We start from the raw sequence: 55,485 nt of genomic DNA, 5'->3' as shown, positions 1-55,485 counted from the left end.
TGCGGCGCGTGTCGGCCGGATCGGGCATGACCTCGAGCTTGCCGCGGCTGACGTATGCATAGATGGTTTGCGGCCGCACGCCGAGCTGACGGCACGCTTCGGCCATCGAAATCCACGATCCCATGATGTTCCGTATGTTCCGTATGTTCTGTAGCAAAGTTTATATGTTGATTTTATAGATCAATATTGCGCAGTAAATCAATCATTAAATACCATGGCTTCCATGTTCAACGCGGACCCGCAGCCGGTCCCCCTTCCGAGTCGAACCGATATGAAGCCTCAGGTCCTGCAACTCAATCCCATCCTGATCCCGGCGGTCAACGATCAACTGGCGTCCCTGTACGACGTGCACAAGTTCTTCGACATTTCGGACCAGGCGGCGTGGCTGCGCGAGCATGGCGCGCGGATCGACGCGGTCATCACCGGCGGCCACACCGGCATCTCGCGCGCCATGCTGGAGCAGTTGCCCCACGTGAAGGTCGTGGCGGTCAATGGCGTGGGCACCGATGCGGTGGACCTGGCCTACTGCCGCGGCCGCGGGCTGCCCGTCACCGCCACGCTGGGCGCGTTGACCGAAGACGTGGCGGACCTGGCGATCGGACTGCTGATCGCCGCGTGCCGCAACCTCTGCGCGGGCGATCGCTTCGTGCGCGAAGGACTGTGGGAGCAATTCCCTTCCCCCAGCGCCATTCCGCTGGCGCGCCGCTTCAGCGGCATGCGCGTGGGCATCGTCGGCATGGGCCGCGTGGGCCGCGCCGTTGCCACGCGGGCCGCGGCTTTCGGGTGCCAGATCCGCTACACCGATCTGCGCGCCATGGACGACGTGCCGCACGAGTTCGTCGCGGACCTCATCGCACTGGCCCGCGCGTCGGACGCGCTGGTCCTGAGCGCGGCGGCTGACAAGGCCGAAGGCCTCGTCAATGCCGCCGTGCTGGAGGCGCTGGGCCCGCGCGGCTACCTGGTCAATGTGGCGCGCGGCCGGCTGGTCAACGAGGCTGACCTGACCGACGCGCTGGTCGCCGGCCGCATCGCGGGCGCGGGCCTGGACGTGTTCGTCGACGAGCCCCGCGTGCCGGCGGCGCTGCGCCAATCGGATCGCACGACGCTGCAGGCGCACCGCGCCAGCGCCACGTGGGAGACGCGCGCGGCGATGGGCCAGATGGTGCTGGACAGCATTGCGCAGGCCCTCGCGGGCGAGCGTCCGGCAATGAGCCTGACGACCTGAGCCACCAGCCCCACCCACGGACCGTCATCATGGAACTGGCCTTTCCCGCCCCTGCCCCGGTCACGCTGCCGATCTCCGGCAGCGCCGCCCGCTTTCCCGTTGCGCGGGTGTTCTGCATTGGCCGCAATTACCGGTGGCTGCCCGACGAACCCCAGCCCAGCGCGATGCCGGCGTGGTTCATGAAGCCCGCCAGCGCGGTCTTCGCTGCCAGCGGCGCGCTGCCCTATCCCGCGGACACGGCGGACTACTGCCACGAGATCGAACTGGTGGTGGCGATAGGTCACGGCGGCAAGGACATCGCGCCCGAGGACGTCGAAGCGCGGCACATCTGGGGCTACGCGGCAGGCCTGGACATGACGCGGCGCGACCTTCAGCAACAGGCCAAGCGCGCGGGAGGTCCGTGGGAACCCGCCAAGGCCTTTGACCATTCCGCGCCCTGTACGCCCATCGTGCCCGCCGCGGCCTGCGGCCACCCGCGCGCAGGCGCGCTGTGGCTGGCCGTGAACGGCGTGGACCGCCAGCGCGCGGACCTCTCCGGCCTGCTGTGGTCCGTGCCCGAACTGGTTGCGATGCTGTCGCGGTCGGTCGCGCTGGCGCCCGGCGACCTCGTCTACACCGGCACCCCCGCGGGCGTCGGCGCCGTGGCGCCTGGCGACGTCGTGACCGCAGGCATCGCGCGCATCGGAGAACTCACCCTGACCGTCGCGGCACCCCAAGACCCCGCAGGGCGCGCCACGTTTTCATGACACTGTGTCCCCCCATCCGCACCCAGGAGCCCCCCTTGAACGCAAGCAATAACCAGAAAATCGCCTTGGTCACCGGCGCAGGCAGCGGCGTCGGCCGCGTCACCGCCAATGCCTTGCTGGACGACGGCTGGACCGTCGTGCTGGCGGGCCGCCGTCCGGACCCGCTGCAGGCGCTGCAAGCCGATGCCGCCGCCCGCGGCCGCACCGCGCTGGCGGTGCCCACCGACGTCACCCAGCCCGAAAGCGTCGAGGCGCTGTTCAACACCATCGAAAGCCGCTTCAGCCGACTGGACCTGCTGTTCAACAATGCCGGCGTGAACGCGCCCGCCGTGCCCATGGACGAACTGCCGCTGGAGAAGTGGTTTGCCGCCATCAACACCAACGTGACCGGCGTGTTCCTGTGCGCCCGCGCGGCGTTCGGGCTGATGCGCCGCCAGTCGCCGCAAGGCGGCCGCATCATCAACAACGGCTCCATCTCCGCGCACACGCCGCGTCCCTACACCGCGCCCTACACCGCCAGCAAACATGCCGTGACGGGCCTGACCAAGGCGCTGGCGCTGGACGGCCGCGCCTTCAATATCGCAGCCGGCCAGATCGACATCGGCAATGCGCTGACCGAGCTGTCCGAACGCATGACGCGCGGCGTGCTGCAGGCCAATGGCACGGTCGCGCCCGAGCCCATGATGGACGCCGTCCACGTCGCGAATGCCGTGCGTCACATGGCCTCGCTGCCCCTGGACGCCAACGTCCTCACCATGACCGTCATGGCCACCGCCATGCCCTTTGCCGGGCGTGGCTGAAGCCCCACCGCGCCTTCGGGTGCAGCACACCCGGGGCGCCCCACAGAGTTGACTGAAGTTGACCACCCTAGGAGACAAGCATGACCTTCACCACGCTGGCCAGGACCCTGGCCTTTTCGACCGCCCTGGCAGCCCTGGCCGCCGCGCCCGGCCTGGCCGCGGCGCAGAACTATCCGTCCCGTCCCATCAGCATCATCGTGCCCGCGCCGCCGGGCGGCGGGATCGACATGATCGCGCGCGTCGTGGGCGAAAAGCTTTCGGCATCGCTGGGCCAGCCCGTCATCGTCGACAACCGGCCGGGCGCCTCCAACAACCTGGGCACCGCCCTGCTCGCCAACGCCAAGCCTGACGGCTACACCATCGGCATCGTGGGCGGCAGCCACAACATCAACAAATACCTGTTCAAAAACCTGGGCTGGGACCCGCAAAAGAGCTTCGAGCCCATCGTCTACACGCACGCGATCCCGCTGGTGTTCTCGGTGTATCCGAAGATCCCCGCCAAGACCCTGCCCGAACTCGTGGACTGGATGAAGGCGCATCCCGACGACGCCAAGGTCGCCACGTCGGGTCGCGGCAGCGCGCAGGAGATGGCCGCTGAAATGTTCCGCATGGTCAGCGGCGCCCCCATGCTGCTGATTCCGTACAAGGGCTCGTCCGCCGCCCATCCCGACCTGCTGGCCGGCCGCACGGTGCTGTACATCGACACGCTGAGCGCGATGCAGGAACAGGTCAAGGCCGGCAACGTGCGCGCCGTCGCGATCTCCACCGCGAAACGCGCCAAGGCTTTGCCCGACGTGCCGACCGCGCAGGAACAGGGCCTGAAGGGTTATGACGCCAATACCAACGGCGGCTTCCTGGCGCCGGCGGGCACGCCGAAGGAGATCATCGCCAAGCTCAACGCCGAGATCAACGCGGCCTTGAAGCAGCCGGCCGTGCGCGCCAAGCTGGAAGCCGCCGGCATCGAAGTCCAGGGCGGCACGCCGCAGGAATACGCGGCGCTGATCCAGTCTGACCTGGACAAGTGGGGCAAGGTGGTGAAGGAGGCGGGGATAGCGGCGGAGTGACGGCCGTCCGTCGTACCGGACGCGGCGCACCGGAGCATACTCTCGCGTCCGCGGCGGGCCCGATCCTGAATGCGCTGCAGGCGGAGCAATGACGAGAGATGGCGGGCCCGCTCCGGACGGCGGCCCCCCGCCGCTTCATGCATACCGTTCCAGCCGGAACGGCCGCACATCCACCGGCGCCGGCAGTCCCTGGATGATCGCCGCCATCGACTCGCCCACCGCCGGCCCGATCCCGAACCCATGGCCCGAGAAGCCCGACGCCAGGAACAGCCCAGGCGCCTGGTCGACGGGCGCCATGACGGGCATGGCATCCGGCGTCACGTCGATGTAGCCGCCCCACGACTGGGCGATGCGCGTCTGACGAAACACCGGGAACGCGTGCAACAGCCGGTTCCAGGCCTGGTCGATGCCGCGCGCGTACGGCGCCGGGTCCAGGACGCGGCAGCGTTCGAAGGGCGTCTCGCGGTCGGCCGGAAACCGGCGCGGCATGGCGAGTTCTTCAAAGAACCGTTTACTGAACCGCACCCGGACCAGCGCATTGTTGGCGACCCAGGTACGCAGGAACTTGCCCATCAGGCGGAAGCTGTCCGGCACGACCTCGGCCAGCGAGGCCGAGAACTGCGACACGGTGTAGCCGCCGTCGGCGCGCTTGCGCACGGTGAAGTCCTTGCCGTTGATGGCGAGCGACACGCCGGCGTCGAAGGGCTCGGTGCGCAGCGCCGAGCCGCGCACCTTGAGCTGCGGGAAGTCCACGCCCAGATTGCCGCAGAACAGGCGCGACCAGCCGCCCGCCGCCACCAGCACGGCCTGCGCGCGCACGGCGCCGCGCTCGGTGACGACCGTGTCGACCCGGCCGGCGGTCTTTTCCACGCCGCGCACTGCGCAGCCCTCGTAGATCATCGCCCCGGCCTCGCGCGCCAGGGCCGCCACGCCCTGCGTCGCAATCTGCGGCTCGGCCACGCCGTCGCCCGCGCTGTACATGCCGCCCGTCCAGGCGCGCTCCGTGCGCGGCAAGAGGCGCAGCGCCGCGTCGCGGCCCAGCATTTCCGCCTGGACACCGTGGGCGCGCGTGTCGCGCAGCCAGGCCTCGTTGGCGGCGGCGTCGGCCTCGTTTTCGTGCAGGTAAACCAGCCCATTGCGGCGGTAGCCAACCTCGACCCGCGCCTGGATGTCGCTCCAGAGCTGGTGCGCCCGCACGGCCAGCGGCACTTCGGGCAGGTCCCGGCCCAGCGTGCGCACCCAGCCCCAATTACGCGAGGACTGCTCGCAGGCCAACGTACCTTTTTCAAACAGCGCGGTGCGCAGGCCGGCCCGCGCGAGCGACAGCGCCGTGCTGACGCCAATGATGCCGCCGCCGATGATGGCCACATCCACGGTGGCCGGAAATTGCGTTCGAGTGGTCATGACGTTAGGCGAATGACGGCGTTCATGCGGGGTAGCCCAGCGCGTCGCGCAGGCGGTACCAGTTGATGGCCAGCGCGGCGCCAAGCTGGCGCGCGGGATAGAACGGCATGCGGGCGACGGGCGTGACCGGGTAATCGAGCTGCGAGTCCGGCACGCCCCGGATGGCGTCGGTCAGCACACGGCCCAGCGCGGTGCCCATGGCGACGCCGCGTCCGCAATAGCCATAGGCCGTCCAGATGCCGGGCGCCAGCCGGTGCACGCGCGGCAGGTCGTCCATCGTCATGCCCACGCGGCAGGCCCAGCCGTGCGGCCAGGACATGTTGGCAAGCGGCGGAAAGCGCGCCACCGCCGCGCGGCGCAATTGCTCGCGGGTGGAGGAATCCAGGCGGTCGGAGGAATGGCCGCGCCCGCCGATGACGAAGCGGCCCTCGGGGTCGATACGGCAGTAATAGGTGATCTTGCGCGTCTCGGACACGCCCGCGCGCAGCGGCATCAATTGCTGCTGTAACGGCTTGGGCAGCGGATCGGTGGCGATCTGCGCGCTGGCGACGTTGACATAGGACTGCGCAACCGCAGGCCACAGCCGGTCGGTGTAGGCATCGGTCGCCAGCACGACATGGCGCGCGCTGACCGCAAGGCCATTTACGGTGAGCGTCGCGCCCCCGTCCGGCGCCGGCGCGATGGCCGATACCGGGGACTGGTCGAACAGGGTTGCGCCCGCCTGCCCCGCGGCACGCGCCATCCCGCGCGCAAACGCCAGCGGATGCACCGACCCGGCGCGTTTTTCGCGCAGGCCGGCCGGCCAGAACGACGAGCCGGTGGCGGCGCGCATCCCGGCAGCATCCAGGTATTCGACGTCGCCGCCGTGCGCGTTCAGTTCGTCCGCGCGGCGCTTGACGTAGTCGCTGGACGCCGCGGAGAACGCGCCCTGGATCCATCCCGTGCGTGTGGGCGCGCAGTCGATGCGCAGGCGTTCGACCAGGTCGAACAGGTAGTCCGCGTCGCCGTACGCAAAGCGCATCATCCGCGTTGCGGTGTCCACGCCAAAGCGGCGGATCAGGGCCGCGGGGCCGGGTTTGACGCCGGGCACCACCTGGCCGCCGTTGCGGCCAGAGGCGCGGTGGGCGATTTCGTGCGCCTCGAACAGCGCGACGTTAAAGCCCGCCTCGGCCAGGTGCAGCGCCGCCGACAGGCCGGTGACGCCGCCGCCGACGACGGCGGCATCGACACGCAGCGGGGTCGCCAGCGCCGGCGACGCCGGACGTGGCGTCGCCGTGGCCGCCCACAGCGACGCCGTGGCCGGAAACAGATCGTTGTTCATGGAGGTTGCCGCTATTGGACGTGGGTGACGCGTTTCAGGAATTCGCGCATGCGTTCGTTGCGCGGATGGGTCAGGACCTCGCGCGACGGGCCCTGTTCGGCGATGCGGCCGTGTTCCAGGAAGAGCACGCGGTCGGACACGTTGCGCGCGAAATCCATTTCGTGCGTGACGATGACCATAGTCATGCCCTTCTCCGCGAGCGTGCGCATGACGGCCAGGACTTCGCCCACGAGTTCCGGGTCCAGCGCGGACGTGGGTTCGTCGAACAGGATGGCCTCGGGCTCCATGGCGAGCGCCCGGGCGATGGCGACCCGCTGCTGCTGCCCGCCGGACAGTTGCTGGGGATAGTGGTCCATCTTTTCCGCCAGCCCGACCGACGCCAGGATCTCCCGGCCCCGCTCGGTGGCCATTGCAAGGCTTTCGCCCTTGACGTGCACGGGACCTTCGATGACGTTCTGCAGCGCCGTGCGGTGCGGGAACAGGTTGAACCGCTGGAACACCATGGCCACCCGCTGCCGGATGTTCTGGATGTCCTTCTTGCGCGCGTCCACCGTGACGCCGTCGACCGTGATCCGGCCGCCGTCGTAGCGCTCAAGGCCGTTGATGCAGCGCAGGAGCGTGGACTTGCCGGAGCCGGACGGCCCGATCAGGCACACCACTTCGCCTTGGCTGACGCTGGCGTCGATGCCTTCCAGCACGCGGTGGGCGCCGAACGACTTGCTGAGGTTTTCGATGGTGATCATTGGCGGCGTCCCAGGCGGCGTTCGAGCCGGCCGATGAAATACATCATGGGTAGGCTCATGGCCAGGTACATCAGGGCGACCAGCGTGAAAATGGTGGCGCTCTTGAAGGTGGCCGAGGCGATCAGCTTGCTCTGCATGGACAGCTCGACCACGGTGATGACCGCCGTCTGCGAGGAGTCCTTGAGCATCATGACGACGTTGTTGCCATAGGGCGGCAGCGCAACCTTGAAGGCCTGCGGCAGCACCACCCGGCGCATGAGCTTGGCGCGCGACATGCCCAGCGACTGGGCCGCCTCGAACTGGCCGGGATCGACGGCGTCGATGCCCGACCGGAACACTTCGGACATGTAGGAGGAATACGCCACGCCCAGGCCCAGCGCGCCCGCCTGAAAGGCGGTCAGGCTGACGCCGGCTTCCGGCAGCACGAAGTACATGTAGAACAGCACGACGATGATCGGAACACCGCGGATGACGTTGGTCAGGATGCGGCTGGCGTGCGACAGCGGCGCCACGCCGCTGACCCGCAAAAGAGCCCAGAACAAGCCCAGCACCGTGGCGATCACCAGGGCTGCGGCCGTGATGGCGATGGTGATCAACACCCCCTGCATCAGCACCGGGAAGAACTCCTGGGCGTCACTGAAGAAAGATTGGAACATCTTGGGAAATCCTGTTTGGCTGTGCGCCGCGACGGTCCGACCGCGCGGCGCGCGGGATCATTGCTGGACGCCCCACTTCTTCATGATGGCCGCGATGGTGCCGTCCTGCTTGAGCGCGTCGATGGCGGCATCGAGCTGCTTGACGCGGCCGGCGTCGCCCTTGCGCACCGCCAGCGCGATGTTGGTCGGCATGGACGGCTTGTAGCTGTCGACGTAGCGCACGTTGCGCGCGCCCTGCCTGACCTGGTAGGACACCACCGGCCCGTCGCCGAACGCCGCGTCCAGGCGGCCCAGCGCAACGTCGCGCACCAGGTCAGCCATGGTGTCGTACATCTTGACTTCCTTCAGGCCCTGGGCGGCCTTCAGGGGCTCGACGTAGAGCGTGCCGATCTGCACGCCGACAGTCTTGCCCTTCAGGTCGGCGATGGTCTGGTAGTTGGTCTTGTCCTTGTCCGGCACGATCAGGCCCTCGCCGTACTCGAGCACGACCTGGGTGAAATCCACGACCTCGGCGCGCTGCGGCGTCTTGGCGAACGCCGAGGCGATCATGTCGATCTTGCTGGTCTGCAGCGCCGGCACCAGCGAGGCGAACGGGATGGGCATGACTTCCGGGGTGAATCCGGCCTTTTTGCCGACCGCGTCGGCGATGTCGATCATCACGCCCTTAAGCGTGTTGGTCTTGGGGTCCAGGAAGTTGAAAGGCACCGCGGTGGGCGTGGCGCCCACCTTGACGATCTGGGCGTGCGCACCCGAGACCGCGGCAGCGCACAGCGCCGTCGCCAACAACGATTTCAGTATTTTGTGCAGCATCGGAATCCCCTTGGAAGCCGGAAGCGCGCGCCGGCACGTGTTGCGGACGTCCGATTTCGTCCCGTTATGGCGCGCATTGTCGTATCGAATAGCGATATGATTAGATCGCATGAAGATTTTATAAGCGCTGCGGTGAACCGCTGTCAACACGGGTCTACCCACACATAAGACCTTATCTGATAAGGGTTTTCCCGAAACTCACGGATGAAACAGCACAAACATTTCCGTAATCTCGGCTGCTTTTTCTTGCTTTCATTCGCATTGGAATGCAATCTGTGCATATCGCATCCTGTACACGGCGGCCGTGGCCGCCCGACGCCATGAATCCGGAATCTTCTTCGCTGTATGTTCAATCGCTGGCCACGGGCATTGCCGTGCTGGACGCCTTCACCGCCGAACGGGCATCCATGAGCCTGCCCGAGATCGCCGCGGCGGCCGGCATCACGCGCAGCGCCGCCCAGCGTTTTGCTTTCACGCTGGAAGCGCTCGGACTGCTGAACAAGGATCCGGTGAGCAAGCGCTATTCGCTGTCGTCACGCACGCTGGACGCGGGCTGCCGCTACCTGGAGTCGCATCCGCTGCTGGACCGCGCCAATGCCTTCCTGCTGGAGCTCAACCGCAACGCCGGAGAAACAGTGAACCTGGCCGAGCCCGCCGGCCAGGACATGATCTACATCGGCCGCTTTCCCAGTCCGCTGCGCCTTCTGGTGCACATGCCGGTGGGCCGCCGCATCCCGATGTACTGCTCATCCACGGGGCGGGTGTATCTGGCGGGCCTGAGCGACGAAGACGCCCTTGCCACGCTCCAGGCCTGCGACCGCGTGAAGTACACCCCCACCACGCTGACCGATCTGGACGCGCTGATGGCGCAGGTAAGAATCGCTCGAGAACAAGGCTATGCCTGCTGCCTCGAGGAGTACTACCGTGGCGACCTTGCGCTGGCGGTACCCATCTACGACATGAGCCAGCGCGTCGTCGCAGGATTGCAGCTATCCGTGTCGGCCACCAAGTGGACCGCAAAGCGCGCCATCTCGCGCTTCGTGCCGATGATGCTGGAAACGGCGCGCCAGATTTCCAACTCGCCCCCCACGCCGCGCCCCCTGGCCCCTTATGGCGGCGGCGCGGCCCGGGACCTGCACGCGCAGCCGCCCGGACGGCCGGCGGGGTCCAAGGCCTGAATCACGCAGGCGCGCCGGCGCTTTCTTCCAGCAGCCAATCGCGGAACGCAGCCAGCGCCGGGGTTGCCAGCTTGTCCTGCGAGGCCAGGAAAAAATACCCCGCGCCCGTGCTGAAGGTCTCGTTCAGCGCGGGCACCAGCACCCCTTGCCGCAATTCGTCCTGCACCAGAAACGTGGGCAGCAAGCCGATGCCGATGCCCGAGGCCACGGCCTGGATCAGGTGCGTGGTCAGTTCGAATTGCGCGCCCCAGCGCATGGATCGCAGGGGCAAGCCGTGCGCCTCGAACCAGCGCTGCCAGACGTCGGGCCGCGCGGCCACCTGCAGGAGCGTGTGCCGCGCCAGGTCGGCAGGCTTGCGGGCGGGATCGCTGGCCGCCATCTCGGCGCTCATCACCGGGATAACCTGCTCGTCCAGCAGCCGGTGCGGCACCAGCCCCGGCCAATCGCCGTCGCCCACGGCGATCACGGCGTCGATGCCGGCCAGGTCCAGGTCAAAGCGCGTCACCCGCGAATGCAGGTGGACCAGGACGCCGGGATGCCGTTCATAGAAGCGGTTCAGCCGCGGCATCAGCCATTTCGCGGTGAATGTCGGCAGCGCGGCCAGGTGGAAGGCGCCGCGCCCGCTGCGGTGGGAAATCGCCTGCAACGACGCGCTGCGGATGCGCTGCAGCGCCGCCGCCAGTTCCTTCTGGTAGCCCCGGCCCGCTTCGGTCAGCTCGATGCGGCGCTTCACGCGCCGAAATAGCGGGACCTCCAGCAATTCCTCCAGCGCCTGCACCTGCCGGCTGACCGCGCTTTGCGTCAGCGCCAGCTCGGTCGCCGCCCGCGTGAAGCTGAGGTGGCGCGCGCTGGCTTCGAACGCCAGCAACAGGGACATCGACGGAGTGAGGCGGCGCGGGTTCATTCTTTTGGAACATGGATGGGGCGGCCCAATATACCGTGGACCGCCCGCACATTGAACAGCAACGCGCCATGACGCGGGCCGCCCGCGGCATTGATCATTCACAAAATGAATGCATGAGCCGCGCATTTTCCGTTTCCCCCAAGCCGGCGCAACACCGACAATACCCGTCAGGGCCACGGCGCGCCCCTGACGGGCGCGCCGGCCAGCCAGGCATTTTTCTTTTTGGAGGCAAGCATGGATCTGGGTATCGCGAACAAGACGGCGCTGGTGCTGGGCGGCGGCGGCGGATTGGGCGGGGCCATCGCGCAATCGCTGGCGCGGGAAGGCGTGAAGGTGGTGGTGGCCGATCTAAGCCTCGAAGCGGCCACGGCCACGGCCGACAGGATCAAGGCCACAGGCCAGACCGCCCACGCGCGCCAATGGGACCTGCGGGCGCTGGACGCCATCGACGCGCAGGTCGGCTGGATCGAGGCCAACGCCGGTCCCGTCGACATCCTGGTCAACAACACCGGCGGCCCGCCGCCCACGCCCGCCTCCGGCCAGCAGGCCGATTTGTGGCGCGAGCATTTCGAAGGCATGGTCCTGTCCGTCGTTCAACTGACCGACCGCATCCTGCCCGGCATGCGCGAGCGAGGCTGGGGACGCGTCATCACCAGCACCTCGTCGGGCGTGATCGCGCCGATCCCGAACCTGGGCATCTCGAACGCGCTGCGCATGTCGCTGGTCGGATGGTCCAAGACGCTGGCGCGCGAAGTCGGCCAGGACGGGATCACGTCCAACATCGTGCTGCCGGGCCGCATCGCGACCGCCCGCATCACCTTCCTGGACGAGGCCCGCGCCAAGCGCGAGGGGCGCAGCGTCGAGGACGTCAGCCGCGAAAGCACCGCTTCCATTCCCGTGGGCCGCTACGGCGACCCCGCCGAATACGGCGACGCCGTCGCCTTCCTGGCCAGCGCCCGCGCCAGCTACATCACGGGGTCGACGATCCGCGTGGACGGCGGCCTGATCGCCAGCATTTGAACGCGCCCCGCGCGGCGTCTTCTTAATTTTTTCAAGGACATAGACGATGAAACTGACTGCAGACGCCAAGGGCGTATTCCCCATCGCGCCCACGCCCTTCTTTGACGACGGCGCCGTGGACTATGACTCGATAGACCGCATGATGGCGTTCTACCTGGCCTGCGGGTCCACCGGCCTGACCGTGCTCGGGCAACTGGGCGAGGCCCCAAAGCTGGACTTCTCGGAATCGCTGGAGATCGCCTCCCGCGTGATCGCCCGGTCGGGCGGTTTGCCCATCGTGGTGGGCGTGTCCGCCCCGGGCTTCGCGTCCATGCGCTCGCTGACCCGCGAAGTGATGGACCGGGGCGCCGCCGGCGTGATGATCGCCCCGCCCAACACCCTGCGCACCGACGACCAGATCGTCGCCTACTACCACCAGGCCGTGGAGGCCATCGGCGACGACGTGCCGTTCGTGCTGCAGGACTATCCCCTGACGTTCTCCGTGCAGATGGCGCCGTCCGTCATCCGCCGCATCGTGACCGACCTGCCCTCGTGCGTGATGCTCAAGCACGAAGACTGGCCGGGCCTGGAGAAGATCTCGGCGCTGCGCCGCTTCGAGGCCGACGACTCGATGCGCCACATCTCGATCCTGTGCGGCAACAATGGCCTGTTTCTCGACTATGAGATGGCGCGCGGGGCCGATGGCGCCAATACCGGTTATTGCTTCCCGGACATGCTGTGCGATTTCGTCAGGATGGTGGGCGCGGGCGACACCGAGGCCGCGCACGACCTTTTCGACGCGCACCTGCCGTTGCTGCGCTACGAGCAGCAGCCGGGCGTGGGCCTGGCCGTGCGCAAGTACGTCATGATGCGCCGCGGCATCCTGGCCAGCGCCGCGCAGCGCCGCCCCGGCAGCGCGCTGACGCCGCAGGCCAGGGGCGAAGTGGACCATCTGCTGGCCCGGCTGGGCCGGCATGACGCGCGGGCGCGGGATCTCGTGCAGGGCTAGCGCGCGGGTCTTGCGCGCCCCCTGGCGCCGCGGGGCGGTAACCCCGAGTATTGCCAAGGTAACGATACGTTAGCCGCCCGCGTCGCGCGGCTTGCGACGTCCGGGCGCTGCGGCGCCCTGCGGCGGCGGGTCGCAAGCGCCCTGAACGCATCGCCCCGCCGTGCGCCGCGCCGCTTTCCGGCGCCCGCGCACGGCAAGCCTTGCCTTGACACCCGCGGAACCCTCCCTCTATGTTCTAGGCCGCCAACGATTTGGCGCCCTAGCCTGGCGCCCCGATTGGCGCCCCGGATCGAACCCACAGAGAGAGGACCATGGCGGTGTCGCGCAAGTCTCATGGAATGGTTTTGCGGCCCCGCGCCGCGGCTGCCGCGTTGTGTGCGGCCACGCTGATGGCGGCGTTCACAGCGGCCGCCGAGGTCGCGCCGCCCGACGCCGCGTCCGTCCTGTACGCCATCCACCAGGTCGACAGCAAAGGCGCCGACGCCGCCGAGGTTGCCAACGGCAGCTTCGCCACCTATTGGTACGGCCACGCGTTCGACGTGGAAGGCGTCCAGTACTACACCGGATTCGTCTGGGAAACCGCCGAACGCTACGGCAAGCCGGGCGAGGACGACATCGCGCCCACCACTCCGGTCAACCTTTCCGAAGCCACGTTCATCCTGGACAATCCGTCGTCCGAGCAGCCCTGGAAGTTTCGCGGCATGGAACCCGCCATCGGCGAATTCGGCGCCTACGAACGCGCCCCCGAAGTCGACCCCCGGCGCAAGCCGCGTGAATTCCGCACCGCCTCCGGCAAACTGGTGCTGGCGGTGCCGACGGAATCGTTCGAAAACGGCATCACCATCAGCGCGTACACGCTCCTCGTCTTCACGCCGCCCGAAAAGCGGCAGGACGAGAGCCGGGACAAGGTGTGGGCCTACGCGGGCAACGTGATTGCCGGCGAAGACAACGGCCCCGCCTGCGCGGATGGCGATGTCATGCCCTGTACGCGCAGCGAAGGCGAGCTGGTCTTCAGCGCCCATGGCGTTGCCGACCTGCCGCAGGTGACCGTGCAGTTCACCGGGACGACGATCTCCGGGCCGGGCAAGACCCGCAAGCTGGGCGCTGCCGACGCGGTGGCCTATACGTACGACGCGGCGCGCAAGGAGTACGTCGCGCGATAGCGCGGGGCGCGGGGCAGTCTGGCGGTCCTGCCCGCCGCTCAGGCCGTGGCCGCCGAACGCGGCGCCAGCTCCAGGCGGTTGCCGCCCAGCGATTTGGCGCGGTAAAGCGCCCGGTCCGCCTGCGCCAGCGCCTCCACGATCTCGGGCGCATCGCCATTGAAGCGCGCCATTCCGATGCTGACCGTCGCCGCGATGCCGATGCCATCCATGCGGTTCGAGACCGTCACGGCGAAGCGCTCGGCCATGGCCTTGCCCAGCGTGTGGGCGCCCTCGGCGTCGTCGCCCCACAGCAGCGCGGCGAACTCCTCGCCGCCGATGCGCGCAAGAATCGTGTCGTGCCCCAGCACGTCCCGCGCAATATCCGCGAACGACTTAAGCACTTTGTCGCCCGCCTGGTGCCCGTAGCGGTCATTGACGGACTTGAAGTGGTCCAGGTCGAACGCCAGCACCGACACCGCGCCGCGCCCTTTCTTGCCGTCAAGAATGCGCGCGCCCTGCTCGAAGAACCAGCGCCGGTTGCCCAGCCGGGTCAGGTAGTCGGTCTGCGACTCCAGCAGCAACTGGCGGTGCGTTTCGTCGCGGATCAGCTTGAGCAGCGTCATGGGCAACACCACCGAATACAGCACGCCTTCGTAGATGGTCAGCTTGCCGACCAGCGCCTGGATCTGCTGGCCGGGCTGCGTGGCGAACCACGGCAGGATGAACGCCCTGGCGGCGTAGAGGGCGGTGTGCACCCCGGCGGCCGCGACGACGATGTACCGGGAATGCCGCGGCTTGAGCGCCTGGCATCGCCACACCTCCCAGGCCGTCAGGCCGCTGATGAGCGCAATGGGCACCGAGCTGACGTACGTCCACATGACGTCCAGCCAGCGCACGCCGCCGATGGCCCAGACCAGTCCCATGCCGGCCAGGATGCCCACGGAGGTGCGCAGGTAATGCCGTCCGCTCAGGGCGGCGACGCCGTTGAGCACCAGCAGGTAGCCGCCCAGGATGACCAGATTGCTCAAGGCCGATCCGGTGACGCCAGGAAGATCGTGGCGGTACAGCGCCGCCGCGCAGCCCGCGGCCAGCGTGGCGAACCCGGATGCCAGGATGCGTAATTCCTTGCTGCGCGTGGGATTGGTCCGCTGTTCCCAGAACATCAGGCCGGCGCTGACGAGCAGGGTGCCGACGGCCAGCAGGTAAAGAGTGAGGAGATCGACGTACATCTCTGAAATGAGGAGAATGCGCCGAAATATCGCGGCAGCGCCCGGATTTTACGGTGAAAACTGGCTCGTTCCCCGGTTTCCGCGCGCCCGGGATAGCCCTGCCGGGCCGCGCACCGGCCCGCGCCATCCGGCCCCGGATTAGCTTTCTCCTGACGATCGTGGGGCCTGATCCGCCCCTCAAAACGGACAACCTCCGATCAGGGCAAGTCGCCGCGTCCGCCGGGCGCCCGCTGCGCGTGCTGGTCCCCGGCTAGGCGGATCGCCCCTGGCGGGCCGCCTCGATCGTGGCGATGTCGATTTTCTTCATGGTCATCATCGCCTCGAACGCGCGCTTGGCCGCCGCCTGGTCCAGGTCGGTGACCGCCGCGAGCAGCACGCGGGGCGTGATCTGCCACGAGACGCCCCATTTGTCCTTGCACCAGCCGCAGTCGCTCTCCTGGCCGCCATTCGAGACGATGGCATTCCACAGGCGGTCGGTTTCGGCCTGGTCGTCGGTGGCGACCTGGAAGGAAAAGGATTCGTTGTGCGTGAAGGCGTCGCCGCCGTTCAGGCCGACGCAGGGAATGCCCATGACGGTGAATTCCACCATCAGGACGTCGCCCTGCCGGCCCGAGGGATAGTCGCCGGGCGCGCGATGGACCGCGCCCACGGCGCTGTCCGGAAACGTCTTGGCGTAAAAGCTTGCCGCGTCCAGCGCGGCGCCGTCATACCACAGGCATATCGTGTTTTTGCTGGCCATCTTGCTCCTCCTGGACAGGAAAGTGATGCGCTCAACCCTTGCTGCGATGCGCGACGTTCAAGCATAGTCCACGACCCGCGCCGCGCGAACCCCGCCCGCCAGCGCGGCCCCCTTCAGGCCGCGATGCGGCCGTCGATACAGGTGACGGATTGCCCGCCCACGCGTATCGCCCCGTCCGCGTCGAACGCGATGCTCAGCCGTCCCGACCGACCCACGGCCGCGCCCTGCGAGCTGAGATATTCGGTTCCGAACTGCGGCACCTGCCCCGCATCGCGGATGAAGGCGGCCACCGCGCCGTTGCCGCTGCCGCACACGGGGTCTTCGTTTGCGCCCAGGCTGGGCGCGAACGCCCGCACCTCGACGGCCGCTTCCGCCCCCTCGCCGTACGCGCCGTACACCACGATGCCCGCGGCCCCGTTGCCGCGGTCGAAGTCGGCCATGCGCGCAAAATCCGGCCTCAGCGTCAGCACCGCCTGGGCGCTGGGCAATTGCGCAATCGTCCACACCGGGCCCACGCCGACGCGCTTGGGCGCGGGATCGTGCACCACCGCCGACCCCAATATCGACTCCATTTCGTCGATCTCGCCGGCATCCAGCGTGGTGAACGCGGGCTCCGGCAGCGTGAACGCGATGAGCGGACTGCTGCCCGGGATCTCCGTGACGGTCAGTTCGATCGGCCCGGCCTCGCACTCCTGCACGAGCCTGCCCTGGCGCGGCGAGACGATGCCGGCTTCAACCAGCGCGTGCGCGGTGCCCAGCGTGGGATGCCCCGCGAACGGCAGCTCGGCCTGCGGCGTGAAAATGCGGACCCGGTAATCGGCGCCGGGCTGCGTCGCCGGCAGCACGAATGTGGTCTCAGACAGGTTCGTCCAGTTGGCGATGCGCCGCATCTGTTCATCCGACAGGCCTTGCGCGTCCAGCACCACGGCCACGGGATTGCCGCGGTAGGGTTCGCTGGTGAATACGTCCACTTGCTTGAATGGCATGGCCATGACCCGCTCCTTTGCATGAAGCGCCGCCCGGCGCAATGAACGGCGGGCCGCAATCGTCGATGCAGGGATATTACGGGCGGTTCTGGCCGCGGTACAGTGCCGATGCCGGCCGCGCCGGACGGTTTGCGCTCATACTGCGGCGACATCCGGCAGTCTGGCGATGACCTTGATTTCGAACTGGAATCCATAAAGCCAGGTGACGCCCACCGCCGTAATCGTGGGGTACGGCGCGTCGCCCCAGAACTCGGGCACCACCTCCCACATGGCCTCGAACTGCGATTGCGGATCGACCATGAACACGGTCACGTCGACCACGTCGTCGAACGAGCCGCCCGCCTCCTGGAGGATGGCGTTCAGGTTCTGGAAGGCCAGGCGCACCTGCTGACGCAGGTCGGGCTCGGGCGAGCCATCGTCCCGGCTGCCGACTTGACCCGACACGAAGAGAAAACCGTTGGAACGAACCGCCGGCGAATAACGGTTACGTTCATACAACGCATGGCGATGAGGAGGAAAGACGACGTCGCGAGTATTCATGAGCGTGCTCCAGAGGTGGGCCGAAGCGGCCCGTCGTGAATGGGAAGAACCTGGAGAAACTCTACCGGCGCGCGACTTGCGGATAAACGGGCGAGCCCCTCCCACACTATTTGTAGAATCCAAACAATCCCCCCCATTCCCCCACTTCCACCAATCCCCTGGAGCCGCCATGGACCGTTTTGACGCAATGAACGCCTTTGCGCGCGTGGTGGAGACCGGCAGCTTCACCAAGGCGGCCGAGACCCTGCACATGAGCAAGACCAGCGTGACGCAGCTCGTCCAGCAGTTGGAGGCGCGCCTGCGCGTGCGGTTGCTGAACCGCACCACGCGCAAGGTCAACGTCACCGCGGACGGCGCCGCGTACTACGAGCGCGTGATCAAGCTTCTGGCGGACATGGACGACGCCGAGACCAGCCTGTCCAGCGCATCGGAAGCCCCGCGGGGCCGGCTGCGCGTGGACGTGCCCAGCCCCCTTGCGCGCATGGTGCTGGTGCCCGCCCTGCCGGCCTTTCACGCCCGCTACCCCGACATCCAGCTCGACATGGGCGTGAGCGACCGCATCGTCGACCTGATCGGCGAGAACGTCGATTGCGTCGTGCGCGGCGGCGAGCTGACCGATCAGTCGCTGATGGCGCGCCGCGTCGGCGACCTGCGGTTGGGCGTCTATGCCGCGCCCTCGTACCTGAAGCAGGCGGGCAAGCCCGCCCACCCGCGCGAGCTGGAAGATTCGCACCACCGGATCGTGGGCTTTCTGTGGGCGCGCACGGGCCGCGCCCTGCCCTATGCGATGCGGCGCGCCAACGAGATCATCAACGTGCAGGGCCGCTACGTGCTGGCGGTGGACGACGGCAACGCCTACCTGGCCGCCGGCCTGGCGGGGATGGGCGTGCTGTGGCTGCCGGACTACATGTCCGAACCCCACCTTGCGCGGGGCGAGCTGGTCCCGGTCTTCGAGGACTGGCGGATGGACCCGATGCCTTTGTACGTGGCGTTCCCGCCCAACCGCCACGTCAGCGCCAAGCTGCGCGCGTTCATCGACTGGATCGTGGAGCTGATGGGCGCGTACGCCCCGGCGGCGGGCCGGTAGCGCGGCGGCGGCACGCCGCCAGCGCGCCGCGACATCCCGCTGTCAGCGCGGCGGGCGCTGCGGGAAGCTGCGCTCGAAGATCCCTTCGGCGATGCGGTTCTTCAGGATCTCGATGGACCCGCCCGCGATCATCCAGCCGCGGCATCGGCGCACGCAGTATTCGACCAGGGACTCGCGGCTGTAGCCCAGTCCGCCCAGGACCTGCAAGGCATCGTTGGCCACATCGAAGCCCACCTGGTTGCAATAGGCCTTGGCGATGGCGGTCTCCGTCGCGGACGGAAACCCCGTGTCCGCGCCGGTCGCGGCCCGGTACAGCAGCAGTTGGGCGGCATCGAGCTTGATGCGCATGTCGGCGAACTTCCATTGCAGGCCCTGGAACTCACACAGCAGGCGGCCGAACTGCTTGCGCTGCATGGCCCAGTTGCGCGCCTCTTCATACGCATAACGTCCCAGGGCCAGCGAGCGCGCGGTGTTGCCGATGCGCTCGACGTTGAATCCCGCGATCTGCTTCTTGAAGCCGCCCTCGCCCAGCACGACCATGTCGTCCGGCACGAAGACGTTGTCAAAGAAGATCTCGACCCATTCTTCGCCCGACATGAAGGCGGACCGCTTGCCAAGCTTGACGCCTTCGTCGCGGGTCCCGATCAGCACCGACCCGATGCCGGCCGTGCCGGGCGCGAAGCGCACGTAGGCCAGGATGACGCTGGCGTGCGGGCCGTGCGTCGTGAAGATCTTCGTGCCGTTGATGCGCCAGCCGCCGTCCGCGCGCGTGGCGCTGGTCTTGAGCTCCGTGACGGCCGAGCCCGCGTCCGGTTCGGTCATCCCCACCGAGATGAGTCCTTCGCCGGCCAGCAGGCCCGTCAGGTACTTCTGTTTCTGCAAGGGGCTGCCGTACTCGGCCAGGACGCGGATGGCGCCGAAGTTGCCTGCCTGCACCACGTCCGCGCTGCGCGGGCAGACGGCGGCGACGGTCTCGATCGCAATGACGGCGTCCATCAGCGACCCGCCGATCCCGCCGTCCTCCTGCGCCACCGTGATGCCCAGCAGCCCCTGGCCCGCCATCAGGCGCGCGATGTCCCAGGGGTAGTCGTCGGAATGCGCGCGCTCCACGGCGCCGGCGCGCAATTCGCGGTCGGCGAAGCGGCGCACGGCCGTCTGGAAGTCGCGCTGTTCGGGAGTGAGGGTGAAGTCCATCTTAGGGTTCCTGATGCAAGAGTGGGAAAGTGGATGCCGGTCAGGCCAGGCGGACCAGGGCATCGACGGCGACCACGCCATCGGCGCGGACGAACAAGGGGTTGATTTCGGCCTCTTCGACGCGCACGCCATCGCACAGCGCCAGGCGCGAGAAGGCGGCAATGGCGCGCGCCAGCGCCTCGCAATCGCCTTCGGGCAGGCCGCGAAAGCCGCGGACCAGACGGGTCTGGCGGACCTCGAAAATCATGCGCCAGGCCTCGTCGACGTCCACGGGCGCCAGACGCACCGCGAAATCCGGCGCCAGCTCGGCGGCGATGCCGCCTGCGCCCAACAGCACGGTCGGGCCCACCAGCGGGTCGTGGCGGTAGCCCAGGATCAGTTCGATCAGGCGGTCTTCCATGGGCTGCACGAGGATGCCGTCGACCCGGGCATCCGGCGCGCGCAGCCGCACCGCCTCGCGCAGTTCGCGCGCGGCCGCTTCCAGCGCCTGGGCGTCGCGGATGCCGATGCGCACCGCGCCCAGCTCGGTCTTGTGCGCCAGGTCGCGCGAGCAGATCTTGGCCACGAGCGGGTACGGGACGCGGTGATCCAGCCGGTCCGGCGCGAGCAGCTCGCCTTGCGTCACCGGCACCCCCAGGTCCGCGAACACCTGCGCGGCTTCGAACTCGCTGAGCATGCCGCTGCGCGGCAGGCCGTCCGGCCACGGCTGCGGCGCACCCTGCCCGGGCGGCCGGCCTTCCGGCGCAAAGAACACGGCCAGCGCATCAGCGCAGGCTTCGGGCGTGCGAAACGCCGCGATGCCGCCTGCCTGCAGCAACGCCAGCGACGCCGGCGCTTCGGGCGCCAGGAACACCGCCAGCGGCTTGGCGGCGGGCTTGTCGGCCTGGAGCAAGGGCTGGACGGCCAGGGCAGGATGAAACTGCGCGGACGACCCGACCACGCTCAGGACCGCATCGCACCAATCGGCGCGCAGCAGCGCTTCGAGCAGCATCCGGTATTGCTCGCTGGACGCCGCCAAGGTGAGGTCGATGACCGGCGTTTCGCGTATCTTCAGGCCGCGCTGCGCGATCTCCCGCACGAACGCGGCCGGCGGTGCAACCGCCGCCAGGCCGCGCAGCCCCAGGTTGTCGACCACGGTCGCGGCGCCCCCGCCCGTGGTCGTAATGACCGCCACGCGCGGCGCATTCCCCTCCCGCGCCCGGCTGCCACCCGCGGGCCGCGCGTAACGGGCAGCCAGCGGCGCGATCTCGAACAGGGTCTCCAAGTGCTGCACCCGCATGACGCCATGGGCCTTCAGGAAGGCGTCCACCGCCACGTCGTTGCCCGCCATGGCGCCGGTATGGGACTGCGCCAGCGCGTCGCCCTGCTCGGAGCGGCCAAGCTTGTAGGCCACGACCGGCTTGCCGGCCGCGCTCGCCCGGGCAAGCGCGCGCGCCAGCGTGGGCGCGGCGCGCAGCGTCTCCAGGAAAAGCAGGATCACCTCGGTCCGGGCGTCGTCCACCAGCGCGTCCACCACTTCGCCGACCGTGATGTCGCTTTCATTGCCGACCGAGACCGACTTGGCAAAGCCAAACCCGCGCGCGGCGGCGCGGGACAGCAGCGACCCCATCATGGAGCCGCTTTGCGACACGAGGCTGATGCCGCCGGCCAGCAGGGTGTCGGCCTCGAAGGCGGCGTTCACGGACAGGATGCCGCCGCCGTGCAGGTCGGCCAGACCGATGCTGTTCGGCCCGAGCAGTCGCAGGCCCAGCGCGCGCGCCTGCCGCACCAGCTCGGCCTGGCGCGCCTGCCCTTGCGGCCCGGCTTCGCCGAAGCCGTCGGAATAGACCGTCACCACGCGCGCGCCGGCCCGCGCGCAGTCGGGCAGCAAGGCGGCCACGCCGTCGCCGGGAATCATGATGAAGACGTGATCCACCGGCCCGGGCAGCTCGGCCAGCGACGGATAGGCGCGCTCGCCCAGGATCTCGGCGCGGCCCGCGTTGACGGGATAGATGGACCCGGCATAGCCGTGCTTGCGCATGAAGCGCAGCGGGCGCGCGGTGTTCTTGCGCGCGTCGCCCGAGGCGCCCACCAGGGCGACCGCACGGGGAGACAGCAGCGCGTCAGCGAAAGAAATGGACATGGAATTGGCAGTCGTCATAAGGGCCATGGAAAGTGGGCGTTCAAAGCTTGGGCATGTCTGCCGCCAGGCGCAGGGCGCGCACCGGCATGGCTTCCAGGCGCCAGACGGCGTCGCGCAGCGCCAGCATGCGCGCGCCGCCCAGCACGGGGCCGGCCAGCTCGGCGAATTTGTCGTTCAGGTCCGCGTCCGACAGCGGCGCCTCGGGGTCGCCCTTGCGGTAGGGAGCGTGGTGTTCCAGCACGTCGCCGCCGAGCGTCGTGGCGGACAGGCGCGCGGCGCGCATCGCCGGAAAGCCCGCCGACAGGTCCGGGGCCGCGCGCAGTTCCAGCCGCTGCATCAGCCCGCGCAGGCGGGGATCGTGCAGCCGCGCCGCGCCAAAGGCCTCCAGCCGCACCGATCCGTGCACCAGCGCATGCGCCACTACATACGGCAGGCTGAACTTCGCCTCGAACGCGGTGGCGGGCTGGAAATTGCCCGTCACGTCCAGCGCGGTCTGGTATGTCTCGACCCGCAACGCGGCGATATCGTCCGGCTGCAGGCCGCGCTCGCGCAACGCCAGCGCCGCGTCGATGGCGGCGAACGTATGGCCGCAGCAGCCGTGGTTCTTCTGGGTGATCGACAGGATGTTGTAGCGTTCGCCCAGGCCGGCCACGGCCAGCCGCCAGTCGGGGTCGCGCGCCAACGCGGCACCAAAGCCCACCTCGCCCTCCAGGATGTCCGGCACACCCGTGATGCCGTGCGCGGCGCCCTGCCCGGCCCGCACGCCGACCTCGGCGGCATGGCCCGCATGCAGCGCCTTGCTCATGGCGTCTGACCGGAAAGCCTGTTGCAGGCCGCTGGCCAGCGTGCCGGCGGTGGCCAGCGCGTGCAGCATGACCTGCGCATCGCCCGGCGCGCACAGGGCCGCGGCGGCGGCAGCGCCGCCGAAACAGCCCACGGTGCCCGTCGTATGGAAGTAGCGGTAGTGCCCGGGCTGCACCGCCGCGCCGATGCGCGTCGAAATCTCGTAGCCCACCACGATCGCCTGCAGCAGCGCCAGACCGCTGGCGTCGTGCTCTTCGGCCAGGGCAAGCGCCGCGGCGATGGTCGGGCAGCCCGGGTGATAGACCGCGTCGCGGAAGATGTCGTCGAACTCCACCGCATGCGACACGCTGCCGTTGATCCAGGCCGCCGTCGCGGCAAAGGCCGTGGTCGCGCAACCAGGCAGGCTGGACGCGCCCGACCCCAGCTCGGCGCCATGCGCGCCCAGCAGTTGCTGGCACGGCGCGGCGCGGGTGCCGGGGTACAGCGCCGACAGCCAATCCAGGAACGCGCGCTTGGCGTAGTGGATGACCTCCTCGGGCAATCGGCCTACAGCGTCTTTCGCGCCATAGGCGGCGATGGTGTCCAGCAGCATTCGTCTCTCCGTGGTGAGTGCGGCGCAGCTTGCGCGCCGTTCGCTTCTGCCGATCACTCTAGGCGGCCGCGCCGCGCGAGGATTGATAAAAAGGAAAACGAGCCTTCTTGATCGGAAGGGGCCGGAATTGGTGAACGTTGCTTTGCCAATTTTTCATACCGCCGCGCCGGCGGCATCCGTAAGCTGCATGGCAAGACGAGAAAAACAACGCATGACCAAGGAGGAAGTAATGAGCGAGACCAAGACCCCGCTGGGCTTCATCGGCCTGGGCGTGATGGGCGAACCCATGTGCGCCAATCTGGTCCGTCGATCCGGGCACCCGGTGTACGTGACCGATATCAGTCCCGACCCGGTGGCCCGCATCGGCGAATTGGGCGCGCATGCCTGCGCGTCGGTGGTGGAGGTGGCGCAAAGCGCCGAGATCGTGTTCCTGTCGCTGCCCAGCATCGTGCAGGTGGAACAGGTCTGCACCGGGCCGGGCGGCCTGGTCGAGGCCGCGGGCCGGGTGCGCATCGTGGTGGACATGAGCACCAGCGACGTCACGCGCACCCGCCAGTTGGCCGAAGTGCTGCGCGGCCACGGCATCGTGCTGATCGACGCACCCGTGGCGCGCATGCGCGAGGCCGCCCGGCTGGGCACGCTGATGATCACGGTGGGCGCCACCCGGGAAGACTACGACACGGTCCTGCCCTATCTGTCCTGCATGGGCTCCGACGTGCTGCTGTGCGGGGGCATCGGCAACGGTCAGGTGGTCAAGATCATGAACAACATGGTGGTCTTCATGACGGTGCACGCCCTGGCCGAAGCCGTCACGATCGGGCGCAGCGCCGGGGTGGACGGCACCCTGCTGCTGGATGCGCTGAGCAAGGGGTCGGCCGACAGTTTCGTGCTGCGCAATCCGGGCCAGAAGGCGCTGGCCCCGTCCCACTTCCCGGAAAAGACCTTTCCGACCGAATACGCGATCAAGGACATCCTGCTGGCCCTCGAACTGGCCAGCCAGGGCGACGTGGACGCCCGGGCGGCCAAGCTGACGCACGACCTGCTGGAGCGCACGCGCGCCGCCGGTTACGTCAAGGAGTACTACCCGGTGATGGTCAAGCTGATCGAGCGCGGCTACGCGTAAGCCGTCCATCCGGCGCCGCGCGCCGCCCATTCCCTGTCCGAGACATCCATGACACCCCTGCTACGTCGATGGGCCCTGCCCCTGCTCGCCGCCACGATCGGCATGAACGCCGCCGCCGCGGACTATCCCACCCGCCCGATCACGCTGGTGATCGGCTTTACCGCCGGCGGCCCGACGGACGCCGTCGGCCGCTACCTCGCCCGCCAGCTCGAGACCGAGCTCGGCCAGACCGTCGTGGTCGAAAATCGCGCCGGCGCCAACGGCGTGGTCGCCGTGCAGGCGGTCAGGCGCGCGCCCGCCGACGGCTACACCCTGATGCTGGGCAGCAGCGGCACGCTGTCGATCGAACCCGTCTACAAGCAAAAGGTCGACTACCAGGTGCTCAAGGACTTCCAGCCCATCGCCCTGGTCGCCAGCTATCCCTACCTGCTGGTCGTGCCGGCCAGTTCGCCCTTCGACTCCGTGCAGGCGCTGATCGCCGGGGCACGCGAAAAGCCCGGCGCGCTGACCTTCGCGTCGGCCGGCAGCGGCGCGGTGAACCACCTGGCGGGCGAATGGTTCAAGAGCGCCACCCGGGTCGACATCACTCATGTGCCCTACAAAGGCGACTCGGCGGCCATCGCCGACCTGGTGGCCGGGCGCGTGGACATGGCCTTCCTGAGCGCCATCGCCGCCATGCCGCAGGTGCAGGCCGGCAAGCTGCGCGCGCTGGGCATCGCCGCCGCGCAGCCGTCTTCGGTGGCGCCCGGCGTGCCGACAGTGGCGCAGGCCGCCGGCATTCCCGGCTTCACGGCCGAACCCTGGAACGGCGTGCTGGCGCCGGCCGGCGTGCCGCCCGCCGTCACGCAGCGCCTGAACGCCGCCATCAACAAGGTCATGGGCACCGGCGAAGCGCGCGACGCGCTGCTCAAGCTGGGCCAGTACCCGATGCGCGGCACCCCCGACGACTTCGCCCGCCACATCGGCTCGCAGACCGAACGCTGGGCGCAGGTCATGCAGACCAGCCACATCGCAAAGGCAGACTAGATGGACTACCCCGAACTGACCCTGCTCATCGGCGGCCGCGCGGTCGCGGCCGGCGCCCGCCCCGGCCTGGAAGTGATCGACCCCGCCACGCAGGCGGTGCTGGGCCGATTGCCGATGGCCTCGGCCGATGACGTCGACGAGGCCCTGGAGGCCGCGCGCCGCAGCTTTCCGGGCTGGCGCGACACGGCGCCGCTGGACCGGGCGGCGATTCTGCGCCGCGCCGCCGCGCTGATGCGCGAGCGCACGCCGCAACTGGCGTGGCTGATCACCCGCGAACTGGGCAAGCCCCTGGCCGAATCCGAAAAGGAAGTCGCCACCGCCGCCGAGATGTTCGAATGGGGCGCCGAGGAAGCGCGGCGCACCTATGGCCGGCTGATCCCCGGCCGCGTGGGCGGCATCCGCCAGATGGCGATCCCGGAACCCATCGGCCCGGTTGCGGCGTTCTCGGGCTGGAACGCGCCGGCGATCACGCCGTCGCGCAAAATCGCCGGGGCCCTGGCCGCGGGCTGCTCCATCGTCATCAAGCCCTCCGAGGAAACACCGGCCATCGCGCTGGAGATCGGCCGCGCGCTGGCGGACGCGGGGCTGCCCGCGGGCGTGCTGAACATGGTGTTCGGCGATCCGGCCGAGATCTCCCGGCGTCTCATCGCCTCGCCGGTCATCCGCATGGTGACCTTCACCGGCTCCACGTCCATCGGCCGTGAACTGGCGATGATGGCGGCGGGCGGCCTGAAGCGGGCGACGCTGGAACTGGGCGGGCATGCGCCCGTGCTGGTGTTCGGCGACGCCGATCCCGTCGGCGCGGCCGATACCGTGCTGGCGGCCAAGCTGCGCAATTCCGGCCAGATCTGCACGTCGCCCACCCGCATGTACGTGCATGAAAGCGTGTACGAACGCTTCGTGGAGCGCCTGGCCGAACGGGCGCGCGGCTGGCGCGTGGGCAACGGCCTGGAAGCCGGCGTGCAGATGGGACCGCTGGCCAATCCCCGGCGGCTCGCCGCAATGGAAACCCTGGTGGCCGATGCGCTGAAGCACGGCGCGCAACTGGCGGCCGGCGGAGAGCGGCTGGATCTTCCCGGGTGGTTCTGGGCCCCGACCGTGCTGCGCGACGCGGGCCCCGAATGCCTGGCCGCCAACACCGAACCCTTCGGCCCGCTGGCCCTGGTGCAGCCGTTTGCCGAGCTGGACGAGGCCCTGGCACAGGCCAACCGGCTGCCTTTCGGGCTGGCCTCGTATGTCTTCACGCGCGACGCCGCAACGGCCCGCATCGCGTCCGAGCGCATCGACAGCGGTGTGGTCTGCATCAACCATTGCCAGGCCTCGCTGCCCGAGACGCCGTTCGGCGGATTCAAGGACAGCGGGCTGGGCAAGGAAGGCGGCGTCGAGGGCCTGCAGGAATTCATGCAGGTCAAGTACGTGAGCCAGATGTAGCGCGCAGCCATCACCCGAGCGGCGCGGCGACCGACCGCGCCGCCGCACCATCCAAAGGAGAACACCATGCATAAGAAAATCACCGGAATCACCGCCGCGATCGCGGTTGCCGCCCTGGCCGGCGCCGCGCAGGCCCAGCCGTCCGAAGGCATATCCGACGGCGTCGTGCGCATCGGCGTGCTGACGGACATGTCCGGCGCCTATTCCGGCAACGTCGGCCCCGGCTCGGTACTGGCCACGCGGCTGGCCATCGAGGAGTTTGGCGGCAAGGTGCTGGGCAAGCCCATCGAAATGCTGTCCGCCGACCACCTGAACAAAACGGACGTCGCCGCCAGCCGCGCGCGCGAATGGATGGACCGCGACCAGGTCGACGTCGTGACCGAACTGGGCAACAGCGCCGTCGCGCTGGCCGTGATGAACATCGCCCGCGAAAAAGGCCGCATGACCATGGTGACCGGCGCCGGCGCCACCCGCATCACCGGCGAAGACTGCTCGCCCAATAATGTCCAGTGGGTCTATGACACGTACGCGCTCGCCAAGGTGGGCACGTTGCCGCTGGTGGAGGCCGGCGCGAAGAAATGGTTCTTCGTGACCGCCGACTACGCCTTTGGCCACTCGCTGGAAAACGACGGCATGCGCTTTGTGAAGGAAGGCGGCGGCACGGTGGCCGGGTCGGCGCGCTATCCGTTCCCGGGGAACGATTTCGCGTCATTCCTGCTGTCGGCGCAGTCCAGCAAGGCCGATGCCGTCGCCTTCGCCAGCGCGGGCGCGGACCTGCAGAACGAGATCAAGCAGGCGCGCGAGTTCGGCCTGGCGGGCAAGCAAAAGCTGGTCGCCATGCTGATGAGCATTACCGACGTGCATGGCGTGGGCCTGGACGCCGGCCAGGGCATGACCTTTGCCGAGACCTTCTACTGGGACATGGACGACGAGACGCGCGCCTTTGCGCAGCGCTTTCACAAGGCGTCGGGCAAGATGCCCACGGCGCTGCAGGCGGGCCAGTATTCCGCGGTGCTGAACTACCTGCGGGCGGTCGAGAAGTCGGGGTCGGACAATGTGGACGTCGTGATGAAAACGCTGCGGGCCCAGCCCATCCACGATGCGTTCGCACGCAACGCCCGCCTGCGCGAGGACGGCAAGCTCATCCACGACACCTACGTGGTGGAGGTCAAGTCGCCCAAGGAATCCAAAGCGCCCTGGGACTATTACAAGATCGTGCGCACGGTGCCGGGCGACCAGGCGTTCATGCCCTTGTCCGAGAGCCAGTGCAAGCTGGTCAAACCATGATTCCCACGCCGCAAGCGGCCGGCGACGCGCCGGCCTACGAGGTCTATGCGATCCGCTACGCCAGCGTCACGCGGCGCGCGGCCGACAACTTCCTGTCACGCGTCGACGTCCATGACGGGCCCATGCCGATGGACTTCTTTTGCTGGCTGCTGCGCGGTCCGCAAGGCAACGTGCTGGTCGACACGGGCTTTAGCGCCTGCTCGGCGCGCGCCCGCAACCGCGCCTTCACGCTGCAGCCCGAGGCGGCGCTTGACCGGCTGGGGCTGGCGCCCGCGGACATCGGCGACCTCATCCTGACGCATCTGCACTACGACCACGCCGGCAACGTCGAGGCCTATCCGAATGCGCGCGTGCATCTGCAGGACGCCGAGATGCAATACGCCACCGGCCGCTACATGTGCTTTGAATCGATGCGGCATTTCTTCTCGGTGGACGACGTGCAGGCGGTGGTGCGCCAGGTGTACGCGGGGCGCGTGTGCTTTCACGATGGCGATGCCCGGCTGGCGCCCGGGCTGGAGATCTACCGCATCGGCGGGCACACGCAGGGCCTGCAGGTCGTGCGCGTGCACACGGCGCGCGGCTGGGTCGTGCTGGCGTCCGACGCCCTGCACTACTACCGCAACTTCCAGGACAACAATCCCTTTCCCGCCATCTTCCACTTGGGCGATATGCTCGAGGGCTATGCGCGCATCCGGACCCTGGCGGATTCCGAGGCGCACATCGTGCCCGGCCACGACCCCGCCGTCACCCAGCGCTATCCACGCGCCGTCGACGGCGACGGCATCTACCGCCTGGACGTTCCGCCCCTGTGACAAGGACAACGCAATGCAAGAAGACGACTTCATCCTTCACCGACTGGCGGACGCCGTGAACCGGCAGGAGCGGCTGGTATGGCGAGGCCGGCACCTGAACACGGTGTTCCTGCTGGAGTGCGGCGACACGGCCTATCTCATTGCCGTGCAGGCCGGCCGCATCGAATCGGTGCGCCGCGGCCCCTTCGTCATGCCGCGTTGGCAATTCGCGCTGCGCGCGGCCGCGGCCGACTGGGCGCAGTTCTGGAGCCCCAGGCCCGCGCCCGGTTTCCATGACCTGATGGCGCTGGTGAAATTCCGCCGCCTGCGCGCCGAAGGCGACCTCCATCCCCTGATGTCCCACCTGCTTTACTTCAAGGACGTGCTGGCCTGCCCGCGCGCCAAAGGAGCGTCCCTGTGAACGCCAGCCCCGCCCGCTTCGAGCCCATCGTCGGCCGCTATCTGCACCTGCCGCTGGGTGGACGCCCGCAGCGCATTTACGTCGAAGAAGCCGGCAGCGGCACCCCGCTGCTGTGCCTGCACACGGCCGGCGCGGACTCGCGCCAGTACCGCGCGGTGATGAACGACCCGGCCATCCTGGAATCCTTCCGCGTCATCGCCTTCGACCTGCCGTGGCACGGCAAATCGTCCCCGCCCGAGGGCTGGCAGGAAGAAACCTACCGGCTGACCTCGCAGGACTACGCCGAGGCGATCATCGCCGTGGCCGACGCGCTGGCGCTGGACCGTCCGCTGGTGATGGGCTGCTCCATCGGCGGCCGCATCGTGCTGCATCTGGCGCTTGAGCACGCCGACCGCTTCGGCGGCGCCATCGGCCTGCAGTCCGGCGCGCACGTCGACCCGTACTACGACCTGGAATGGCTGAACCGGCCGGACGTGCACGGCGGCGAAGTCTGCGCCGGCATCGTGTCGGGCCTGGTCGGGCCGGGCAGCCCCGAGAAGCATCGCTGGGAGACCTTGTGGCACTACATGCAGAGCGGTCCGGGCGTGTTCAAGGGGGACCTGCACTTCTATACCGCGGACGGCGACATCCGCGACCGCGTGGCCGGCATCGACACGCAGCGCTGCCCGCTGTGGCTGCTGACCGGCGAATACGACTATTCCTGCACGCCCCAGGACACGGAATTCCTGGCGGGCCGCATCGCCGGATCGCAATGGCAGATCATGGAAGGCATGGGCCACTTTCCCATGAGCGAGGACCCGGACCGGTTCCTCGGCTATCTGCGGCCGGTGCTGGCGCAGGCGGCGCGCAGGCGACAGGGCGCATAGCGCGAGGACGCGCGGGCGCGGGTACGTCCGATCTCCCGGGGCCGTGGCGCGGGCTGACGGCTGCGCCACCACCGCGCCGGGTCACTCCCCTTGCAACTGCGGCGCCGTCAGCGCCTTGAGCAGGTCGTCCACCGGCCGCGCAAGCTGGCTCGTATCGCGCACGCACACGTAGAACTGGCGCTCGGCCCAGTCATCGCGCAGCCGCAGCAGCGCCAGTCCCATCGAAGACAGGTAGTGCCGCGCGATGCCTTCGGGCACCACGCCGATGCCCAGGCCCTCGCGGATCATGCGGCAGCGCGTCTCGAAATTGGACACCTGCAGCTTCACGTTCGGCGGCCGCGACAGCGTCTGCCCCGCGTAGGCCAGGAACTGGTCGAGCGAATGGCGCGGAAAATAGCCGAGCAGGTCGTAGTCCAGCGCCTCTTCCAGGTACAACTCGGAACGGCCCGCCAGCGCATGGCCCACCGGCACCACCAGTCCCACGCGATCGCGCCGGAAGGGAAACGAAGCGACGCCGGGCACCGGGTGGTCCGCGTGATAGATGCCGATGTCCACCGAGGCCTCGGCGACCATGCGCGGTATGTCGTAGCTGTGGCCTTCGAGCAGGTCCACGCTGACGTCGCTGCGGCCGGCCAGAAAGCGCCCCATCACGCCGGGCAGGAATTGCAGGATGGTGGACGGGTTTGAAGCCAGGCGGATCTTCGCCTGGCCGTCCAGGGTATAGCCGTTGATGGCCTGCTCGGTGAGCTGCACGCTGCGCAGGATGGCCTTGGCCCGCTGGTACAGCAATGCGCCCGCCGGCGTGGGCTCGACGCCGCGCCCGTGCCGGTGCAGCAGCGTGCGGCCCAGATGCCGCTCCAGTTCGGCCACGCGCTTGCTGGCCGCGGACGTCACCAGGTTTTCGCGCTCGGCCGCTTTGGACAGGCTCTTTTCCTCGACGGCCGCGACGAAGATTTCCAGCGCTGGGATGTCTAGCTTTTTCATGGGGGCAATATACCGTGGCGGACCGCCGCCCGGCCGCGCTGGCGCAGCATTGGTGCTGCTGTGGCGCAGCATTGGCGCTGCGCTGGCGTCAGCGCGATCCGGATCCCTGCCTTGTCGCGAGTTCGCCCGCCAGTTCCAGCGCCTGCGCCAGAAACGCGGAGGCGTCGTCCTTGCGGTAGCTGACGATCACCGGCGACACGAAGGCGTCGGCGTCGATGCGCACGTGGGCGACGTCCTGGCGCTGCAGCCGCTGCACGGAGGCCGGCACCACGGTAACGCCCAGCCCCGCGGCGACCAGTCCGATGGCGGTCTGCAGTTCATTGGCTTCCTGCACCACCTGCACGGCGTGCCCGGCGGCGCGGAACAGGCCCAGCACGTGGTCGGCGTAATTCGGGCGCGGCCGGGCCGGATAGAGCACGAAGGGTTCGCGCGCCAGCCGGTCCACCGAGACGCTGGCCTGTCCCGCAAGCGGGTGATGCAGCGGCACCGCGGCCATCAGCGGTTCGGTCATGAGCACGCGGCGTTCGATGGCCGGATCATCCAGCAGGATGCGGCCGATGCCCAGATCGATGCGGCCCGCCTTCAGGGCTTCAAGCTGCGGCAGGGTGTTCATTTCCATCAGGCCGACCTCGACCCGATCATCGGCGCTGCGCAGCAGCCGGATCAGCTCGGGCACGAACCCATAGAGCGTGGACGGCACGAAGCCGATGCCGAACCAGCGGCGCTCGGTCTGGCCCAGCCGGCGCGTGCCTTCCAGCACTTCTTCCAGGCGGGCGGTCAGTAGCCGCGATTGTTCGAGCAGGAAGCGGCCCGCCTCGGTCAGGCGCAGCGCGCGGGTCGTGCGCTCGAAGAGCTGCACGCCCAGCTCCTCTTCAAGCTGGCGGATCTGGCGGCTGAGAGGCGGCTGGGCGATGTGCAGGCGCGAGGCCGCCAGCGTGAAGCTGCCCGCCTCGGCCACCGCCTGAAAGTAACGCAGATGCCGGAGTTCCATCTTGATTCAGACCCTGAAGGTATCAATCGAAACCCATATAGTCTTGGACACCCTGGAAAAAGGCAAGCGATACTGCCGCTAAGCGTTCAGGCCCTGACATTCAAAGTATGAATGGAACAGGCGCCGCAGATAATTCGAGAAACACGGAGACAACCATGCGCATGCGCCATGTATTCAAACCCTTTGCCCGCGCGTTGCTGGCCGCCACGCTGCTGGCCGGCGCCACCGCCGCGCACGCCGACGCGTATCCCGACCGGCCGGTGAAGTGGATCGTGCCCTTTCCGCCCGGCGGCGCCATGGACAGCATCGCACGCACCCTGAGCGAGTCCATGGGCAAGCAGCTCAACACGTCCTTCATCGTCGAAAACCGCGCCGGCGCGGGCGGCAATATCGGCGCGGCGGCCGTGGCGCGCGCCAAGCCCGACGGCTACACGATCCTGATCGTCGCCAACGGCATGGCGGTCAATCCCGCGCTTTACCAGAGCCTGAACTACGACCCCACCAAGGATTTCGCCCCGATCTCGCTGCTGGCCGTCGTGCCCAACGTGCTCGTCACCAATCCCGAACGCACCGGCGCGACCAGCGTGCAGGACGTGATCGCCAAGGCCAAGGCCCAGCCCAAGCACTACACGTACGCGTCTGCCGGCGTGGGCACCTCGATCCACCTGGCCGGCGAGATGTTCGTGTCGATGACGGGCGTGGACATGCTGCACGTGCCCTACAAGGGCAGCGGCCCCGCCGTCGCCGACCTGCTGGGCGGTCAGGTCGACTACATGTTCGACAGCATCACGTCCGCCAAGCCGCACATCGACAGCGGTAAGCTGCGCGCGCTGGGCATCACCACCGCCAAGCGCTCGCCCGCGCTGCCCAACGTGCCGACGCTGCAGGAGGCCGGCGTGCCGGGCTACGAGCTGATGCCCTGGTTCGCGGCTTTCGCCCCGGCCGGCACGCCGCCGGAAGTGGTGGCCAAGCTGAACGACGCCATGCGCACCGCGCTGGCCGAGCCCAAGGTGAAAGCGACGCTGGATTCGATCGGCGCCGAGTCCATCGGCAGCACGCCCGAGGCGCTGCGCGACCACCTGGCCAAGGAAACCGCGCAATGGAAGGATCTGGTCAAGGAACGCGGTATCAAGATCAACTGATCCGGCCGCCAACCGGGCGCGAGCCCGGCGCGCGGATGGGGTATCGTTGGTTCATCCCATCCCAGCGAAGGACAGCCATCATGGCCTTGAAACACGCGGATCCCGGGCAGGTCATCGATCTCTCTCCCTATGGCGCGGCGCTTGCGCAAAAGCAGTCGATCGCGCTCTTCAAATCCGGCGACCTGGAAGTCATGCGGCTGGTGCTGCTGGCCGGCAAGAGCATGCCCTCGCACGACGTGGCGGGGGAAATCACCCTCCAGTGCCTGGAGGGCAGCGTGGAAGTGGCCGCCGGCGGCGCCACGCATATCCTGGATGCGGGCTGTTTGATGTATCTGCCGGGCCGGGCGCCACATTCGCTCTTCGCGTTGGAAAACGCGTCGGTGCTGGTGACTGTTGCGCTAAAGCGGAATTAATTAGTTAGGGAGTTAGGGCGGAGCGCCGCCCTGCCCTGGCGCCGCCGACCGGTCTAGTGCCGCGCCGGCCCGCCGGCCGTGTTGCCGTGCCGGAATGGAATTCAAGGTCGCGCCGCGGCGACGGGCTTGGGTGGCGGCGCGGACGGCGCCGGCGTGACGCGCCAGATCGTGTTGGACAGATCGTCGGCCACGATGAGCGCGCCTTTCGGATCGACCGTCACGCCCACCGGGCGGCCGCGCGTGGTGCCGTCGCTGTCGCGAAAGCCCGCCACAAAGTCCACGGGCGGTCCGGACGGTCGGCCATCGGTGAAGGGCACGAACACCACCTTGTAGCCGACTGGATCGCTGCGGTTCCAGCTGCCGTGCTCGCCGACGAAGACGCCGTTGGCGTACCGGTCCCCCATCGCGGCGTTCGAAAAATCCACGCCCAGCGCCGCGACGTGCGAGCCCAGGCTGTAGTCGGGCGCGATGGCCGAGGCGACCTTCTCGGGGTCTTGCGGCCGGACGCGATCGTCCACGTTCTTGCCCCAGTAGCTGTAAGGCCAGCCGTAGAACGCGCCTTCCTTGACCGACGTGAGGTAGTCGGGCACGAGGTCCGGACCGAGCTCGTCGCGCTCGTTGACCACCGCCCACAATTGGCCGGTGTCGGGCTGGATGGTGAGCGCGGTGGGATTGCGCAGGCCCGTGGCGTACGCCTTGTATTCGCCCGTGGCGGCGTTGACGCGCCAGATGCGGGCGCGATCGACTTCCGCCGTCATGCCGCGCTCGGTGATGTTGCTGTTGGAACCGATGCCGACGTACAGATACTGCCCGTCGGCGCTGGCGGTCAGGGCCTTGGTCCAGTGATGGTTGATCTGCGCGGGCAACGGGGTAACCGTGACTGGCGGGCCGCTGGCCTTGGTTTGACCGGGCTGGTAGTCGAACCGCACCAGCGCGTCCTGGTTGGCGACGTAGAGATGGTTCCCGACCAGCGCCAGCCCGTACGGCGCATTGAGATTCTCGGCGAACGTGGAGGCCTCGTAGGTGCCGTCGCCTTCGGCATCGCGCAGCAGCGTCAGGCGGTTGCCGCCCTTGACCGGGCTGGTGCCGCGGGCCTTGATGATGCCCGCGATCACATCCTTGGGCTTGAGGTCCGGGGCGCTGCCGCCGCGGCCTTCGGCAACCAGGATGTCGCCGTTGGGCAGCACCAGCGTCTGGCGCGGGATTTTCAGATCGGTGGCGATGGCCGAAATCCTGTATCCCTCGGGGACGGTAGGCGCCTTGTCGCCCCACTGGGCGGGCTTGGCGATCACCATGTCGGGCAGCAGGCCCCGTTCGGGCGGCGGCAGTTCGGGCGTCGGGCCGACCTGCGCGGTCCCGGACTGGCCGCTGCATACCCCGGCCGCCGCCAGCAGCGGGATCCCGGCAAGCAAGCGAAGCTTCTTCATAGCGGTCCCCTGATGTGCGGCGTGCGAAATCCCAGGCAGACGGCCACGAACGCCAGCAATGTCGCCGCCACGGACAGGATCAGGCCGGCGGGCATGCTTGCCCAGGCGTCGCGGGCATGCATGAGCGCGTTGAGGACGCCAACCAGCCATGCGGCCAGCAGCACCAGCGCATACGGCACGATGCCCCGCGCGCGCTGCGTCGGCCTGAAGACATCGATCAGGGCGAACAACAGGGCGACGGCGCCGAACACCAGACCGCCGACCAGCAGCCAGGACGCGAAATTATTCCACTGGATGTGAAAGGTCTGCGCATACGCCGCATCCGCCAGCGCGGCGCCGAGATACAGCGGAAACATCCCCGCCAGGAAGACCGCGGGCATGGGCCGCACGGTCAGGGCATACCGGTTTTCGATGAGTTGAGTCACTGGGATCGCCTCGTGGAATGCGGGCCCAAGCACGCGCCCGTGACGGGTCGCGCAGCAAGCCGCATTCCTGTCGCGCAAGGGCGACCGGCATCCCAGGCATCAGCGCCGCGCGACCTGCGCAGGCTCGGCGGGCGGGGCGTGCTGGGCCGGCTGGGCGGGCACACCCGGCTGCCACCCACCGCCCAGCGCCTTGTACGCCGCCACGGCCGCGCGCGCCGACTCGCCCTGGGCCAATGCCCGGTCGTCCGACGCCTGCAGCAGCGACGCATCCGCATACAGCACGTCGATCAGGCTGGCGGCGCCGCGCTCATAGGCGGCAAACGACGATGCGCGGGCGCGCGTCAGGGAATCTTCGCCCCGCGTCAGCGCCGCGGTCTGTTCCGCGCGCCGGAGCAGCGCGGAGAACGCGTTCTCGACGTCCTCCGTCGCATGAAGCACCGCCAGCCGGTACGCGGCCAGGGCCTGCGCCTCTTGCCCCTTGGCCAGGTCGATCTGCGCGTTGATGCGGCCGAAGTCAAAGAGACGCCAGCGCAGGCCGAGCACGCCCGCGGACTGGCTGGCGCCGCTGGAAAACAGATTGCCGCTGGATACGGTCGTCGCGCTGCCCAGCAGGCCGCTCAACGAGAACTTGGGGTAGTACTCGGCGATGGCGACGCCGATTCTTGCATTGGCCGCGGCCAGCCGGCGTTCGGCCGCGATCAGGTCCGGGCGGCGCTGCAGCAGATCGGCGGGCGATCCCATGTCCGCAATGCGCGGCGTCGCGGGGATGGGCGCGGAAACTTCCAGTTCCGAACGATGGGTGCCGGGGGGCTCGCCGAGCATCACGTCCAGGGCGTTCATGGCCGCATCCAGGCCCGCCTGCAAGACCGGGACCGTGGCCTGGACCTGCGACAGCGCGCCGTCGGCCTGCTGCACCTGGTATCTGGCCGCCAGCCCTCTCTCGTGGAGCAGCCCCACTTTTGCGACGAGATCCTGTTGCGTCCTGACCTGCCGCCGCGCGATCTCCAGACGCGCCTGCAGGCTGCGGATGACGATGTAGGTGTCCGCGGTTTGCGCGGCGACGGCAAGCTGCGTCGCCATGGCCGCCGCGTCCGCGGCCTGGAGGTCCGCAATGGCAGCCTCGCGGCCGCGCCGCAGGCCGCCGAAGAGGTCCACTTCCCAGCTCGCCTCCAGGTTCGCCTCGTAGTCGTTCCCCCACCGGTCGTATCCCGGCGTGGCGTTGAGCACTTGTCCCAACGGCGTCTCGACCGACTGATACGCACGCGCGGCCTGGCCGCGGACCTGGGCTGACGGCAGCAACGCCGCGTTGGCCGCGCCCAGCCCGGCCCGGGCCTGCGCGACGCGCGCCGTGGCCTGCGCCAGATCCAGGTTCTGCGCGATCGCCTTCGACACGAAACGCGCCAGCATCGGATCGTCGAACTGGCGCCACCAGGCCGTCAGGTCCTGGCTGGCCGCGGCCCCGGCCTGCGCGGCCGGGGTCTGCGTGTAATGGCTGGGCAGCGGGGCTTCCGGCTTGCGGTAGTCAGGCCCTACCGCGCACCCGGTCGTCACACTGGCGCATAGCAAAACAAGAAAACGACGGGCGAACATGGGAATCCTTCAAGACGGGCTGAAATGGGGAGCAGCAATGGATTGATGGGTGACTATAATACCGTTTGGTCACTTGTTGTCAACACAATGTCCGCGGGTTAAGCTCCCGGGATGAGCAAAGCAACATCCCCCGACCCCCATGCGCGCGGCCCGTCCGATCACGAGGTCCGAGACCAGATCGTCGACGCCGCGACCGAATACTTTGGCCTTTACGGCTACGACAAGACCACCGTGTCCGATCTGGCCAAGGCGATCGGCTTTTCCAAGGCCTACATCTACAAGTTCTTCGATTCCAAGCAGGCCATCGGCGAGGTGATCTGCGCGAACCGGCTGAACATGATCACGGTGGCCTTGGACGCCGCCGTGGCGGACGCGCATTCGGCCCCGGAAAGGCTGCGCCGCATCTTCAAGGCCCTTGTGGAGGCCGGCAGCCAGCTCTTCTTCCAGGACAGCAAGCTGTACGACATCGCGCGGACCTCGGCCAGCGAGTCGTGGCCGTCCGCGCGGGCCTATGAGGCGCACGTCAAGGACCTCATCCTCAAGATCGTGCGTGAAGGCCGCGAGGCCGGCGACTTCGAGCGCAAGACGCCGCTCGACGAAACCGTGGACGCCATCTACCTGGTCTTGCGGCCCTACCTGAATCCCCTGCTCCTGCAGCACAACCTGGACAACGCCGAGCAGGCGACGATCCAGTTGTCGGGCCTGATTCTGCGCAGTCTGGCACCATGAGCGAATGTGGCAATCCGGTGCGCGCAACCGGTGTGCCACAAAAATTTGGCGCAAAATATCATTGTGACCATTGACTGTTTTAGTCACACGTTTAGAATGGGAGCCTTCTTTGTGAGGATGGTTTCCCATGCTTCGGCGTCAGCTTGCTCCGTTTGCCCTCTGCCTGTTGCCTTTCGCCCTCGCGGCATGCGGCGATAGCCCCCCTCGGGATCCCCGAGTCGATCCCCCGCTCGTGCGCGTCGGCGTGGCGCAAGACGCATCCGCCTCGGCGCGGTCCTTCTCCGGCGTGGTGGCGGCACGCGTCCAGAGCGATCTGGGATTCCGCGTGTCGGGCAAGGTGTTGGAACGGTTGGTCGACACTGGGCAGACCGTGACGCGAGGCCAGCCGCTCATGCGGCTGGACCCGGAAGACCTGGGGCTGCAGGCCCGGGCGCAGCGCGAGGCCGTCGCGGCGGCTCGCGCGCGAGCCAAGCAGACCGCCGATGACGAAGCGCGCTATCGCGGCCTGGTGGCGGAAGGCGCGGTGTCGGCGTCGGCCTATGCGCAGATCAAGGCGGCCGCCGATACCGCGCGCGCCGACCTGCAGGCCGCCGAAGCCCAGGCCAACGTCGCGAAGAATGCATCGAGCTATGCCGTGCTGTTGGCCGACGCCGATGGCGTCGTCGTGGAGACGCTGGCCGAACCGGGACAGGTGGTCAGCGCCGGGCAAACCGTGGCGCGGCTGGCGCGAGCGGGCCAGCGCGAAGCCATCGTGCACTTGCCCGAAACGCTGCGGCCCGCTGTGGGGTCGTCGGCCCGCGCGCGGCTGTACGGCGACCACCAGACGCCCGCGCCCGCCACGCTGCGGCAGCTTTCCGATGCCGCCGACCGCGTCACGCGCACGTTCGAGGCCAGGTATGTGCTGTCGGGCGAGTTGGCGCGCGCGCCGCTGGGCGCCACCATCACGATCGACATTCCCGAATCGTCCGATGGCGCCCCGTCGGTACAGGTGCCGATCGGCGCCTTGTTCGATGCCGGCGCCGGCCCCGGCGTCTGGGTCGTGGACGGCAGCCCGGCCCACGTGGCGCGGCGGTCCGTGCAGGTGATCAGCCTGAGCGACGACGCGGCGCGCGTCGGCGGCGACCTCAAGCCGGGCGAGCGCATCGTGTCCCTGGGCGCGCATCTGCTGCATGAAGGCCAGCCCGTGCGCGTCGGCGACCAGAATGCGGTCGCCGCAGCGGGAGCGCATCAATGAGCGAGGGCCACTTCAACCTGTCCGCGCTCGCTGTGCGCGAGCGTTCGATCACACTGTTCCTGATCTTCCTCATCTCTGTCGCCGGCATACTCGCGTTCTTCCAGCTGGGCCGGGCCGAAGACCCGCCCTTCACCATCAAGCAGATGACCGTCGTCACGGCATGGCCCGGCGCGACGGCGCAGGAAATGCAGGATCAGGTGGCCGATCCGCTGGAAAAGCGGCTGCAGGAACTGCGGTGGTACGACCGGACCGAAACCTATACGCGGCCGGGCCTGGCGTTCACCATGGTCACCCTGCAAGACAGCGCGCCGCCAGGGCAAGTGCAGGAAGAGTTCTACCAGGCGCGCAAGAAGCTCTCGGACGAAGCCAAGCAGTTGCCTCCCGGCGTCATCGGGCCGCTGGTCAACGACGAATACGCGGACGTGACATTCGCCCTGTATGCGCTCAAGGCCAAGGGCGAGCCCCAGCGCCTGCTGGTGCGCGACGCGGAGGCGCTGCGCCAGCAACTGCTGCACGTGCCGGGCGTCAAGAAGGTCAACATCATCGGCGAGCAGCCCGAGCGCATCTTCGTGTCCTTTTCGCATGACCGCCTGGCCACGCTCGGCGTCGATCCGCAGGACATCTTTGCCGCGCTCAACGGCCAGAACCTGCTCACGCCCGCCGGGTCCATCGACACCGACGGGCCGCGGGTGTTTCTGCGGGTTGACGGCGCGTTCGACAACCTCGACAAGATCCGCCAGACGCCCATCGTGGCGCGGGGCCGCACGCTGAAACTGTCGGACGTGGCCACGGTGGAACGGGGTTACGAAGATCCGGCGACCTTTCTGGTGCGCAACAACGGCGAGCCGGCGTTGCTGCTGGGCGTCGTCATGCGCGATGAATGGAACGGGCTGGATCTGGGCCGCGCGCTCGAAAAGGAAGTCGCCAGCATCAACCAGGCGCTGCCCCTGGGCATGAGCCTGACCAAGGTCACCGACCAGGCCGTCAACATCAGCGCCGCCGTCGACGAGTTCATGGTCAAGTTCTTCGTCGCATTGCTGGTCGTGATGCTGGTGTGCTTTATCAGCATGGGGTGGCGCGTGGGCCTGGTGGTCGCGGCCGCGGTGCCGCTGACCCTGGCGGCGGTCTTCGTGGTCATGGCGGCCTCCGGCAAGAACTTCGACCGCATCACCCTGGGCTCGCTGATCCTGGCGCTGGGCCTGCTGGTGGACGACGCCATCATTGCCATCGAAATGATGGTGGTCAAGATGGAGGAAGGCTACAGCCGCATCGCCGCGTCGGCGTATGCGTGGAGCCACACCGCGGCGCCCATGCTGTCGGGCACGCTGGTCACGGCGGTGGGATTCATGCCGAACGGCTTCGCGCGCTCCACCGCCGGTGAATACACCAGCAACATGTTCTGGATCGTGGGCATCTCCCTAATCGCATCCTGGGTGGTGGCGGTGGTGTTCACCCCCTACCTGGGCGTGAAGATGCTGCCGGACATCAAGAAGATCGAAGGCGGACACCACGCCATCTACGACACGCGCAACTACAACCGCTTCCGGCGCCTGCTGCGTCATGTCATCGGCCGAAAGTGGCTGGTGGCGGGCACCGTCATCGGCGCGTTCGCGCTTGCGGTCGTCGGCTTGGGCATGGTCAACAAGCAGTTCTTTCCCACGTCGGACCGGCCCGAAGTGCTGGTTGAAGTCCAGATGCCGTATGGCACGTCGATCGAACAGACCAGCCAGGCCGCCGCCCAGGTCGAAACCTGGCTCGCCGGCCAGCCTGAGGCCCGGATCGTGACGGCCTACGTCGGCCAGGGCGCGCCGCGGTTCTTCCTGGCCATGGCGCCCGAACTGCCCGACCCCTCGTTCGCCAAGATCGTGGTCCTGACGAGCAATGACAAGGAGCGCGAAGCGCTCAAGTTCCGGCTGCGCCAGGCCATCGCCGACGGCCTGGCGCCGCAGGCGCAGGTCCGCGTTACCCAGATCGTGTTCGGACCGCCTTCACCGTTTCCCGTGGCTTACCGCGTGATGGGACCCGATCCCGACACGCTGCGCACGATCGCCGCGCGCGTGCAGTCCATCATGCAGGCCGACCCGATGATGCGTACCGTCAACACGGATTGGGGTCCGCGCGTCCCGGCCCTGCATTTCACGCTGGACCAGGACCGGCTCCAGGCAGTGGGCCTGACGTCCAGTTCGGTGGCGCAGCAATTGCAGTTCCTGCTCAGCGGCGCGCCCCTCACCAACGTGCGCGAGGACATCCGCTCGGTGGAAGTGGTCGGCCGGGCCGCTGGCGACGTGCGCCTGGATCCGGCCAGGATCGCCGGGTTGACGCTGGCGGGCGCGGCCGGCCAGCGCGTGCCGCTGTCGCAGGTCGGCACGGTCGAGGTGCGCATGGAAGACCCGATCCTGCGGCGCCGGGACCGCATACCGACGATCACGGTGCGCGGCGACATCGCCGAAGGGCTGCAGCCGCCGGATGTGTCCACGGCCGTCCTGAAGCAGTTGCAGCCGGTCATCGATGCCCTGCCCGCGGGCTATCGCATCGAACAGGCCGGCTCCATCGAGGAGGCCGGCAAGGCAAGCACCGCCATGTTGCCGCTCTTTCCCATCATGATCGCCGCCACCCTGCTCATCATCATCCTGCAGGTGCGCTCGATTGCGGCCATGGTGATGGTGTTCGCCACCAGTCCCCTTGGCCTGATCGGCGTGGTGCCGACATTGCTGCTCTTTCAGCAACCGTTCGGCATCAATGCGCTGGTCGGCCTGATCGCGCTGTCCGGCATCCTGATGCGCAACACGCTGATACTGATCGGCCAGATCCACCAGAACGAGCACGACGGCCTGGCTCCGTTCGACGCGGTCGTGGAGGCGACGGTCCAGCGGGCGCGGCCGGTCATCCTGACGGCGATGGCCGCGATTCTGGCTTTCATCCCATTGACGCATTCCGTGTTTTGGGGAACGCTGGCCTACACGCTGATCGGCGGCACGTTCGCCGGCACGATCCTGACGCTGGTCTTCCTGCCGGCGATGTACGCCATCTGGTTCAAGATCCGCCCGGCCTCCGCGCAGGGCGCCGCCAGACCCGAGGCCGTTCCCGGCTGATCCAGGGTCTATCCATCAAGCCCGCAGCGCGGCGGTCCGTCGCCGCGCCGCGGGCTTCACGTTCAAGGGGTTCGCATGTACAGCAATCGACAGGCCTGCTGGTTGACGCAATACGAGGCAGCGCGCGAGCGGCTCCTTGCCGGCGGGGGCAAGCCCGCTATCGCCAGCGCGGAACAGATCGGCGGCATGACGGGGCTGCAGATCCTGCACGCCATGATGGCCGGCGAGCTGCCCTACCCGCCGATGAACGACACCATGAACATGACGTTGGTGGAGGCGGATTCGGGCTGGGTCGTGTTCATGGGGATCCCGGAGCTACGCCACTGCAACCCCTTCGGCACCATCCATGGCGGCTGGTTCTCCACGCTGCTCGATTCGGCGCTGGGGTGTTCGATCCAGAGCGCGCTGCCGGAAGGCCGCACCTACACGACCGTCGAACTGAGCGTCAACATCGTGCGGCCGGCAACGCCGTCCAGCGGCCCGCTGCGCGCCGCCGCCACGCTGATACACAGCGGCAGACAGATCGCCACGGCGCAGGCCCGGGTGGAGGACGAAAACGGCAAGCTGTACGCACACGGCACCACGACGTGCATGGTGTTCGACCGCCGCGCGTAGCGGCGCGGGGCTGGGTCGGCGGGCGCCCGCTCCGCCCCTAGACCCCGAACGACACGGACATGTCCTGCAGCCACACGCTGGCCAGCGGCTGGCGTGCGGCCAGGAAACCGAGCGGACCGTCTTCGGCCACGCGCCAGCGCGCCGACCCGAAACGCGCCCTGCCCCGCAGGGTGCAGCGGGTGCGCAGGGGGCCCGCGTGACCGTCCTGAACCGTCCACACCGCAAGGCGCAGCGGAACGGCCACGCGCAACCCCGGGTGAAACTGCAGGCTGGCCACGAACTGCCCTTCATCCGTGCGGCACGCGGCCGTGCCGGTGCCGACATTGCCGGAAGCGCCGAACTCGCCGGGGACGCCGGAAGCCCCTTCCGCGCGCAGCGGCTCGAACCGGCCCATCCGCTTGGGAATGCCCCACAACTCCCGGCCTCCGGCGGCGGCGGCATCGTCGTCCACCCAGATCGGGCCGACAGTGCAGGCGGGCGCCAGCAAACCCGCGTGGCGCACGGCCGTGGCAAAGAGCAGTTCGTTGTAGGCCAGCGTGCCGCCCGGTTCATAGGCAGTCCAGACCGTGGCGCAGATGGCATGGCGTCCCAGGGTGACCACGCGCGCGTCGCCGGGCGCCCGCTGGCGCGGCATATCGGCCAAAGGAACGCGCCACGCGCTGATGAGCGCATGGCCGCGCAGGTGCCATGGCGCTGGGGGATAGGCGCCCGCCGCATCGGGGTGCACGTCATCCGAGGGACGGTCGTGGGAAGGATCAATCATGCTGGCGAACTCCTGTGCAGGCCGCCGGTGGCGCGCCGCAAGATCGATAGTAAAGGTCCTGCGACAGATCGCCGCACGTGTTGCGATTCGTAGAGAATGCGTCAGATTCTGTAATAGAATCCCGCCCATGCGTACCGACCGGGACTCTGCGATCAAGCCCCGCGGCCTGCCCTGGCGTTTGCTCGTCTGTCTGGCAATGGCCGCGTTCGTGCTGCGCGCTTTCATCCCGGACGGCTTCATGGCGGGGCGGTCGACGACCTCGCTGATGCTGACGCTGTGCGACGCGGGCGTCGCGCTCAATGTGACGTTCGATCTGCCGTCGCAGCCCGATTCCAAGCATGCCGCGAGCGATGCCTGCGTCTTCGGCGCCCTCGCCGCGCATGCGATATTGCCCGAGACCGGTCTGGCGCCCGTGCTCTCGGCCCAGGCCGCCTACGCAGCGCCTGCATCCGCCGTCCATCGCGCCGCGCCGCCGCTTCCCGCGCTGGGCCCGCCCCTCGGGCCACGCGCCCCGCCTTCCCTGTCTTCCTGATTTGCCGCGCCCGCGCGCTTTGCGCCGCGCTCGGCAGCGAAGGGAGGGATACGTCCGGAACATGCCTCGATACGTCGCCAGTACATTGGCGCCGCCCGCGTGATGTCCCCCTCTTCGCGTCCGCATTGCCCGCCGGCATTCACGCCGGCGGCAGATCCAGTCGAAGACACTGAAGAAGAGGGGTCATTTTGGCCATCGTTCGTACGCACGCGTGCCTGGGCACGTCCCTGGTCCTGGCCGCATTCAATGCCGCCGCGCAAACCGCTCCCGCAACACTCGCCCCCATCACCGTGATGGGAGGCGCCGAAACGGCGCTGACCACCGAGGCATCCACCGGCTCCAACCTGGGGCTCACGCCCATGCAGACGCCCGCCAGCGTCGACATCATTTCACGGGACCAGATCACGGCGCGCGGCGACGCCAGCGTGATCGAAGCGATCACCCGCGCCCCCGGCTTCTCGGCCATGCCCCATCCGGGCAACGGCAACAGCGCCCTGTCGGTGCGCGGCTTCACGGACAGCACCTCGGTCATGCGGCTGTACGACGGGCTGCGCCAATATGGTGGCGTCGGCCTGACGTTTCCGTTCGACACGTGGTCGGTGGAGCGCATCGAGGTCCTGCGCGGACCGGCGTCGGTGATCTATGGCGACGGCGCCATCGGCGGCGTCGTCAACGTGATCCCCAAGCGGCCGACGCGCGGGCCCATCCAGAACGAGATCCAGGCCACGATAGGCACGCAGGACACGGCCCGGCTTGGACTGGGCAGCGGCGGCGCGCTGAGCGATACGCTGTCGTATCGCCTGGACGTGAGCGGCAATTACACGGACGGCTGGGTGGACAACGGTCAATCGGGCGACGCCACGTTCTCGGGCGCGCTGCGCTGGGACGCGACGCCGGACCTGAACATGACACTGAGCTACGCGTATGGCTATCAGCGCCCGATGCGGTATTTCGGCACGCCAATGATCAACGGCGAGCAGGACGAGGCGCTGCGCAAGCAGAACTACAACGTCGACGACGGCTTCATGCGGTTCCGGGATCAGTGGACGCAACTGGACACGGTCTGGACGCCGAACGACGCCACCACGGTGCGCACCCGCCTCTACCACGTGCAGAGCGACCGCGACTGGCGCAATGCCGAGCGCTACGTCTACAACCCCGCAACCAGCCTGATCGACCGGTCCGACAACACCCAGATCACGCATGACCAGACGCAGACCGGCCTGACCACCAGCGCCGTGTTCAAGGGCAGGCTGGCCGGCCTGGACAACACGGTGTCGGTGGGCTTTGACGTCAACCACGCCACCTTCAAGCACACCAACAACACCTACACCGGCAGCTCCGGCCCCGTGGACCCCTATGACCCGGATCACGGCAAATACCAGAGCGACGTCCCGTTCATCCCGCGCTACCAGAACAAGGCGGACCAGTTCGCCCTCTTCATGGAGGATCGCCTGGCGTTGACCAGCAAGTGGTCCGTCATCGGCGGCTTGCGGTACGACCATGCGAAGGTCACGCGCGATGACCTGATCACCGATCAACGCGCGCTGTCCCAGACCTATTCCGACGTCGGCTGGCGCATCGGCACGGTGTACGACATTACGCCGGATCTTGCCGTGTACGCGCAGTACGCCGAGGCCGCCGATCCGGTCAGCGGCCTGCTGATGATCAGCCCGGCCAATGCCGAGTTCGACATGTCGCGGGGCAAGCAGATCGAGGTCGGCCTCAAGCAGAATTTCCTGGACAACCGTGGCGAATGGACGCTCGCGGCCTATCAGATCCGCAAGACCAATCTGCTGTCGCGCGATGCCGACGACCCCAGCCTGCGCGTGCAGGTGGGCGAGCAATCGTCGCGGGGCCTGGAAGCGTCGCTGTCGCTGGCGTTCGCGCCCGGCTGGACGATCGAGGCCAATGCCACCATGCTGCGGGCCAAGTACGACGACTTCTCCGAATCGGTCGGCGGCGCCGCCGTGTCGCGCGCGGGCAATGTCCCGCCCAATGTGCCGCAGCGCCTGGCCAACCTGTGGCTGACCTGGAATTTCCAGCCGGGCTGGACCGCCATGGGCGGCCTGCGCTATGTGGGCAAGCGGTACGCCGACAGCGCCAATACGCTGGAACTGCCGTCCTACACGACGACCGATCTGGCGCTGCGCTGGGACGTGAACAAGGACACCGCCATCACGGCCCGGGGCTTTAACGTCTTCGACCGCGCCTACTACACGACCGCCTACTACACCAACACGCAGTGGCTGTACGGGCCCAGCCGCCGCTTCGAGCTGACCCTGAACCATCGCTTCTGAAGGCGGGCCGGACCATGGACCTCAAGGCACGGGCCCGCAGGCTGACCTACCTGGTCCATCGCTGGCTGGGCGTGGCAGGCTGCGTGCTGATGCTTGCGTGGTTTCTAAGCGGCATCGTCATGCTGTACGTCGGCTACCCGAAGCTGACGCCTGCCGAACGCTACGCCCGCCTTCCCGTCCTGGCCGCTGACGCCTACCCGGCGCCGGACGTGGCGGGCCCACGCGTCCTGACGTCGGTGCGCGGCGAGTTCAGCTATGTGGTGTCGACGCCCGACGGGCCGCGCGCCTGGTCCGCGCGCACGGGCCAGCCCCACGGCGCGGTGACGGCGCAGATGGCCGTCGCCGAGGCCGGGCGCTTCTGGCCTGCCGGCGAACCGCGCTATGAGGGCCTGGTCGAGGAAGACCGTTGGACCCATTCGCGCGGCCTGGACCGCCATCGCCCGCTGCACAAGGTCCGCATGGACGGGGAACCGGCCGGCGTCCTGTACGTGTCCTCGGCCACCGGCCAGGTCGTGCTGGACGCGCCGCTGGCGCAGCAGCGCTGGAACTACGCGGGCGCATGGCTGCACTGGCTGTACATGGCGAGGGACCGCTCCGTCGATCCGGTCTGGAGCTGGATGGTGATCGGCCTGTCCGGCCTCTGCACGGTGCTGGCGGCCAGCGGCGCGGTCGTCGGGGTGTGGCGCTGGCGCTTTCGCGGGCGCTACAAATCGGGCGCGCGCACGCCCTACCGCGAGGCCTGGATGCGCTGGCACCACATCGCCGGCCTGCTCTTCAGCGCCTTCGTGTGCACGTGGATCTTCAGCGGGCTGATGTCGATGAATCCGGGCGGGATTTTCTCCGGGTCCGGCCCCGGCCCCGATCGCCCCGCCATGGCGGGCCCGGAACACGACGCCTCCCTCGCCGACCCGCAGCCAGTGCTGCAGGCACTGCGCCGCGCGGGCTTTCTGGCCGTTGAACTGGAGTGGCGCTGGCTGGCGGGTGAACCCTACGTGGTGGCGCGCGACGCCAGCGCCGACAGCCGCATCGTCAGGCAGGGCGCGGCCGGGCTCGCGGTGCAATCGTCCTGGCAACCGGAGCCCGTGCGCAACGCGGCGCGCGCGCTGTTTCCGGACGCGCCGGTCCACGCGCAAGTGCTGGACAGCTACGACGCCTATTACTACGCCCGCCACGCCGAAGCGATGAATGGCGGCGCGCCGCGCGGACTGCCCGTACTACGGCTGGACTTCGACACGGCGGCGGCGGATCGCGTCTATGTGGACCTGCGCACGGGCGAACCGGTCCTCAGCCTCTCACGCGCGCAGCGGGTCGGGCGCTGGCTCTTTTACTTTCTGCACAGCTGGGACCTCCCCGCCCTGCTGGACGCTGGCGTGGGCCGGGACCTGGCGCTCATCCTGCTGAGCCTGGGCGGCCTGGCCCTTTCCGCCACCGGCATCATGCTGGGCGCGCGCCGGCTGGGCTGGGCGCGCGACCGCCGGTAGCTTCCGGCGGCCCGGCGGCCCGCCGGCCGACACGCAGCGCGCCCGGCTCAATCCGAGTGCGGCTGCGGCGGCGTGTCGATGGACGCATCGACCTGCGAGATCGACTCGCCCGGATAGGCGACGCGCGCCGCCGCGGCCGCGTCCTCGCGGGTGGGATAGGCGCCCGGATCCTCCTGGACACCCAGCAGCGCAATGCCCCGAAAGCCCCACTTGCCATCGGCGCGCTGGAAGACTTCGACGATCATGTCATCTCCTCAATGCAAGACGGGCTTCCGTCATGGTGTCCCTGCCAGGCGGGCGCAGGCGGCCGGCAGGTCGTCGAAGTGATGCAGCAGCACGTCTGGCGCCAGCGCCGCGGCGGGGATCTCGCTGTATCCGAAGTCCACCAGGATCAGCGGGGTTCCCGCGCTGCGGGCGGCGCCTGCGTCGGTGTCGGCGTCGCCCACCATGACGGTGCGCGCGAGGTCGCCGCCCACGGCCTGCACCGCCTCGATCAGATGGGCGGGATTGGGCTTGGCCGCAGACACGGCGTCGATGCCGGCCACGCCGTCGAAAAGACCCGCCATGCCAAGCTTGGTCAGCAGGTTGCGCGAGAGGTCCGTGGGTTTGTTGGTGCAGACGACCAAGGCCGCGCCCGCGGTCCGAAGGGTCTTGAGCGCATCGATGACGCCGGGGAACGGTCGCGTTTCGTCCGCGATATGGTCGCTGTAATAGGCAATGAAGCCGCCGAACAGCGCAGCCGTGCGCGCGGCGGGCTCCGGTTCGCCGGCGCTTTCCAGGCCAAGCTGTAACAGCCAGCGCGCCCCCCGGCTGACGTAGGACCGGCCCCGTTCATAAGCCAAGGGCTGATAGCCGTGCGCAATCAGCACGGCGTTGACCGCTCCGATGAGATCGGGGGCCGATTCGACCAACGTCCCGTCCAGATCGAACGCGATGGTGGCCCCTGCGAGGGCGGCGAGATCGTTCACGATAGGTGACTCCACGGCGAGCCTGACTGCCGGACAGGACGCCGGGCCAGATCCCGATAAGCCTCAGCTTACTGCCGCGCGGCCTCGCCCACACGACCCGCGTGCAGGCGCCGTCAGTCACCGTGCAGCGCAATGCCGCCCCGGGCGCCGGATGATCCAGGCGCCGAAGGCCGCTGCGTGAACCACAACGCGCCCCCGGCCTACGCCCGATACTGCCCTACTCCACCGACGCGCCCGACTTCTTCACGACCTCGGCCCACCGCGGGATTTCCGTGGCCATCAGGTCGCGCAGTTGGTCCGGCGTGCTGCCGACCAGCTCCATGCCCATGGTCTTGCCCAGCTTTTCCTGGACGTCGGGTTCTTTCAGGATCAGGGCGATTTCGGCGGCCAGCTTGTCCAGGATGGGCTTGGGCGTGCCCTTGGGCGCGTAGACCGCCTGCCATGACGCCATCTGGAAGCCAGGCACGCCGGCCTCCTGCATGGTCGGCACGTCCGGCGCGAGCGCGATGCGGTCCTTGGTGGTCACGGCCAGCAGCTTGAGCTTGCCGGTCTGCAGCAGCGGCAAGGCCGCCGTCATCTGGTCGAACATGAACGTCACCGCGCCCGACGACACATCCACCATGGCCGGCGGCGTTCCCTTGTAGGGCACGTGGGTGAGCGGCACGCCGATCATGCCGGAAAACAGTTCGCCGGCCAGGTGCGTGGAGGTGCCCGCGCCGGAGGACGCGAAGGTGCGCTTGGAGGGGTCGCGCTTGAGCAGCGCAATCAGGTCGGCCACCGAATTCACGCCCAGGTTGGGATCAACCAGCAGCACGTTGGGCAGGAAGGCGATCAGGGACACCGGTTCGAAGTCCTTGACCGGGTCGTACTTCAGGTTCTTGTACAGGCTGGCGTTGATGGCGTGCGTGCTGATCGTGCCGCCGAACAGCGTGTAGCCGTCGGGCGCGGCCTTGGCCACGTAGGTGGCGCCGATGCCGCCGGCGGCGCCGGGCTTGTTCTCGACGATGACGTTCTGGTGAAGGCGGTCGCCCAGCTTCTGGGCCAGCACCCGGCCCACCACGTCGGTCGAGCCGCCCACGGTGAACGGCACCACATAGGAAATCGGCTTTTGCGCCGGCCAATCGGCGGCACTGGCGGGCATGGCCAGGGTGCCGAGGACGGCGCCGGCCAGCAGCGCGGCCAGCGCGCCGCGTCGTTGCATGTTCATGGTTGTCTCCTGCCTATCTTTATCGGTATGGGTGGGGTGCCGGCTGCGCCGGCGGCAAGGCTCAGCGGCCCTGTTCTTTGCGCCAGGCGGCGAACTTGTCCTTGGTGCCGGGATCGGTCGGGGGGTACAGCCCCAGGATGGACGCACCCGCCTGCACCTGGCTGGTGACGAAGTCCTCGAAGACGGTCATCTCGACCGCTTCGATCGCTATCTCGTCGGCCAGGTGGGCCGGAATGACCACCACGCCCTCGCGGTCGCCCACGACGATGTCGCCGGGCCACACGGCCACGTCGCCGCAGCCGATGGGCACGTTGATGTCCAGCGCCTGGTGCAGCGTCAGGTTGGTGGGCGCGGACGGACGCTGGTGGTAGGCGGGAAAGCCCATCTCGGCGATCTCGGGCGAATCGCGAAAGCCCCCGTCCGTGACCACGCCGGCCACCCCTCGCTTCATCAGGCGGGTGACCAGGATGGAGCCGGCGGACGCGGCGCGCGCGTCCTTGCGGCTGTCCATGACGAAGACCGCCCCTTCGGGGCAGGTTTCTACGGCGGCGCGCTGCGGATGCGCGCGGTCTTCGAACACCTTGATGGTGTTCAGGTCTTCGCGCGCGGGGATGTAGCGCAGCGTGAAGGCCGGGCCGACCATGTTGGGCAGATTGGCGTTGAGCGGCCGCACGTCCTGGATGAACTGGTTGCGCAGGCCGCGCTTGAACAGGGCCGTGCACAGCGTGGCGGTGCTGACGCCGGACAGCCGGGCGCGGGTTTCGGGATTCATGGGGGACACGATGGCTCCGGGTAGGTAGACGGAATTGCGGAAAAAGTCCGGGTTCAGAAAATGGCGGGCTCGGGCACGGGCGCGCCGAATTCCGTTTCCAGGAAGTCGAAGTCGCAGCCGTCGTTGGCCTGCAGGATGTGCCGGGAATACATCCAGCCGTAGCCGCGCTCGTAGCGCCGCGGCGGCGGTGTCCAGGCGGCGCGGCGCGCGGCCAGTTCCTCGTCGCTGACGTTCAGGTTGATGGTGCGCGCGGGCACGTCCACGGTGATCGTGTCGCCCGTCTTGACCAGCGCCAGGGGCCCGCCCACGTGGCTTTCGGGCGCGACGTGCAGGATGCAGGCGCCGTAGCTGGTGCCGCTCATGCGCGCATCCGACAGGCGCAGCATGTCGCGCACGCCCTGTTTGACCAGCTTGGTCGGGATGGGCAGCATGCCCCATTCCGGCATGCCGGGGCCGCCTTGCGGGCCGGCGTTGCGCAGGATCATGATGTGGTCGGCGGTGACGTCCAGGTTTTCGTCCTCGACGGCGGCTTTCATGCTGGGGTAGTCGTCAAACACCAGCGCCGGGCCGGTATGGCGCAGGTACTGCGGGGCGCAGGCGCTGGGCTTGATGACGCAGCCGTCGGGCGCGATGTTGCCGCGCAGCACGGCCAGCGCGCCCTCGTCGTAGATCGCTTCGTCCAGCTTGCGGATCACGTCGTCGTTGTAGACCTCGGCGCCGGCGATGTTCTCGCCCAGCGTCTTGCCCGTGACCGTCATGGCCGACAGGTCCAGGTGGCCGTGCAGGCGCGACATCAGCGCGGGCAGGCCGCCCGCGTAGTAGAAGTCTTCCATCAGGTAGGTGTCGCCGCTGGGCCGGATGTTGGCGATGACGGGCACCTTGCGGCTGGCGGCGTCGAAGTCGTCCAGGCCCACCGCGCAGCCCGCGCGGCGCGACATGGCGACCAGGTGGATGATGGCGTTGGTGGAACAGCCCATCGCCATGGCGACGTTGATGGCGTTCTTGAACGACGCGGGGCTCAGGATGCGCTGCGGCGTCAGGTCGTCCCAGACCATGTCCACCACGCGGCGGCCGCATTCTGCCGACATGCGCATGTGGTTGACGTCGGCGGCGGGAATCGACGAGGCGCCCGGCAGCGTCATGCCGATGGCCTCGGCGATGGCCGTCATGGTGCTGGCGGTGCCCATGGTCATGCAGGTGCCGTAGCTGCGGGCGATGCCGCCCTCCACCTCGGTCCATTGTTCCTGCGTGATCTTGCCGGCGCGGCGTTCGTCCCAGAGTTTCCAGGCGTCCGATCCGGACCCCAGCACCTTGCCCTTCCAGTTGCCGCGCAGCATGGGGCCGGCGGGCACGTAGACACAGGGCAGGCCCGCGCTGATCGCCCCCATGATGAGGCCCGGCGTGGTCTTGTCGCAGCCGCCCATCAGCACCGCGCCGTCCACCGGGTGGCTGCGCAGCAGCTCTTCGGTTTCCATGGCCAGAAAGTTGCGATACAGCATGGTGGTCGGCTTGACGAAGGATTCCGACACCGAGATCGCGGGCAGTTCCACTGGGAAGCCGCCGGCCTGGAACACGCCACGCTTCACGTCCTCGACGCGCTGCTTGAAATGGCTGTGGCAGGGATTCAGGTCGGACCAGGTATTGATGATGGCGATGACCGGGCGCCCGGCCCAATCGTCGGGGCCATAGCCCATTTGCATCATGCGGGAACGGTGGCCGAAGGAGCGCAGGTCGTCCTTGGCCATCCAGGCGGCGCTGCGCAGGCTTTCGTAGGGTCGTTTCATCGGGATAGGAGGGAAAGGCGTTGTGACGGTCAGGGCATTTAAACACTAATACATTAGTGCGTCAGCTAGGTGGAAACCCGCTACACTGCCGTTTTCGTCACCGCCCTTCCCTACGCGGAATCTCGATACCGTATCCGATGCAAAGCCAGAAGCTCAGACTGGACCGCTCCCGCCACGCGGCGCCCCAGGTTTTCGAACACCTGCGGCGCCAGATCATTTCATTGGAGCTCGCGCCCGGCGCGCCGCTGTCCCGCGTCACGCTCGCCGACAGCTATGGCCTGAGCCAGACGCCCATCCGCGACGCGCTGATGCGGCTGGCCGAGGAAGCCCTGGTCGATATCTATCCCCAACACACCACCGTCGTCAGCCGCATCGACATCGCCGCCGCCCGCCAGGCGCACTTCCTGCGTCGCTCGCTCGAACTGGAAATCGTGCACCTGCTGGCGCAGCGGACCGACCCGCTCCTGCTCCAGCGCCTGCAGGCCAGCATCGACCTGCAGCGCGCCAGCCACGCCAGCGGCCAATACCAGCAGTTCATCAATGCCGACCAGGCGTTTCACCGCGACATGCACGAGGCCGCCGGCGTCGCCAGCCTGTGGGACATGGCGCAGCGCTATAGCGGCCACCTGGACCGGCTGCGCCGCCTGCATCTGCCCGAAGCCGGCAAGGCCGAACGCATCCTGGACGACCACCAGCGGCTGGTGGACGCCATCGCGGCGCAAGACCCCGCGCGGGCGCAGCAGGTGCTGCGCGAGCACTTGTCCGGCACGCTCAGCCAGGTCAACGAAATCTGCAAGCGTTATCCGGAATACGTGGTAGCGGGATAGCGGTCTCAGTCCAGCGGATAGCGCTGGATCACGGTCTTGCCGCCGCGCTCGGCCAGCGTCAGGAGGGCGTCGCCCGTCTGGTCCAGGCCCAGCAGCCCGCGCTCCTGTTCGTAGGACAGTTGGAACGGCCGCCAGGACCTGCCTTTGTCGCGGCTGTAGAAGTAGGTTTTGGTGTATTCGTTGTCGGGGAACAGGTGATCGGCATAGGTCTTGATGACCCACGCATTGCGGCCGAACCACGCCTGCCCGATCCAGGACCGGGCCCCGCGCACGTCGGGCGACGTCGATCGCTTTACCCATGACAACCCGGCCTTGTCCAACTGGTAGATGGCCCCGCCCTCCGTCTCGAACACCGGCTCGTCGCGTGTCAGGAGCGCCTGGGCCGCCTGCTCGGGCACCCGGGGCACGTCCGGCGTGATGCGGAACGCGGGCGAGGCGTCTTCCTGGAACTGCACCTCGAAACGCCGCGTCTCGATCAACTCGGGCGCTTCCTGGCCCTCGGGCCTCACGCGCGTGCGCCAGCTCCAGCCCACCGCGCGACGGTCGTCCAGCGGGTACAGCGACCAGCCATACCCTAGCTGGCCTTCGCCGTAGGCTTCGCGGTCCCGCTCCGCCGACGCCGCGAACTTGCGCTCGAAGGCGGCCGAATCGGGCCAGACCTGTTCCTTGAGCTGCGTCGCCGACCAGCGCCGCGCGCCGTCGCAGCTGTAGAGCAGCCGCACGCCGGTCTCGTGGTGTTCCAGCGCGATGACCAGGCGGTCCGTCAAAAAGGTGGTGTGCTGTTGGGGGACGCCCAGCGTCACCTCGGGATCGTAAGTCCAGGTCGTGCCCAGATCGTCCGAGCGCAGCGCGTCCCACGCGGCGGGCTGGTCGCCTTCGCCCGGGCTGCGCAGGGTGCCGGCGACGAGAAATAGCGGCTGGCCGCCCGGCGCGCCGATGAGCGTGACGCCGGTATCGCCGCTGATGGAACCCAGCAGGTCGAATACGCCGGTGCCCCGGCCCCCATAGATGAGATTGCGCGCGTCGGTGGTGGACCGGCCGGTCTGCAGCATGGCCAGGGCCAGGTCGCCAGTCCCGTGCGCCAGGGTGGTGATGGCGCCGGCCTGCGCCAGCCGCACGCGCTGCTGCTGCAGGCGTTCTTTCAGGGACGGAACCTGTGTGTCCAGGACCGGGGCCTGCGCCAGCCCGTCGATGTCCCGGGCGGTGACCAGGAGCTGGCCGGTGAGGAGCTGGCGTTCTCCGTAGCGATGAATGGCCACCCGGGAATACGAGGCCAGCGCCGGTCCGTTGAGTTCGCCCACGATCTCGCTACGCGGCAGGGGCTCGCCCATCGGGATGATCTGGTAGATCCCCCAGGCCAGCACTCCGGCGGCGGCGATCGCAAGGCCTGCGGCCAGCAGTCTGATGGTCTTGGATCCCGGCATTCTGGGCATATACGCCAGCCCCCCGCCGCCAGCCATTTATCGAACGGACGGAACTATAGCGCGTTGCGTCCGGTTCTCTATACTGGCGTAACGCATGCTCACGTCTTGCCGGACGCGCGCCCCTGCCCCGACGCCACGGAAACCGTCCCATGACCGCAAGGCCTCCCGCCGCCCTCCTCGCCCTGGCCCTGTTTGTCGCCGCTCACGGCAGCCCCGGCGCGCACGCCGCCGCCAACGATCCCAACTGGGTCCCGGTGGACCCGAAGGCGATGCCGGGGGTGTTCTACGACACCCACTCGATCCGGGCCGTGTCGGACAACCCGACCGTGATGGCCGTGACCGTGGCCTGGTTCTACGCCCAGCCGCGGATCTCCGAAGCCAACGGCCAGCCTTACGGCTCGGTCACCCAGCCGGTCACGCTGAACTGCGCCGCCAACACCTACACGGTCACCCAGGTCCTGCACCACGCCGGCAATGACGCCACCGGCGCGATCGTGGAATCGATACCGGTGGCGGGCATCCGTAACGCGCCGGTCACGCGCGACC

The 55,485-nt window shown here is 68.4% G+C and carries 53 protein-coding genes (2 of these 53 running past the window's edge); 27 read left to right on the top strand and 26 right to left on the bottom strand.

The annotated features are described in order from the left end of the window. A protein-coding gene (locus ACZ50Q_RS13785; protein ID WP_464081895.1) for a citrate synthase crosses the window boundary here: on the bottom strand, positions 1-124 show its 5' end (the start). It extends 1,043 nt beyond the left edge of the window; the window shows 124 of its 1,167 coding nt (coding positions 1-124); the start codon lies at positions 122-124; the stop codon falls past the left edge of the window. Between the two features lie 147 nt (positions 125-271). Between ACZ50Q_RS13785 and ACZ50Q_RS13780 the strand changes: the two genes are divergently transcribed. The 4 genes from ACZ50Q_RS13780 to ACZ50Q_RS13765 all read left to right on the top strand — a co-directional run bounded on the left by ACZ50Q_RS13780 (position 272) and on the right by ACZ50Q_RS13765 (position 3,835). Next, positions 272-1,225: a 2-hydroxyacid dehydrogenase gene (locus ACZ50Q_RS13780; protein WP_464081894.1), complete on the top strand. Its 954-nt coding sequence runs from the start codon at positions 272-274 to the stop codon at positions 1,223-1,225. A gap of 26 nt (positions 1,226-1,251) precedes the next feature. Next, on the top strand, positions 1,252-1,971 hold the full coding sequence (locus ACZ50Q_RS13775; protein ID WP_464081996.1) for a fumarylacetoacetate hydrolase family protein: 720 nt from the start codon (positions 1,252-1,254) through the stop codon (positions 1,969-1,971). Continuing rightward, positions 1,968-2,771 carry an SDR family oxidoreductase gene (locus ACZ50Q_RS13770; protein ID WP_464081893.1) on the top strand — a complete coding sequence of 268 codons (804 nt, stop codon included), beginning with the start codon at positions 1,968-1,970 and terminating at the stop codon, positions 2,769-2,771. The genes ACZ50Q_RS13775 and ACZ50Q_RS13770 overlap by 4 nt, the downstream gene beginning before the upstream one ends. A gap of 80 nt (positions 2,772-2,851) precedes the next feature. Then, positions 2,852-3,835, top strand: a complete 984-nt coding sequence (locus tag ACZ50Q_RS13765; protein WP_464081892.1) for a Bug family tripartite tricarboxylate transporter substrate binding protein — start codon at positions 2,852-2,854, stop codon at positions 3,833-3,835. Positions 3,836-3,970: 135 nt separating this feature from the next. On the opposite strand, the gene ACZ50Q_RS13760 is transcribed toward ACZ50Q_RS13765, so the two are convergent. Genes ACZ50Q_RS13760 through ACZ50Q_RS13740 form a run of 5 tightly spaced genes read right to left on the bottom strand, consistent with a single transcriptional unit; the run spans position 3,971 to position 8,769 of the window. Then, positions 3,971-5,239, bottom strand: a complete 1,269-nt coding sequence (locus tag ACZ50Q_RS13760; protein ID WP_464081891.1) for an NAD(P)/FAD-dependent oxidoreductase — start codon at positions 5,237-5,239, stop codon at positions 3,971-3,973. 22 nt (positions 5,240-5,261) lie between these two features. Continuing rightward, positions 5,262-6,560 carry an NAD(P)/FAD-dependent oxidoreductase gene (locus ACZ50Q_RS13755; RefSeq protein ID WP_464081890.1) on the bottom strand — a complete coding sequence of 433 codons (1,299 nt, stop codon included), beginning with the start codon at positions 6,558-6,560 and terminating at the stop codon, positions 5,262-5,264. 11 nt (positions 6,561-6,571) lie between these two features. Then, positions 6,572-7,303 carry an amino acid ABC transporter ATP-binding protein gene (locus ACZ50Q_RS13750; RefSeq protein ID WP_464081889.1) on the bottom strand — a complete coding sequence of 244 codons (732 nt, stop codon included), beginning with the start codon at positions 7,301-7,303 and terminating at the stop codon, positions 6,572-6,574. Continuing rightward, positions 7,300-7,959, bottom strand: a complete 660-nt coding sequence (locus tag ACZ50Q_RS13745; protein WP_464081888.1) for an amino acid ABC transporter permease — start codon at positions 7,957-7,959, stop codon at positions 7,300-7,302. The genes ACZ50Q_RS13750 and ACZ50Q_RS13745 overlap by 4 nt, the downstream gene beginning before the upstream one ends. Before the next feature lie 57 nt (positions 7,960-8,016). Continuing rightward, positions 8,017-8,769, bottom strand: coding sequence for a substrate-binding periplasmic protein (locus ACZ50Q_RS13740; protein WP_464081887.1), 753 nt, complete (start codon positions 8,767-8,769; stop codon positions 8,017-8,019). A 320-nt stretch (positions 8,770-9,089) separates the two neighbouring features. Here ACZ50Q_RS13740 and ACZ50Q_RS13735 point away from each other — a divergent pair, with 320 nt between their 5' ends. Beyond that, the gene (locus tag ACZ50Q_RS13735; RefSeq protein WP_464081886.1) at positions 9,090-9,947 is read left to right on the top strand and encodes an IclR family transcriptional regulator; all 858 of its coding nucleotides are present in this window, start codon (positions 9,090-9,092) and stop codon (positions 9,945-9,947) included. Position 9,948: 1 nt separating this feature from the next. Here the strand turns inward: ACZ50Q_RS13735 and ACZ50Q_RS13730 are convergent, their stop codons facing one another. Then, the gene (locus ACZ50Q_RS13730) at positions 9,949-10,851 is read right to left on the bottom strand and encodes a LysR substrate-binding domain-containing protein (protein ID WP_464081885.1); all 903 of its coding nucleotides are present in this window, start codon (positions 10,849-10,851) and stop codon (positions 9,949-9,951) included. A gap of 234 nt (positions 10,852-11,085) precedes the next feature. Between ACZ50Q_RS13730 and ACZ50Q_RS13725 the strand changes: the two genes are divergently transcribed. The 3 genes from ACZ50Q_RS13725 to ACZ50Q_RS13715 all read left to right on the top strand — a co-directional run bounded on the left by ACZ50Q_RS13725 (position 11,086) and on the right by ACZ50Q_RS13715 (position 14,022). Next, the gene (locus ACZ50Q_RS13725; protein ID WP_464081884.1) at positions 11,086-11,871 is read left to right on the top strand and encodes an SDR family oxidoreductase; all 786 of its coding nucleotides are present in this window, start codon (positions 11,086-11,088) and stop codon (positions 11,869-11,871) included. Positions 11,872-11,917: 46 nt separating this feature from the next. Further along, entirely contained in the window at positions 11,918-12,859 is a 942-nt protein-coding gene (locus ACZ50Q_RS13720; RefSeq protein WP_464081883.1) for a dihydrodipicolinate synthase family protein, read from the top strand. A gap of 389 nt (positions 12,860-13,248) precedes the next feature. Then, positions 13,249-14,022, top strand: a complete 774-nt coding sequence (locus ACZ50Q_RS13715) for a hypothetical protein (protein WP_464081882.1) — start codon at positions 13,249-13,251, stop codon at positions 14,020-14,022. A 38-nt stretch (positions 14,023-14,060) separates the two neighbouring features. Here ACZ50Q_RS13715 and ACZ50Q_RS13710 read toward each other — a convergent pair whose 3' ends face one another. The 4 genes from ACZ50Q_RS13710 to ACZ50Q_RS13695 all read right to left on the bottom strand — a co-directional run bounded on the left by ACZ50Q_RS13710 (position 14,061) and on the right by ACZ50Q_RS13695 (position 17,495). Next, positions 14,061-15,230 (bottom strand): GGDEF domain-containing protein, encoded by a 1,170-nt coding sequence (locus ACZ50Q_RS13710; RefSeq protein WP_464081881.1) that lies wholly within the window; start codon positions 15,228-15,230, stop codon positions 14,061-14,063. Between the two features lie 250 nt (positions 15,231-15,480). Continuing rightward, entirely contained in the window at positions 15,481-15,969 is a 489-nt protein-coding gene (locus ACZ50Q_RS13705; RefSeq protein ID WP_464081880.1) for a VOC family protein, read from the bottom strand. A 113-nt stretch (positions 15,970-16,082) separates the two neighbouring features. Beyond that, positions 16,083-16,961: a PhzF family phenazine biosynthesis protein gene (locus tag ACZ50Q_RS13700; RefSeq protein WP_464081879.1), complete on the bottom strand. Its 879-nt coding sequence runs from the start codon at positions 16,959-16,961 to the stop codon at positions 16,083-16,085. A 129-nt stretch (positions 16,962-17,090) separates the two neighbouring features. Continuing rightward, positions 17,091-17,495, bottom strand: coding sequence for a RidA family protein (locus ACZ50Q_RS13695; RefSeq protein WP_092578196.1), 405 nt, complete (start codon positions 17,493-17,495; stop codon positions 17,091-17,093). A 169-nt stretch (positions 17,496-17,664) separates the two neighbouring features. On the opposite strand from ACZ50Q_RS13695, the gene ACZ50Q_RS13690 reads away from it, so the two are divergent. Further along, positions 17,665-18,582 (top strand): LysR family transcriptional regulator, encoded by a 918-nt coding sequence (locus tag ACZ50Q_RS13690; protein WP_464081878.1) that lies wholly within the window; start codon positions 17,665-17,667, stop codon positions 18,580-18,582. Between the two features lie 42 nt (positions 18,583-18,624). Here the strand turns inward: ACZ50Q_RS13690 and ACZ50Q_RS13685 are convergent, their stop codons facing one another. Genes ACZ50Q_RS13685 through ACZ50Q_RS13675 form a run of 3 tightly spaced genes read right to left on the bottom strand, consistent with a single transcriptional unit; the run spans position 18,625 to position 23,294 of the window. Then, positions 18,625-19,776 carry an acyl-CoA dehydrogenase family protein gene (locus ACZ50Q_RS13685; RefSeq protein WP_092578200.1) on the bottom strand — a complete coding sequence of 384 codons (1,152 nt, stop codon included), beginning with the start codon at positions 19,774-19,776 and terminating at the stop codon, positions 18,625-18,627. 40 nt (positions 19,777-19,816) lie between these two features. Further along, on the bottom strand, positions 19,817-21,898 hold the full coding sequence (locus ACZ50Q_RS13680) for an acetate--CoA ligase family protein (RefSeq protein ID WP_464081877.1): 2,082 nt from the start codon (positions 21,896-21,898) through the stop codon (positions 19,817-19,819). Between the two features lie 40 nt (positions 21,899-21,938). Continuing rightward, complete coding sequence (locus tag ACZ50Q_RS13675) at positions 21,939-23,294, bottom strand: MmgE/PrpD family protein (protein ID WP_464081876.1); 1,356 nt, start codon at positions 23,292-23,294, stop codon at positions 21,939-21,941. A gap of 229 nt (positions 23,295-23,523) precedes the next feature. Here ACZ50Q_RS13675 and ACZ50Q_RS13670 point away from each other — a divergent pair, with 229 nt between their 5' ends. The 7 genes from ACZ50Q_RS13670 to ACZ50Q_RS13640 all read left to right on the top strand — a co-directional run bounded on the left by ACZ50Q_RS13670 (position 23,524) and on the right by ACZ50Q_RS13640 (position 30,239). Next, the gene (locus ACZ50Q_RS13670; protein WP_464081875.1) at positions 23,524-24,417 is read left to right on the top strand and encodes an NAD(P)-dependent oxidoreductase; all 894 of its coding nucleotides are present in this window, start codon (positions 23,524-23,526) and stop codon (positions 24,415-24,417) included. Positions 24,418-24,465: 48 nt separating this feature from the next. Further along, a complete protein-coding gene (locus ACZ50Q_RS13665) occupies positions 24,466-25,443 on the top strand; it encodes a Bug family tripartite tricarboxylate transporter substrate binding protein (protein WP_464081874.1) in 978 nt (325 codons plus the stop codon). Next, positions 25,444-26,874, top strand: coding sequence for an NAD-dependent succinate-semialdehyde dehydrogenase (locus tag ACZ50Q_RS13660; RefSeq protein WP_464081873.1), 1,431 nt, complete (start codon positions 25,444-25,446; stop codon positions 26,872-26,874). 66 nt (positions 26,875-26,940) lie between these two features. Then, the gene (locus ACZ50Q_RS13655) at positions 26,941-28,161 is read left to right on the top strand and encodes an ABC transporter substrate-binding protein (protein WP_464081872.1); all 1,221 of its coding nucleotides are present in this window, start codon (positions 26,941-26,943) and stop codon (positions 28,159-28,161) included. Further along, positions 28,158-28,973, top strand: a complete 816-nt coding sequence (locus ACZ50Q_RS13650; protein WP_464081995.1) for an N-acyl homoserine lactonase family protein — start codon at positions 28,158-28,160, stop codon at positions 28,971-28,973. The genes ACZ50Q_RS13655 and ACZ50Q_RS13650 overlap by 4 nt, the downstream gene beginning before the upstream one ends. A 13-nt stretch (positions 28,974-28,986) precedes the next feature. Then, positions 28,987-29,373, top strand: coding sequence for a hypothetical protein (locus tag ACZ50Q_RS13645; RefSeq protein ID WP_464081871.1), 387 nt, complete (start codon positions 28,987-28,989; stop codon positions 29,371-29,373). Next, positions 29,370-30,239, top strand: a complete 870-nt coding sequence (locus tag ACZ50Q_RS13640) for an alpha/beta fold hydrolase (protein ID WP_464081870.1) — start codon at positions 29,370-29,372, stop codon at positions 30,237-30,239. The genes ACZ50Q_RS13645 and ACZ50Q_RS13640 overlap by 4 nt, the downstream gene beginning before the upstream one ends. Before the next feature lie 81 nt (positions 30,240-30,320). Here the strand turns inward: ACZ50Q_RS13640 and ACZ50Q_RS13635 are convergent, their stop codons facing one another. Further along, positions 30,321-31,223: a LysR family transcriptional regulator gene (locus tag ACZ50Q_RS13635; protein WP_464081869.1), complete on the bottom strand. Its 903-nt coding sequence runs from the start codon at positions 31,221-31,223 to the stop codon at positions 30,321-30,323. 88 nt (positions 31,224-31,311) lie between these two features. Then, positions 31,312-32,214: a LysR family transcriptional regulator gene (locus ACZ50Q_RS13630; protein WP_092578220.1), complete on the bottom strand. Its 903-nt coding sequence runs from the start codon at positions 32,212-32,214 to the stop codon at positions 31,312-31,314. Between the two features lie 155 nt (positions 32,215-32,369). Here ACZ50Q_RS13630 and ACZ50Q_RS13625 point away from each other — a divergent pair, with 155 nt between their 5' ends. Next, positions 32,370-33,356: a tripartite tricarboxylate transporter substrate binding protein gene (locus ACZ50Q_RS13625; RefSeq protein ID WP_464081868.1), complete on the top strand. Its 987-nt coding sequence runs from the start codon at positions 32,370-32,372 to the stop codon at positions 33,354-33,356. Between the two features lie 80 nt (positions 33,357-33,436). Next, entirely contained in the window at positions 33,437-33,769 is a 333-nt protein-coding gene (locus ACZ50Q_RS13620) for a cupin domain-containing protein (RefSeq protein ID WP_464081867.1), read from the top strand. A gap of 101 nt (positions 33,770-33,870) precedes the next feature. Here the strand turns inward: ACZ50Q_RS13620 and ACZ50Q_RS13615 are convergent, their stop codons facing one another. The 3 genes from ACZ50Q_RS13615 to ACZ50Q_RS13605 form a co-directional block, all read right to left on the bottom strand. Then, a complete protein-coding gene (locus ACZ50Q_RS13615) occupies positions 33,871-35,196 on the bottom strand; it encodes a PQQ-dependent sugar dehydrogenase (protein ID WP_464081866.1) in 1,326 nt (441 codons plus the stop codon). Further along, complete coding sequence (locus ACZ50Q_RS13610) at positions 35,193-35,621, bottom strand: DUF2231 domain-containing protein (RefSeq protein ID WP_083714317.1); 429 nt, start codon at positions 35,619-35,621, stop codon at positions 35,193-35,195. The genes ACZ50Q_RS13615 and ACZ50Q_RS13610 overlap by 4 nt, the downstream gene beginning before the upstream one ends. Before the next feature lie 99 nt (positions 35,622-35,720). Continuing rightward, a complete protein-coding gene (locus ACZ50Q_RS13605; RefSeq protein WP_464081865.1) occupies positions 35,721-37,211 on the bottom strand; it encodes an efflux transporter outer membrane subunit in 1,491 nt (496 codons plus the stop codon). A gap of 111 nt (positions 37,212-37,322) precedes the next feature. Here ACZ50Q_RS13605 and ACZ50Q_RS13600 point away from each other — a divergent pair, with 111 nt between their 5' ends. The 4 genes from ACZ50Q_RS13600 to ACZ50Q_RS13585 all read left to right on the top strand — a co-directional run bounded on the left by ACZ50Q_RS13600 (position 37,323) and on the right by ACZ50Q_RS13585 (position 42,881). After that, on the top strand, positions 37,323-37,940 hold the full coding sequence (locus tag ACZ50Q_RS13600) for a TetR/AcrR family transcriptional regulator (protein WP_464081864.1): 618 nt from the start codon (positions 37,323-37,325) through the stop codon (positions 37,938-37,940). Between the two features lie 127 nt (positions 37,941-38,067). Further along, a complete protein-coding gene (locus ACZ50Q_RS13595; protein ID WP_464081863.1) occupies positions 38,068-39,174 on the top strand; it encodes an efflux RND transporter periplasmic adaptor subunit in 1,107 nt (368 codons plus the stop codon). Further along, positions 39,171-42,266: an efflux RND transporter permease subunit gene (locus tag ACZ50Q_RS13590; RefSeq protein ID WP_464081862.1), complete on the top strand. Its 3,096-nt coding sequence runs from the start codon at positions 39,171-39,173 to the stop codon at positions 42,264-42,266. Before ACZ50Q_RS13595 ends, ACZ50Q_RS13590 begins: the two co-directional genes overlap by 4 nt. Positions 42,267-42,341: 75 nt before the next feature. Then, a complete protein-coding gene (locus ACZ50Q_RS13585) occupies positions 42,342-42,881 on the top strand; it encodes a PaaI family thioesterase (protein WP_464081861.1) in 540 nt (179 codons plus the stop codon). A 37-nt stretch (positions 42,882-42,918) separates the two neighbouring features. Here the strand turns inward: ACZ50Q_RS13585 and ACZ50Q_RS13580 are convergent, their stop codons facing one another. Beyond that, positions 42,919-43,644 (bottom strand): acetoacetate decarboxylase family protein, encoded by a 726-nt coding sequence (locus ACZ50Q_RS13580; protein WP_464081860.1) that lies wholly within the window; start codon positions 43,642-43,644, stop codon positions 42,919-42,921. Positions 43,645-43,771: 127 nt separating this feature from the next. Here ACZ50Q_RS13580 and ACZ50Q_RS13575 point away from each other — a divergent pair, with 127 nt between their 5' ends. From ACZ50Q_RS13575 to ACZ50Q_RS13565, 3 genes are all read left to right on the top strand, one after another. After that, positions 43,772-44,176 carry a DUF2946 family protein gene (locus ACZ50Q_RS13575; protein ID WP_464081859.1) on the top strand — a complete coding sequence of 135 codons (405 nt, stop codon included), beginning with the start codon at positions 43,772-43,774 and terminating at the stop codon, positions 44,174-44,176. Between the two features lie 188 nt (positions 44,177-44,364). Beyond that, positions 44,365-46,476, top strand: coding sequence for a TonB-dependent receptor (locus ACZ50Q_RS13570; RefSeq protein ID WP_092578245.1), 2,112 nt, complete (start codon positions 44,365-44,367; stop codon positions 46,474-46,476). 14 nt (positions 46,477-46,490) lie between these two features. Beyond that, positions 46,491-47,957, top strand: a complete 1,467-nt coding sequence (locus ACZ50Q_RS13565) for a PepSY-associated TM helix domain-containing protein (RefSeq protein WP_464081858.1) — start codon at positions 46,491-46,493, stop codon at positions 47,955-47,957. 47 nt (positions 47,958-48,004) lie between these two features. Here ACZ50Q_RS13565 and ACZ50Q_RS13560 read toward each other — a convergent pair whose 3' ends face one another. The 5 genes from ACZ50Q_RS13560 to araD form a co-directional block, all read right to left on the bottom strand. Continuing rightward, positions 48,005-48,202 carry a hypothetical protein gene (locus ACZ50Q_RS13560; protein ID WP_092578249.1) on the bottom strand — a complete coding sequence of 66 codons (198 nt, stop codon included), beginning with the start codon at positions 48,200-48,202 and terminating at the stop codon, positions 48,005-48,007. A 30-nt stretch (positions 48,203-48,232) separates the two neighbouring features. Then, positions 48,233-48,925, bottom strand: a complete 693-nt coding sequence (locus tag ACZ50Q_RS13555; RefSeq protein WP_464081857.1) for an HAD-IA family hydrolase — start codon at positions 48,923-48,925, stop codon at positions 48,233-48,235. 217 nt (positions 48,926-49,142) lie between these two features. Further along, entirely contained in the window at positions 49,143-50,132 is a 990-nt protein-coding gene (locus tag ACZ50Q_RS13550) for a Bug family tripartite tricarboxylate transporter substrate binding protein (protein WP_464081856.1), read from the bottom strand. 61 nt (positions 50,133-50,193) lie between these two features. Further along, positions 50,194-50,904, bottom strand: coding sequence for a ribonuclease activity regulator RraA (locus ACZ50Q_RS13545; RefSeq protein ID WP_464081855.1), 711 nt, complete (start codon positions 50,902-50,904; stop codon positions 50,194-50,196). Between the two features lie 53 nt (positions 50,905-50,957). After that, a complete protein-coding gene (gene araD / locus ACZ50Q_RS13540) occupies positions 50,958-52,688 on the bottom strand; it encodes an L-arabinonate dehydratase (protein WP_464081854.1) in 1,731 nt (576 codons plus the stop codon). Positions 52,689-52,825: 137 nt separating this feature from the next. Here araD and ACZ50Q_RS13535 point away from each other — a divergent pair, with 137 nt between their 5' ends. Continuing rightward, on the top strand, positions 52,826-53,515 hold the full coding sequence (locus ACZ50Q_RS13535; protein ID WP_464081853.1) for a GntR family transcriptional regulator: 690 nt from the start codon (positions 52,826-52,828) through the stop codon (positions 53,513-53,515). Positions 53,516-53,520: 5 nt separating this feature from the next. Here ACZ50Q_RS13535 and ACZ50Q_RS13530 read toward each other — a convergent pair whose 3' ends face one another. Beyond that, positions 53,521-54,939 carry a hypothetical protein gene (locus ACZ50Q_RS13530; protein WP_464081852.1) on the bottom strand — a complete coding sequence of 473 codons (1,419 nt, stop codon included), beginning with the start codon at positions 54,937-54,939 and terminating at the stop codon, positions 53,521-53,523. A gap of 149 nt (positions 54,940-55,088) precedes the next feature. Between ACZ50Q_RS13530 and ACZ50Q_RS13525 the strand changes: the two genes are divergently transcribed. After that, on the top strand, positions 55,089-55,485 hold the 5' portion of the coding sequence (locus tag ACZ50Q_RS13525) for a surface-adhesin E family protein (RefSeq protein WP_464081851.1). Its footprint extends 62 nt past the window's final position; only the first 397 of its 459 coding nucleotides appear in the window; its start codon is at positions 55,089-55,091; its stop codon lies beyond the right edge, outside the window.

Source organism: Achromobacter sp. T5-5 (assembly GCF_055397965.1).
The sequence above is the reverse complement of the archived record's forward strand: the minus strand, read 5'-3'. Positions and strand labels throughout refer to the sequence as shown.

Excerpts from the sequence above, each read along its gene's own strand:
- ACZ50Q_RS13780 (WP_464081894.1), top strand. The coding sequence starts at position 272 with ATGAAGCCTCAGGTCCTGCAACTCAATCCCATCCTGATCCCGGCGGTC.
- ACZ50Q_RS13770 (WP_464081893.1), top strand. The coding sequence starts at position 1,968 with ATGACACTGTGTCCCCCCATCCGCACCCAGGAGCCCCCCTTGAACGCA.
- ACZ50Q_RS13765 (WP_464081892.1), top strand. The coding sequence starts at position 2,852 with ATGACCTTCACCACGCTGGCCAGGACCCTGGCCTTTTCGACCGCCCTG.
- ACZ50Q_RS13760 (WP_464081891.1), bottom strand. The coding sequence starts at position 5,239 with ATGACCACTCGAACGCAATTTCCGGCCACCGTGGATGTGGCCATCATC.
- ACZ50Q_RS13755 (WP_464081890.1), bottom strand. The coding sequence starts at position 6,560 with ATGAACAACGATCTGTTTCCGGCCACGGCGTCGCTGTGGGCGGCCACG.
- ACZ50Q_RS13750 (WP_464081889.1), bottom strand. The coding sequence starts at position 7,303 with ATGATCACCATCGAAAACCTCAGCAAGTCGTTCGGCGCCCACCGCGTG.
- ACZ50Q_RS13745 (WP_464081888.1), bottom strand. The coding sequence starts at position 7,959 with ATGTTCCAATCTTTCTTCAGTGACGCCCAGGAGTTCTTCCCGGTGCTG.
- ACZ50Q_RS13740 (WP_464081887.1), bottom strand. The coding sequence starts at position 8,769 with ATGCTGCACAAAATACTGAAATCGTTGTTGGCGACGGCGCTGTGCGCT.
- ACZ50Q_RS13735 (WP_464081886.1), top strand. The coding sequence starts at position 9,090 with ATGAATCCGGAATCTTCTTCGCTGTATGTTCAATCGCTGGCCACGGGC.
- ACZ50Q_RS13730 (WP_464081885.1), bottom strand. The coding sequence starts at position 10,851 with ATGAACCCGCGCCGCCTCACTCCGTCGATGTCCCTGTTGCTGGCGTTC.
- ACZ50Q_RS13725 (WP_464081884.1), top strand. The coding sequence starts at position 11,086 with ATGGATCTGGGTATCGCGAACAAGACGGCGCTGGTGCTGGGCGGCGGC.
- ACZ50Q_RS13720 (WP_464081883.1), top strand. The coding sequence starts at position 11,918 with ATGAAACTGACTGCAGACGCCAAGGGCGTATTCCCCATCGCGCCCACG.
- ACZ50Q_RS13715 (WP_464081882.1), top strand. The coding sequence starts at position 13,249 with ATGGCGGCGTTCACAGCGGCCGCCGAGGTCGCGCCGCCCGACGCCGCG.
- ACZ50Q_RS13710 (WP_464081881.1), bottom strand. The coding sequence starts at position 15,230 with ATGTACGTCGATCTCCTCACTCTTTACCTGCTGGCCGTCGGCACCCTG.
- ACZ50Q_RS13705 (WP_464081880.1), bottom strand. The coding sequence starts at position 15,969 with ATGGCCAGCAAAAACACGATATGCCTGTGGTATGACGGCGCCGCGCTG.
- ACZ50Q_RS13700 (WP_464081879.1), bottom strand. The coding sequence starts at position 16,961 with ATGGCCATGCCATTCAAGCAAGTGGACGTATTCACCAGCGAACCCTAC.
- ACZ50Q_RS13695 (WP_092578196.1), bottom strand. The coding sequence starts at position 17,495 with ATGAATACTCGCGACGTCGTCTTTCCTCCTCATCGCCATGCGTTGTAT.
- ACZ50Q_RS13690 (WP_464081878.1), top strand. The coding sequence starts at position 17,665 with ATGGACCGTTTTGACGCAATGAACGCCTTTGCGCGCGTGGTGGAGACC.
- ACZ50Q_RS13685 (WP_092578200.1), bottom strand. The coding sequence starts at position 19,776 with ATGGACTTCACCCTCACTCCCGAACAGCGCGACTTCCAGACGGCCGTG.
- ACZ50Q_RS13680 (WP_464081877.1), bottom strand. The coding sequence starts at position 21,898 with ATGTCCATTTCTTTCGCTGACGCGCTGCTGTCTCCCCGTGCGGTCGCC.
- ACZ50Q_RS13675 (WP_464081876.1), bottom strand. The coding sequence starts at position 23,294 with ATGCTGCTGGACACCATCGCCGCCTATGGCGCGAAAGACGCTGTAGGC.
- ACZ50Q_RS13670 (WP_464081875.1), top strand. The coding sequence starts at position 23,524 with ATGAGCGAGACCAAGACCCCGCTGGGCTTCATCGGCCTGGGCGTGATG.
- ACZ50Q_RS13665 (WP_464081874.1), top strand. The coding sequence starts at position 24,466 with ATGACACCCCTGCTACGTCGATGGGCCCTGCCCCTGCTCGCCGCCACG.
- ACZ50Q_RS13660 (WP_464081873.1), top strand. The coding sequence starts at position 25,444 with ATGGACTACCCCGAACTGACCCTGCTCATCGGCGGCCGCGCGGTCGCG.
- ACZ50Q_RS13655 (WP_464081872.1), top strand. The coding sequence starts at position 26,941 with ATGCATAAGAAAATCACCGGAATCACCGCCGCGATCGCGGTTGCCGCC.
- ACZ50Q_RS13650 (WP_464081995.1), top strand. The coding sequence starts at position 28,158 with ATGATTCCCACGCCGCAAGCGGCCGGCGACGCGCCGGCCTACGAGGTC.
- ACZ50Q_RS13645 (WP_464081871.1), top strand. The coding sequence starts at position 28,987 with ATGCAAGAAGACGACTTCATCCTTCACCGACTGGCGGACGCCGTGAAC.
- ACZ50Q_RS13635 (WP_464081869.1), bottom strand. The coding sequence starts at position 31,223 with ATGAAAAAGCTAGACATCCCAGCGCTGGAAATCTTCGTCGCGGCCGTC.
- ACZ50Q_RS13630 (WP_092578220.1), bottom strand. The coding sequence starts at position 32,214 with ATGGAACTCCGGCATCTGCGTTACTTTCAGGCGGTGGCCGAGGCGGGC.
- ACZ50Q_RS13625 (WP_464081868.1), top strand. The coding sequence starts at position 32,370 with ATGCGCATGCGCCATGTATTCAAACCCTTTGCCCGCGCGTTGCTGGCC.
- ACZ50Q_RS13620 (WP_464081867.1), top strand. The coding sequence starts at position 33,437 with ATGGCCTTGAAACACGCGGATCCCGGGCAGGTCATCGATCTCTCTCCC.
- ACZ50Q_RS13615 (WP_464081866.1), bottom strand. The coding sequence starts at position 35,196 with ATGAAGAAGCTTCGCTTGCTTGCCGGGATCCCGCTGCTGGCGGCGGCC.
- ACZ50Q_RS13605 (WP_464081865.1), bottom strand. The coding sequence starts at position 37,211 with ATGTTCGCCCGTCGTTTTCTTGTTTTGCTATGCGCCAGTGTGACGACC.
- ACZ50Q_RS13600 (WP_464081864.1), top strand. The coding sequence starts at position 37,323 with ATGAGCAAAGCAACATCCCCCGACCCCCATGCGCGCGGCCCGTCCGAT.
- ACZ50Q_RS13595 (WP_464081863.1), top strand. The coding sequence starts at position 38,068 with ATGCTTCGGCGTCAGCTTGCTCCGTTTGCCCTCTGCCTGTTGCCTTTC.
- ACZ50Q_RS13590 (WP_464081862.1), top strand. The coding sequence starts at position 39,171 with ATGAGCGAGGGCCACTTCAACCTGTCCGCGCTCGCTGTGCGCGAGCGT.
- ACZ50Q_RS13585 (WP_464081861.1), top strand. The coding sequence starts at position 42,342 with ATGTACAGCAATCGACAGGCCTGCTGGTTGACGCAATACGAGGCAGCG.
- ACZ50Q_RS13580 (WP_464081860.1), bottom strand. The coding sequence starts at position 43,644 with ATGATTGATCCTTCCCACGACCGTCCCTCGGATGACGTGCACCCCGAT.
- ACZ50Q_RS13575 (WP_464081859.1), top strand. The coding sequence starts at position 43,772 with ATGCGTACCGACCGGGACTCTGCGATCAAGCCCCGCGGCCTGCCCTGG.
- ACZ50Q_RS13565 (WP_464081858.1), top strand. The coding sequence starts at position 46,491 with ATGGACCTCAAGGCACGGGCCCGCAGGCTGACCTACCTGGTCCATCGC.
- ACZ50Q_RS13560 (WP_092578249.1), bottom strand. The coding sequence starts at position 48,202 with ATGATCGTCGAAGTCTTCCAGCGCGCCGATGGCAAGTGGGGCTTTCGG.
- ACZ50Q_RS13550 (WP_464081856.1), bottom strand. The coding sequence starts at position 50,132 with ATGAACATGCAACGACGCGGCGCGCTGGCCGCGCTGCTGGCCGGCGCC.
- ACZ50Q_RS13545 (WP_464081855.1), bottom strand. The coding sequence starts at position 50,904 with ATGAATCCCGAAACCCGCGCCCGGCTGTCCGGCGTCAGCACCGCCACG.
- araD (WP_464081854.1), bottom strand. The coding sequence starts at position 52,688 with ATGAAACGACCCTACGAAAGCCTGCGCAGCGCCGCCTGGATGGCCAAG.
- ACZ50Q_RS13535 (WP_464081853.1), top strand. The coding sequence starts at position 52,826 with ATGCAAAGCCAGAAGCTCAGACTGGACCGCTCCCGCCACGCGGCGCCC.
- ACZ50Q_RS13530 (WP_464081852.1), bottom strand. The coding sequence starts at position 54,939 with ATGCCGGGATCCAAGACCATCAGACTGCTGGCCGCAGGCCTTGCGATC.